The organism is Chlorobium sp., assembly GCF_021740465.1.
In the GTDB taxonomy this organism is placed as follows: Bacteria; Bacteroidota; Chlorobiia; order Chlorobiales; family Chlorobiaceae; genus Chlorobium.
In genome coordinates this window covers 1-41,866 of the sequence record NZ_JAIOZR010000018.1, presented here as the reverse complement: position 1 = coordinate 41,866, position 41,866 = coordinate 1, and the positions used below count along the sequence as shown (strand labels likewise).

At 54.0% G+C, this 41,866-nt stretch carries 38 protein-coding genes, 2 tRNA genes and 1 riboswitch; of the genes, 20 read left to right on the top strand and 20 right to left on the bottom strand.

Features of this window, described 5'->3' with window-relative positions; genetic code table 11:
• The 8 genes from K9G39_RS08750 to K9G39_RS08715 all read right to left on the bottom strand — a co-directional run.
• On the bottom strand, window positions 1–218 hold a 218-nt coding region (locus K9G39_RS08750; RefSeq protein ID WP_292004543.1), incomplete at its 3' end, for a hypothetical protein.
• A gap of 47 nt (window positions 219–265) precedes the next feature.
• Window positions 266–2,491 (bottom strand): NADP-dependent isocitrate dehydrogenase, encoded by a 2,226-nt coding sequence (locus K9G39_RS08745; RefSeq protein ID WP_292004542.1) that lies wholly within the window; start codon window positions 2,489–2,491, stop codon window positions 266–268.
• Between the two features lie 373 nt (window positions 2,492–2,864).
• Window positions 2,865–3,752 (bottom strand): enoyl-ACP reductase, encoded by an 888-nt coding sequence (locus tag K9G39_RS08740; RefSeq protein WP_292004541.1) that lies wholly within the window; start codon window positions 3,750–3,752, stop codon window positions 2,865–2,867.
• A gap of 143 nt (window positions 3,753–3,895) precedes the next feature.
• A complete protein-coding gene (locus K9G39_RS08735; RefSeq protein ID WP_292004540.1) occupies window positions 3,896–5,197 on the bottom strand; it encodes an ArsA family ATPase in 1,302 nt (433 codons plus the stop codon).
• Between the two features lie 72 nt (window positions 5,198–5,269).
• Window positions 5,270–5,854, bottom strand: coding sequence for a leucyl/phenylalanyl-tRNA--protein transferase (gene aat, locus K9G39_RS08730; protein WP_292004539.1), 585 nt, complete (start codon window positions 5,852–5,854; stop codon window positions 5,270–5,272).
• Window positions 5,855–5,879: 25 nt separating this feature from the next.
• Window positions 5,880–6,458 (bottom strand): nitroreductase family protein, encoded by a 579-nt coding sequence (locus K9G39_RS08725; protein ID WP_292004545.1) that lies wholly within the window; start codon window positions 6,456–6,458, stop codon window positions 5,880–5,882.
• Between the two features lie 11 nt (window positions 6,459–6,469).
• The gene (locus tag K9G39_RS08720) at window positions 6,470–7,519 is read right to left on the bottom strand and encodes a glycosyltransferase family protein (protein ID WP_292004538.1); all 1,050 of its coding nucleotides are present in this window, start codon (window positions 7,517–7,519) and stop codon (window positions 6,470–6,472) included.
• Between the two features lie 105 nt (window positions 7,520–7,624).
• Window positions 7,625–9,838: a UvrD-helicase domain-containing protein gene (locus tag K9G39_RS08715; protein WP_292004537.1), complete on the bottom strand. Its 2,214-nt coding sequence runs from the start codon at window positions 9,836–9,838 to the stop codon at window positions 7,625–7,627.
• A 339-nt stretch (window positions 9,839–10,177) separates the two neighbouring features.
• Here K9G39_RS08715 and K9G39_RS08710 point away from each other — a divergent pair, with 339 nt between their 5' ends.
• The 4 genes from K9G39_RS08710 to K9G39_RS08695 all read left to right on the top strand — a co-directional run bounded on the left by K9G39_RS08710 (window position 10,178) and on the right by K9G39_RS08695 (window position 13,797).
• A complete protein-coding gene (locus K9G39_RS08710; protein WP_292004536.1) occupies window positions 10,178–11,467 on the top strand; it encodes a glycosyltransferase N-terminal domain-containing protein in 1,290 nt (429 codons plus the stop codon).
• 138 nt (window positions 11,468–11,605) lie between these two features.
• Window positions 11,606–11,788 (top strand): hypothetical protein, encoded by a 183-nt coding sequence (locus tag K9G39_RS08705; protein ID WP_363319376.1) that lies wholly within the window; start codon window positions 11,606–11,608, stop codon window positions 11,786–11,788.
• A 144-nt stretch (window positions 11,789–11,932) separates the two neighbouring features.
• Complete coding sequence (locus K9G39_RS08700; protein WP_292004534.1) at window positions 11,933–13,192, top strand: DEAD/DEAH box helicase; 1,260 nt, start codon at window positions 11,933–11,935, stop codon at window positions 13,190–13,192.
• 167 nt (window positions 13,193–13,359) lie between these two features.
• Window positions 13,360–13,797, top strand: coding sequence for a hypothetical protein (locus K9G39_RS08695; protein WP_292004533.1), 438 nt, complete (start codon window positions 13,360–13,362; stop codon window positions 13,795–13,797).
• 6 nt (window positions 13,798–13,803) lie between these two features.
• Here the strand turns inward: K9G39_RS08695 and K9G39_RS08690 are convergent, their stop codons facing one another.
• The 3 genes from K9G39_RS08690 to K9G39_RS08685 form a co-directional block, all read right to left on the bottom strand.
• Window positions 13,804–14,262, bottom strand: coding sequence for a 4Fe-4S binding protein (locus K9G39_RS08690; RefSeq protein ID WP_292004532.1), 459 nt, complete (start codon window positions 14,260–14,262; stop codon window positions 13,804–13,806).
• Window positions 14,154–14,672, bottom strand: a complete 519-nt coding sequence (locus K9G39_RS11195) for a flavodoxin family protein (protein WP_363319375.1) — start codon at window positions 14,670–14,672, stop codon at window positions 14,154–14,156. Before K9G39_RS11195 ends, K9G39_RS08690 begins: the two co-directional genes overlap by 109 nt.
• Window positions 14,673–14,739: 67 nt before the next feature.
• Complete coding sequence (locus tag K9G39_RS08685; protein ID WP_292004531.1) at window positions 14,740–15,468, bottom strand: tetratricopeptide repeat protein; 729 nt, start codon at window positions 15,466–15,468, stop codon at window positions 14,740–14,742.
• A gap of 528 nt (window positions 15,469–15,996) precedes the next feature.
• On the opposite strand from K9G39_RS08685, the gene K9G39_RS08680 reads away from it, so the two are divergent.
• The gene (locus K9G39_RS08680; protein WP_363319374.1) at window positions 15,997–16,302 is read left to right on the top strand and encodes a hypothetical protein; all 306 of its coding nucleotides are present in this window, start codon (window positions 15,997–15,999) and stop codon (window positions 16,300–16,302) included.
• A gap of 19 nt (window positions 16,303–16,321) precedes the next feature.
• Here the strand turns inward: K9G39_RS08680 and K9G39_RS08675 are convergent, their stop codons facing one another.
• Window positions 16,322–17,299 (bottom strand): transposase, encoded by a 978-nt coding sequence (locus K9G39_RS08675; RefSeq protein ID WP_292004530.1) that lies wholly within the window; start codon window positions 17,297–17,299, stop codon window positions 16,322–16,324.
• Between the two features lie 334 nt (window positions 17,300–17,633).
• Here K9G39_RS08675 and K9G39_RS08670 point away from each other — a divergent pair, with 334 nt between their 5' ends.
• Genes K9G39_RS08670 through K9G39_RS08660 form a run of 3 tightly spaced genes read left to right on the top strand, consistent with a single transcriptional unit; the run spans window position 17,634 to window position 19,821 of the window.
• Window positions 17,634–18,098 carry a DUF4293 domain-containing protein gene (locus K9G39_RS08670; protein ID WP_292004529.1) on the top strand — a complete coding sequence of 155 codons (465 nt, stop codon included), beginning with the start codon at window positions 17,634–17,636 and terminating at the stop codon, window positions 18,096–18,098.
• Window positions 18,099–18,100: 2 nt separating this feature from the next.
• Window positions 18,101–19,114 (top strand): 4-hydroxythreonine-4-phosphate dehydrogenase PdxA, encoded by a 1,014-nt coding sequence (gene pdxA, locus K9G39_RS08665; protein ID WP_292004528.1) that lies wholly within the window; start codon window positions 18,101–18,103, stop codon window positions 19,112–19,114.
• Entirely contained in the window at window positions 19,111–19,821 is a 711-nt protein-coding gene (locus K9G39_RS08660) for an ATP-binding cassette domain-containing protein (RefSeq protein ID WP_292004527.1), read from the top strand. Before pdxA ends, K9G39_RS08660 begins: the two co-directional genes overlap by 4 nt.
• Before the next feature lie 93 nt (window positions 19,822–19,914).
• Here the strand turns inward: K9G39_RS08660 and K9G39_RS08655 are convergent, their stop codons facing one another.
• The 5 genes from K9G39_RS08655 to K9G39_RS08635 all read right to left on the bottom strand — a co-directional run bounded on the left by K9G39_RS08655 (window position 19,915) and on the right by K9G39_RS08635 (window position 27,454).
• Window positions 19,915–23,376, bottom strand: coding sequence for a vitamin B12-dependent ribonucleotide reductase (locus K9G39_RS08655; RefSeq protein WP_292004526.1), 3,462 nt, complete (start codon window positions 23,374–23,376; stop codon window positions 19,915–19,917).
• Window positions 23,377–23,625: 249 nt separating this feature from the next.
• Window positions 23,626–23,900, bottom strand: a riboswitch (cobalamin riboswitch).
• Between the two features lie 229 nt (window positions 23,901–24,129).
• Entirely contained in the window at window positions 24,130–25,206 is a 1,077-nt protein-coding gene (locus tag K9G39_RS08650) for a pentapeptide repeat-containing protein (RefSeq protein WP_292004525.1), read from the bottom strand.
• Between the two features lie 12 nt (window positions 25,207–25,218).
• Entirely contained in the window at window positions 25,219–25,944 is a 726-nt protein-coding gene (locus K9G39_RS08645; RefSeq protein WP_292004524.1) for a S1/P1 nuclease, read from the bottom strand.
• A gap of 77 nt (window positions 25,945–26,021) precedes the next feature.
• A complete protein-coding gene (gene nadA, locus K9G39_RS08640) occupies window positions 26,022–26,978 on the bottom strand; it encodes a quinolinate synthase NadA (RefSeq protein WP_292004523.1) in 957 nt (318 codons plus the stop codon).
• A gap of 86 nt (window positions 26,979–27,064) precedes the next feature.
• Window positions 27,065–27,454: a co-chaperone GroES family protein gene (locus tag K9G39_RS08635; protein WP_292004522.1), complete on the bottom strand. Its 390-nt coding sequence runs from the start codon at window positions 27,452–27,454 to the stop codon at window positions 27,065–27,067.
• A 144-nt stretch (window positions 27,455–27,598) separates the two neighbouring features.
• Here K9G39_RS08635 and mreC point away from each other — a divergent pair, with 144 nt between their 5' ends.
• The 9 genes from mreC (at window position 27,599) to nadB (ending at window position 37,128) form a co-directional block, all read left to right on the top strand.
• Window positions 27,599–28,459, top strand: coding sequence for a rod shape-determining protein MreC (mreC, locus tag K9G39_RS08630; protein ID WP_292004521.1), 861 nt, complete (start codon window positions 27,599–27,601; stop codon window positions 28,457–28,459).
• Between the two features lie 3 nt (window positions 28,460–28,462).
• Window positions 28,463–28,954 carry a rod shape-determining protein MreD gene (gene mreD, locus K9G39_RS08625; protein ID WP_292004520.1) on the top strand — a complete coding sequence of 164 codons (492 nt, stop codon included), beginning with the start codon at window positions 28,463–28,465 and terminating at the stop codon, window positions 28,952–28,954.
• 3 nt (window positions 28,955–28,957) lie between these two features.
• The gene (gene mrdA, locus K9G39_RS08620) at window positions 28,958–30,901 is read left to right on the top strand and encodes a penicillin-binding protein 2 (RefSeq protein WP_292004519.1); all 1,944 of its coding nucleotides are present in this window, start codon (window positions 28,958–28,960) and stop codon (window positions 30,899–30,901) included.
• Entirely contained in the window at window positions 30,898–32,376 is a 1,479-nt protein-coding gene (locus tag K9G39_RS08615; protein WP_292004518.1) for an FAD-binding oxidoreductase, read from the top strand. Before mrdA ends, K9G39_RS08615 begins: the two co-directional genes overlap by 4 nt.
• An 18-nt stretch (window positions 32,377–32,394) precedes the next feature.
• Window positions 32,395–32,868 (top strand): SsrA-binding protein SmpB, encoded by a 474-nt coding sequence (gene smpB / locus K9G39_RS08610; protein WP_292004517.1) that lies wholly within the window; start codon window positions 32,395–32,397, stop codon window positions 32,866–32,868.
• A gap of 17 nt (window positions 32,869–32,885) precedes the next feature.
• Window positions 32,886–34,103, top strand: coding sequence for a tyrosine--tRNA ligase (gene tyrS, locus K9G39_RS08605; protein ID WP_292004516.1), 1,218 nt, complete (start codon window positions 32,886–32,888; stop codon window positions 34,101–34,103).
• 83 nt (window positions 34,104–34,186) lie between these two features.
• On the top strand, window positions 34,187–34,732 hold the full coding sequence (locus K9G39_RS08600; RefSeq protein WP_292004515.1) for an arginine decarboxylase, pyruvoyl-dependent: 546 nt from the start codon (window positions 34,187–34,189) through the stop codon (window positions 34,730–34,732).
• 160 nt (window positions 34,733–34,892) lie between these two features.
• Entirely contained in the window at window positions 34,893–35,507 is a 615-nt protein-coding gene (locus tag K9G39_RS08595) for a VTT domain-containing protein (RefSeq protein WP_292004514.1), read from the top strand.
• 25 nt (window positions 35,508–35,532) lie between these two features.
• Window positions 35,533–37,128 carry an L-aspartate oxidase gene (gene nadB / locus K9G39_RS08590; RefSeq protein ID WP_292004513.1) on the top strand — a complete coding sequence of 532 codons (1,596 nt, stop codon included), beginning with the start codon at window positions 35,533–35,535 and terminating at the stop codon, window positions 37,126–37,128.
• A 112-nt stretch (window positions 37,129–37,240) separates the two neighbouring features.
• Here nadB and K9G39_RS08585 read toward each other — a convergent pair whose 3' ends face one another.
• From K9G39_RS08585 to K9G39_RS08575, 3 genes are read right to left on the bottom strand one after another with little or no spacing between them, the layout of a single operon-like run.
• Entirely contained in the window at window positions 37,241–38,074 is an 834-nt protein-coding gene (locus tag K9G39_RS08585) for an NAD+ synthase (RefSeq protein WP_292004544.1), read from the bottom strand.
• Window positions 38,074–38,637, bottom strand: a complete 564-nt coding sequence (locus K9G39_RS08580; RefSeq protein WP_292004512.1) for a hypothetical protein — start codon at window positions 38,635–38,637, stop codon at window positions 38,074–38,076. The genes K9G39_RS08585 and K9G39_RS08580 overlap by 1 nt, the downstream gene beginning before the upstream one ends.
• 6 nt (window positions 38,638–38,643) lie before the next feature.
• Window positions 38,644–40,086 (bottom strand): peptidoglycan DD-metalloendopeptidase family protein, encoded by a 1,443-nt coding sequence (locus K9G39_RS08575; RefSeq protein ID WP_292004511.1) that lies wholly within the window; start codon window positions 40,084–40,086, stop codon window positions 38,644–38,646.
• Between the two features lie 168 nt (window positions 40,087–40,254).
• On the opposite strand from K9G39_RS08575, the gene murA reads away from it, so the two are divergent.
• The 3 genes from murA (at window position 40,255) to K9G39_RS08560 (ending at window position 41,804) form a co-directional block, all read left to right on the top strand.
• Window positions 40,255–41,529 carry a UDP-N-acetylglucosamine 1-carboxyvinyltransferase gene (gene murA, locus K9G39_RS08570; protein ID WP_292004510.1) on the top strand — a complete coding sequence of 425 codons (1,275 nt, stop codon included), beginning with the start codon at window positions 40,255–40,257 and terminating at the stop codon, window positions 41,527–41,529.
• 86 nt (window positions 41,530–41,615) lie between these two features.
• Window positions 41,616–41,689, top strand: a tRNA-Ile gene (locus K9G39_RS08565).
• 41 nt (window positions 41,690–41,730) lie between these two features.
• Window positions 41,731–41,804, top strand: a tRNA-Glu gene (locus K9G39_RS08560).
• The last annotated feature ends 62 nt before the right edge of the window (window positions 41,805–41,866 follow it).

The window sequence follows — 41,866 nt, the reverse complement described above, 5'->3', positions numbered from 1 at the left end:
CCGGGGCGGAAGACCCGGAAGAAGGGGAGTGACCCGCCCGATCGGCCCGATCGGTCGGATACTACAAAAAAAACAGCGAAGCCCGGAGTGAACCGGGCTTCTCTGTTTTTTTCGGTATACATGTAATCGGCAATAAAATCGTCGTGAGATGATCGAGGGCAAGGCGGACGAAGCGCAGAAACCGGAGTGTACACGCAGTACATGAGGATTTCGAGCATCGCCCAACGAAGCCATCGATCATCGCAACAGATTTTACCCGATTACCTTACAGTGCGTCGATGATCGCGTTGAACGTCGCGCTCGGACGCATGGCATTGCGGGTCAGCTCGTCGTTCGGATGGTAGTAGCCACCCATATCGACGGGGCTGCCCTGGGCTGCGATGAGCTCTTCGTTGATCTTCGCCTCGCTCTCGGCAAGCTGCATTGCAACTCCGGCAAAACGGGCCTGAAGCTCCGCATCGACGCTCTGTGCGGCAACGGCTTCGGCCCAGTAGAGTGCCAGATAGAAGTGGCTTCCGCGGTTATCGATCTGACCGACCTTGCGGGCAGGCGATTTACGGTTGTCGAGGAATTTGCCGATAGCCTGGTCGAGCGTGTCGGCAAGCACCTGGGCCTTGCTGTTGCTGAACGCTTTTGCCAGATGTTCCAGTGAGGCGGCAAGTGCCGAGAACTCGCCGAGCGAGTCCCAGCGAAGGTAACCCTCTTTCTGGAACTGCTGCACGTGTTTCGGAGCGGAACCGCCTGCTCCGGTTTCGAACAGTCCTCCACCGTTCATGAGCGGTACGATCGAGAGCATTTTCGCGCTGGTGCCGAGCTCGATGATCGGGAAAAGATCGGTCAGATAGTCGCGGAGCACGTTGCCGGTCACGGAAATGGTGTCATTGCCTGCCCTGAACCGTTCGAGAGTGAACTTCATGGCTTCTACCGGATGAAGGACACATATATCGAGGCCGGCGGTGTCGTGATCTTTCAGGTACTCGTTCACCTTGGCAATGATCTCACGGTCGTGTGCGCGGTTGCTGTCGAGCCAGAATACTGCGGGAGCGCCGGTTGCCCTGGCACGGTTGACGGCAAGCTTCACCCAGTCGCTAACCGGGGCGTCCTTGACCTGGCACATTCTGAAAATGTCGCCCTCTTCGACATTCTGATCCATAAGAACGGTTCCCGATGCGTCAACAACGCGAATCGAGCCGTTGCCGGGAGCCATGAAGGTCTTGTCGTGCGATCCGTACTCCTCGGCTTTCTGTGCCATCAGGCCGACGTTCGGCACGCTGCCGATGGTTGCCGGATCGAATGCGCCGTTTTTCCGGCAGTCCTCCACCATAGCCTGGTACATGGTGGCGTAGCAGCGGTCGGGAATCATGGCTTTGGTATCGTGCAGCTGCCCGTCGGGGCCCCACATCTTGCCGGAGTCGCGAATGACGACAGGCATCGAGGCGTCCACGATAATGTCGTTGGGCACATGCAGGTTGGTGATGCCCTTGTCTGAATCGACCATGGCGAGCGCCGGACGGGTCGGGTAGACCGCCTGGATATCGGCCTCGATTTCAGCACGCTGCGCATCCGGAAGATTCCGGATTTTGGCGTAAAGATCGCCGAGTCCGTTGTTGACGTTAACGCCGAGATCCCTGATGACGGCCGCATGCTTTTCGAAAACATCCTTGAAGAACACCGTAACCGCATGACCGAACATGACCGGATCGGAAACCTTCATCATGGTCGCCTTCAGATGAAGCGACAGGAGAATGCCGGACTGGCGGGCATCGGCAATCTGGTCGGCGAAAAACTGACGCAGTGAACGAACGTTCATCACGGCGGTATCGATTACTTCACCTGCAAGCAGGGCGGTTTTTTCCTTGAGCACCCTGACGTTGCCGGCGCCGTCCGCAAACTCGATACGAACGCTGGTCGGGGCTCCGACGGTCACGGATTTCTCGCTGCCGTAGAAATCGCCTGCCTGCATGTGTGCAACATGCGATTTCGAGTCGCTGCTCCATGCGCCCATCCTGTGAGGGTTCTTTTTGGCGTACTGTTTCACCGAAAGCGGTGCGCGGCGGTCGGAGTTGCCTTCACGCAGCACCGGGTTTACGGCGCTGCCGAGCACTTTTGCATAGCGGGTCTGAATCTCCTTCTCGCTATCGTTTGCCGGCGCTTCCGGATAGTCGGGCACATCGTAACCCTGATCCTGCAGCTCCCTGATGGCAGCTTTGAGCTGGGGAATCGAGGCGCTGATATTGGGCAGCTTGATGATATTGGCTTCCGGCTTCAGAGCCAGTTCACCGAGCTCGGCAAGCTGGTCGGAAATTTTCTGGTCGTCGGTGAGATTGTCGGGAAAAGTCGCAATGATGCGGCCTGCAAGTGAAATATCCCTTGTTTCCACCTCGACGCCTGTTCCCCTGGTGAAAGCCTGGATAACCGGCAGAAGCGAATAGGTCGCCAGAGCGGGAGCCTCATCGATTTTCGTGTAAATGATTTTTGCGGTTGTTGCCATTGTCAGCTATTGTTTTATAGTTTTTTTGTGTTGTATGAAAAGACGGTTAAACGAAAAAAAAGAAAACCTGCCGACATCAACTACCGGCATAAAGAAGCCCATCCGCATGAACAGGTCAAACGGAATACGCTTTACTTTCTCTTGGTATAAAGGTACTGAACACACTACTTCAGCAACGGCTACCGTGACAGGCACGGAAGCGTGTCATAAACGCCCGGAAGCCCGGACCCATGACCGGAAGGCAGGAAACCCCGAGAGGCACCTGCAGCAACAGTCTGCAAGCCTTTGCGGACAAAGGCAGGGAAACATAAGCCCGTCTCTCCGGAGGGGGCTTAAACGTATCTCATGAAAAAAGGGAACAATGCAGCAGAACCTACCCCTGTGCTGACGGTTTGAAATCTTCAAGACCGACTTTAGAGGCGAGTTCGCTGTCGTTGAGAACCTCATGGGCAAGCTTGATCATGGGAATGGTCGCACCCATGCAACTGTAGCCGCCATCGTGGAAGAGATTCTGCATGGTAACTTTCCTTGAAAGGTCACTGAGCAGGGTCATGGCATATTCAGCGCACTCCTCTGCGGAAGCATTTCCAAGCGGCGACATAAGATCGCTGTATTCATACATTTTCTCGAAACCGGGAATACCGCTGCCGGCTTTGGTGTATGTGGGGCTCTGGGAAATCGTATTGATACGGATACCGCGCTTTGCAAGCCTCGGCCCGAAACTGCGTACGATGGACTCAAGCAGCGATTTCGCATCGCCCATATCCGAATAGGTCCAGTAGTTTCGCTGGGATGCAATGTAGGAGAGCGCAAGAATGCTTGCGCCGTCGTTGATCGCCTCATTTTTAAGCGCATAGGCTACGAGCCTGTGCAGCGAAAGCCCTGAAACATCGAGGGTTCTCATGAACCACTCGTAGTTGAGATCCTCATAGGGAAGCTGCTTGCGGATGTTCTGCGACATGCCGATGGAATGCACGATAAAGTCAACAGCACCGAACCTCTCTTTCAACTCCCTGAAGCAGGCATCGACATCCTCGTTTTTCGAAGCGTCGCACACGATAACCGGAGCGTTTCCGCAAAGTGAAGCAAGTTCATCGATATTGCCGAAACGCAGGGCGGTTGCAACATTCGAAATGGCGATTTCAGCTCCTTCACGATGTGCGTGAAGTGCAATCTGCCAGCCGATACTGCTTTCATCAAGCGGACCGAAGACAATTCCTTTTTTCCCTTTCAGTAAACCATAGTGCGTTTTATCGGACATGATGCAAGCTGATTCTTTAACAAAAATTTGGGGCAAATTTCCCGTTAGTTCGACAATTTAAACCAAGAAGATACAAGATTCCCGTGAAAAGCTAAACAGTTTCCCGGTAATTTTTACCAGAGAGCACCCTCTCCGGAATGTGCCTATATCTTCAGTCTTCTCATGGAACGAAGCTTGTCGAGTACGTTTTTATTTACACTGAGCTCTATTTCCTCCTTTTCGACAGGCACTTCCCGGAAAACCACCCTGAGAAGGCTGTCTTCGCGGATATACTTCTCGAGTTCGAGACTGTAGAGAGCCCTCGGCAGCGTAATGATCCGCTGTGCCCGGTCAACGGTGACCACGATGTCGGTACCCATCCGTTCGACCTTGACATCTTCGGCATCCTTGAGGAACGGTATCCTGATGCAGAGAATTTCGCGGTGGTCCTCCGTCACGGCATTCTTGAGGCTTTCGATCCAGAAATTCTTGCCCGAATAGAAAATCTTGTCCGGAATCTGCTCTCCGAACACCAGTTTGCTGATTTCATAGAGCGCATCCGGCCCTATCGGTTCGGTTCGCTGCAGGTTGCAGCGGAACACCGGAGTCGGATAGAACGAGTTGTCGATCTCCATCAGATACTTGCTGTGCAGATCGCTCCAGAATTCGAAATACTCGCCGACGGTCCTCGATGTCGGCAAAATCTTGTTGATGACGATACCGTCGATATTGATGCCGTAGAGATGGACGAAGGTATATGCCCGCTTGGTTTCAAGAATGGAGAGCTTTTCAGGATTGAGCACCAGACGGAAGGTGACCTCCGGACTGAGAATGAACTTGTTGATATCCTCCATCTGCTTGAGCAGCACATTCACCTCGTTGAAGAAATCCTCATCGGGGATGGAGTTGCCGCTCAGGGGACGGGCCAGGGAGGACATACTCTTGTAAAGCTTGAAGAACTGCTTGCCCATGTTGCCGCCGATGATGATTTCCGGATAGGCGAGAAGCCTCAGGGTATTGCCCGTAGGCGAGGTATCGAGCACCACCACGTCCCATCTCCCCGACTGGGCCTCGTCGACCAGACGGCTGAGCGCGAAAATCTCGTCAAGCCCGGGCTGCGTGGTCAGCTCGGAAGCCATGCCGCTGTCTATGCCCTTGTTCTGGTAGGAATTGGAAACGAATTTCTGGAACCCCGACATGTTCTTTTTCAGCTCGTAGACCGTATCGACCTCGAGACCGTAGAGGTTGTTTTCGATTTTCTGGGGATCGTTCCGGCTGATCCGGGTATTGAAAACGTCGGAAAGCGAGTGGGCGGGATCGGAAGACATGATCAGCACTTTCTTGTTCTGCCGGGCCAGCGAAACGGCAGTGGACGATGAAATCGTGGTTTTACCCGTTCCTCCCTTTCCTGAATAGATAATCACCCTCGGCTGAGACTGGTTTTCCGTTAAGTCTCTGGACAGCATAGACAGCACTCCCTTGATAAAGCTCACAGTTCTTTAAAAACACGATATTTATGAAGGTACCATTTTTCCCTTTCATAGAAAACGAATCTTTTTAAGGAGCGCCCCGGAGAGCATCTGCATATAGGCTTCGTGAGGAACATCGACTGCTCCGAGCTTCTGCAGGTGCGGGTTCATGATCTGCGCATCGAGCAGGAGATACCCTTTTTGCTGCAGATGCCTTACCAGCCGGTCGAAAGCGACCTGGGAGGCATAGGAACGGCGGTAAAACATCGACTCCCCGAAAAAGGCTCCCCCAATGGCAATTCCGTAAAGCCCTCCGGCAAGCTCGCCATCATGCCAGCTCTCGACGCTGTGCGCGATACCGAGCCGGTGCAGCTTCAGATAGGTGTCCGATATCTCTCTGGAAATCCAGGTTTCGCTATCATTTTTCCGGGGAGCGGCACAGGCCCGAATAACCCCCTCGAAATCGGTGTTGAACCGAACACGGTACTCGTTGCGGCGGAGAATGCGCAGCACATCCCGCGAGGGACGGTAGTCGTCGAGCGGTACGACCGCCCTGAAGTGCGGCTGGCACCAGTAGAGCTTTTCATCTGAAGGGTCAGACATGGGAAAATAACCCTCACGATAGGCCCTGAGCAATTCTCCTATATCGATCATGGCTGTTTTGACTGGGTGGAACCGGTTACCGGAACTGCAGGAGAACCTCCCCGACGGTTCGCTTCGGAACATGGTGAATGCCATGACTGTCCCTGTAGTAACGAACATCACCCTCTTCCTGCATCTGCTCGATCACGACGGGCTCGACAGGCCTGCCCAGAGCAAGTACGAATTCAATTACATAACGGGCCGGAATATTCAGTACCGTACGAAGTCGGTCGCGCTCGACCGAAGCCACCAGACACCCCCCGAGACCCAGGGCGGTCGCTCCGAGCAGGATGGTCTGTGCGGCGATGCCGCAGTCACATGCCGCACCGGAACTGATTTCGAGGTCACGAAGCATGACCAGGTAGGCTGCGGGCCGTTCATGTTCGGGAGGACCGTCCCAGTCGTCGAGGTAACCGGCCCACGAGAGGCACCCGAACACCGCATCGCACTCCTCGCGCTTCGAAACGGCGATATATTTCAGCGGCTGAAGGTTTCTTGAAGAGGGCACGTAACAGGCAAGTTCAACCAGAGAGACAAGCTCGGCGTCCTCCATCCGGAAGGATGCGTCAAAGCGCCGGTAGCTCCGGCTGCGGGTAACGATATCCCTGAAATTCATGATTCCCTCCCTTATAGGGTTGCTTGGGTTGCTTTGCCAGCCTTCCATGCTGCTTCCGTATAGCGGGAAAGCCCGTCCCAGTCGCCGCTTCCGATCCATTCGGCAATATAATCAACCGTACGGGAGTAGTTCAGCGGCTCGCGCCCGGGCAACTGCAGCCACTCCGAAAGCACCGCACCGTCAAGAGAATGCATCGCCATGCCGTACTGCAGCTCGACCATGGCAAGTGCATTCGACTCCTGCTCTATCTGCCCGTCGAGAGGCCTGAGCAAAAGCTTTTTGCCGAGATGCAAGGCCTCGCCGGGAAGCTCGAAACCCGCATTGCAGACAACGCCGTTACACTCCATCAGATCGCAGAGAAACCCCTCACGCGAGTAACTCCTGTAGTGCAGATAGCCTTCGTCGAAATCGCTCTTCACCTTTCCGTAAATGTAGAACTCGTAGCGATTGAACGGACGGACGAGTTCGGTGACATCGTCAACCTCCTCGAAAGGCAGGTAGACAAGAATCTTGGTCGGCTGTACCTCAACCGTTCGCCGGGCGTACAGGCTGGCCGGAATGACCGGCGGAAAGATCGGCTGGTTGAAATGGCTCCAGTGCAGTCCGGCATTGTAACGGGCCGGAGCGAAGTTCAGAAGGGTATAGCGCTCGAACAGGTTCCCTTTCACAAAAGGGATATTGAACCGGAAGGCGTACTGGTGGCCGAAACCGACAGATGGAATATTGCGGATTTTGGCAACCATCGAGGTAATCGGCTCGAAATCGGTGATGATCAGGTCCACTCCGGAGGTATCGAGCGTGAGCACATCGTTCATGAGCCTTGCGAAATCGAGCTGGAACATGGTCTCCATGTAGTTCATCCTGCCCCTGTAGGTCACCAGCGTAAGCCCCTTCATCACCCGGTAGGGCTCAAAAACATCGATCTCTTTCAGTTCCTCTTTTTTTCTTCCGCTGATGATCACCTCGACCTCATGGCCCACCTCCCTGAGTTTTGCAACCAGCTCCCTGCTACGGCTGATATGGCCGTTTCCCGTACCCTGTACCCCGAAAAGGATTTTCATGCTGCTCAACGGTTTATACTCTTCACTCTTTTTTTTCAGGGCCGACTCTCTTTTACCTGTCACCCCGACAAAGAAGAGAGAGGCCCTTCATTGAATTCTATCGGCCTAACCGACAATTTTCAGATTGGCATACTGCACCATCAGCGTCTTGTCGCCTGCCGAACGAAACCTGATTTTCACCTTTGCCGCCGATCCCGAACCGTGCAGCTCCAGAACCATGCCGGGGCCGAACAGGGCATGGTGCACCAGAGTGCCTGCCCGAAGCCCTTTCGCAGCCGGCTTGCTTTCCTGCCCGGTGGCCTGCGGAGAAAGCTCCCTGCGCTGAAAGCCTCTTGATGGAGCGATGCCCGAAGAAGAGGACCTCTCACCGGTACCGCGCATGGAAAGCAGCTCACCGCTTTCGGTACGGACGATGGAGGCATCTATTTCACCGACAAACATCGAACGCAGGCACTGCTGCGGCTGACCGTACTGGTAACGCGAGCGTGCCCACGAAAGAAATATCTTTTCCTTCGCCCGCGTCATGGCGACGTAAAAGAGCCGTCGCTCCTCCTCGAGTTCATCATGCTCGTAAGTGTTGAGCGGAAAAAGCCGTTCCTCCATGCCGGTAATGAACACAACCGGAAACTCGAGCCCCTTGGAGGCGTGCACGGTCATCAGCGACACATAATTATCGGACTCCCTGGTTTCGTCGTAATCGGAAGCAAGGGATATATTTTCGAGAAAATCGCCGAGCGAACTGGAATCGGGGTTGTGATCGGAAAAATCCCTGGCCATCGAGAGCAGTTCCTGGAGGTTATCATAGCGCGCAAGCGATTCGGCGGTATTCTCGGCCTGAAGCTGCGCGGGAATACCCGTAAGATTGAACAGTTCGCTGAGCACATCGTACACGCTGCCGTACTCCGCCAGCTGCTTGAGCTGCTCGACCACGCTGCTGAAGCTCTCCAGGGCATTCAGCAGGCGCTGCTGGAATCCTCCTCCGGAGGCACTGCGGATGGCATCGTAAAGCGAAACGTCCTGCAGGACGGCATACTCCTTCAGTTTGGCGATACTGACCTCACCGATCTTTCTGGGCGGAAAATTTATGATCCTCAGGAGCGATTCATTGTCGCGTTCATTGACAATGAATCGAAGGTATGCCACAGCATCCTTGATCTCCTTGCGCTTGTAGAACGAGACGCTGCCGAATATCCTGTAGGGAATCCTGTTCTGACGCATCACGTCCTCAAGCACCCTCGACTGTGCATTGGTCCGGTAAAAGACGGCAAACGCCGAAAACTCATGACCATCCTTCTTGCGCATCGAACGGACCTGCTCCACAACCTTTTCTGCCTCCTGCCGCTCGTTGTAAGCCTCGAGCAGGGTAACCGGCTCTCCGGCGCTGCGATGCGATACCAGCTCCTTCTTGATCTGTCGGCGGTTGTTGCGAATGACGCTGTTGGCCGCCTGGAGAATCGTTCCGGTACTCCGGTAGTTCTCGACCAGCTTGAACGTCATCGACTCCTGATAGTCGTCCTGAAAATTCAGGATATTGGAGATATCGGCGCCGCGCCAGGAGTAAATAGACTGAGCGTCATCACCGACAACGAAAATATTGCGATGCCTGGCTCCGAGCATTTTCGCGGCCAGGTACTGCGCCCGGTTGGTATCCTGGTATTCGTCGATCAGGATGTATCGGAAAGTCTCCTGCAGCTCGGCGAGAACGGACTCGTGCTCCCTGAACAGCTCGAGCGGCTTGATGAGCAGATCGTCGAAATCGAGCGCATTGTTCTCGCGCAGTTTCCGGGTATAGAGTTCGTAGACCTTTGCAGCCTTCTGCTGGTTGTAGTCACCAGGCCTGCTCTGGAACTCCGAAGGAAGGATAAAGCTGTTCTTGGCCTTGCTGATAATAGACTGCACGGCATTGACCGGCAGCGAATCGTGCGAGATGCCCAGATCGTTCATCGACTGACGGATCAGACTTTTACTGTCGTCGGAATCGAAAATCGAGAAATTCCTGTCGTAGCCGAGAAGATGAATATGGCTGCGCAGCAGGCGTGCAAAAACCGAATGGAACGTACCGATCCAGAGGCCCGGGGAGCCAGATCCCTGCAGGAGGGTGTCGATGCGATGGCGCATCTCTCCTGCGGCCTTGTTGGTGAAGGTCAGTGCGAGAATATTATACGGGGAGACCCCGTTATTGCGGATAAGATGGGCGATCCGGTAGGTGATCACCCTCGTCTTTCCGGAACCGGCACCGGCAAGCACCATAACCGGCCCTTCGGTTGCAGTGACTGCGCTGCGCTGTACATCGTTGAGATCGCGAAGAAAATCCGTCAAAACGTTACTGATCCGTTAACAGGTTAAACACTTCCGGGGCACTGAACGTGACGCCGAATGGGCTGAAGTTCCTGTTGAATTTCGTATAAGTTTGTTCGAATTACAAACAGGCTCCCTGAAAAAACGTCGCCCCGGGATGGCGGGCACGGCGGTACTACTCTTTTTTCTTACCTTTATGGGCGCTCGCCTCCCGGGTTCCTGCACAGAGGAGACGTCTGCAGGCCGGAATGACCGGCCCCCGGAAAGGCACGGTTATTTCCGTACTGAAAGAAAAAAGCGGCCCGACGGAGCAACGGATTTACAGGAGTTCCTTCTGGACAGTAATAACGGACAACGGATATGAACAGCTTGGCACTTACAACCTACACCATCATCAGCCCGCTGCTTTTCGGAGCTGCCGGATTGATCAGCCCCCTCTTCAGGCGGCTGCATACCTTTACGTCTCTGCGTAAAAACCTGTTCGAAGAACTTGAAGCGACCGTGCGATCCGCCGCAAAACCCTCTTTCCGGCTTTGGGTGCACGCAGCTTCGGTCGGCGAATTCGAACAGGCCCGTCCGGTCATAGCGGCCCTGCAGGAGAAACACCCGAAGATCACGGTATATGTCTCCTTTCTTTCGGACTCCGGCTACAATGCCCGAAAAAACTTTGCCGGAGCCACCGCGGTCTTCTACCTTCCTGTCGATACGCCTGCAAACGCAAAACGGCTCGTATCGCTGCTCGAACCCGACATACTCCTGCTCATGCGCTACGACTTCTGGCCCAACCACCTGCTTGCGGCAAAAAAATCCGGTGCTCGCCTCATACTCGCTGCGGCAGTGCTTCAGGAAAACTCCCAGTACTTCAACCCGCTGCTGAAGGGCTTTTACCGCAGCATTTTCAACCTTTTCAACCACATCTATACCGTTTCGGCAAAGGACTCCCGGGCATTCCGCGACCTGTTCGGCTGCCTGCAGGCCGAAACCGCCGGCGACCCCCGATTCGACCAGGTCTTTCTGCGCAGCCGGAATCCCGGAAAGGTCGCACACCTGAAACCGTTCTATGAAAACCGTACCGTCCTTATCGCCGGCAGCATCTGGCCGATAGACGAAGCCCTGCTCCTGGGCGCATGGCAGCGTCTCGAAAACAGCCCGGATCTTGTTCTGGTGCCGCATCAGGTTAACACTGAAAACATCGAACGGCTCTGCCGCACGCTCGAAGAACGGAATATCCCCTTCGCAAGGGTATCGTCATTGGATCCCGCATTCGATCCGGAACAGCAGGTGCTCGTCATCGACGAAACCGGCTATCTGGCCGAACTTTACTCGATCGGATCGATCGCCTATGTAGGCGGAGGGTTCGGGGTGAACGTGCACAACACCCTCGAACCGGCGGTCTACGGTATTCCGGTACTCTTCGGCCCTCGCCACCACAACTCTCCGGAAGCTGAAGATCTTGCCGAAAAAGGAGGCGCGACCGTCGTCGAGGATGAAACGTCGCTCCTGGCGGCCCTGAACCTCTTCATGAAGGATTGTGCCGTACGGGCAGGTTCGGGAGAGGCAGCCGGCGCATTCGTAAAGGAACGAACCGGCGCAACTGCCATTATCTCCCGATGCATCGAAAACTATCTCGCCGTGGCGGAATCCGCATGAACTTAATACCCCATTCCGGAGGTTTATAGTTAACGGGGTTGAAAACGCCCTCTTTTCCCCTGTTGTCGGCAGCTGAATTATGCTATCTTGTGGCCGTCCGGCAGCATGATCCACATCACCCGAATCCCTGAACGACCTATGGCAATGACCGTCGAAATCAAAAACAACAAACTTTATATCGAAATAGACCTTGAGAAACCGGTACGCTCTTCATCCGGCAAAACCCTTGTCGTTGCAAGTTCCCGCGGTAACGTTGAAACCACTGCGAAAGTTGACGGCAAGCCTGTGACCATCGGACTCAATGCCTATATCAAGCCCTGAACGCTCATCCCCTGTTCATCCGCCACAAGCTTTTTTTGCCGTGTTTTCCCGTCCTGCCGAACCGGGCCGTGCGAGTCTGCCGGAGCCAAATGAAGGCTCCCCTGCGTCGTCATAACCGATTTTTATTAAACAAATACAGATACCATGCCATTTCGATCACTCTCCATCATTGAACCCGTTGTAAAAGCATTGCACGAAGAGGGATATACCTCGCCGACGCCGATTCAGGCCGAAGCCATACCGATTATTCTCGAAGGTAACGACCTTCTCGGCTGCGCGCAGACCGGAACAGGAAAAACAGCAGCCTTCGCCATTCCTATCCTGCAGCTGCTTGGCGCCGCAGAAAAACGCAACGACAAAAAACGAAAGATTCGCAGCCTCATCGTCACACCTACCAGGGAGCTGGCCATTCAGATCGGAGACAGCTTCAGCGCATACGGCCGGCACACTGGACTCAATAACACGGTAATATTCGGAGGGGTGAACCAGAACCCCCAGATATCGGCCCTTCGTAACGGTGTCGATATCGTCATCGCGACGCCGGGCCGGCTGCTCGATCTGGTGAACCAGGGATTTCTGCACCTGCGCGATGTGGAGATCCTGGTGCTGGACGAAGCCGACCGCATGCTCGATATGGGCTTTATCCACGACATCAGAAAAATACTCGCCATGCTGCCCAAAAAACGGCAGTCACTCTTTTTCTCGGCAACCATGCCGCCGGAAATCGTCAAGCTTGCGGCAACCATTCTGAGCAATCCCTCGAAAGTATCCGTTACGCCGGTCTCCTCAACCGTAGAGATCATCAACCAGCAGATATGCTTCGTCGACAAGGGCAATAAAAACAGCCTCCTGGTGCACCTGCTGAAAAACCAGGATATCAGGACGGCTCTGGTGTTCACCCGAACCAAGCACGGGGCCGACAAGGTGGTGAAATACCTTCAGAAGCACAACATAACAGCTGCGGCAATCCATGGAAACAAGGCGCAGAACGCCCGTCAGCGTGCCCTTGCAAACTTCAAGGAACAGACCATGCGGGTTCTGGTGGCTACCGATATTGCCGCACGCGGCATCGACGTGGACGAACTGGAATATGTGATCAATTTCGACATGTCGAACATTGCCGAAACATACGTGCATCGTATAGGACGCACCGGAAGAGCCGGAGCGAAAGGCACTGCGATCTCCTTCTGCGATGCGGAGGAGAAAGAGTATCTCCGCGATGTGGAAAAACTGATCGCAAAAAAAATCCCGGTCAACGACACCCACCCCTTTCCACTTATGGACCACAATCCGGTGAAAACCCCCAAACAGCAGGGCCGCTCGAACAGTGGGCACCCCGGCCCGAAACCTCCGGCATCGGGAAAACCAAAATGGGGCTATTCGAGATCCGGAAAAAACAAGTAGGCCCGAGCGCGGCTTTTCCGGTCGGGCTCCGCACCAATCCAAGAAAAACCGGAATCGCGGATTGCCGGTACCCAAGGAATAGTATAAATTACATACCTTGTCCGCCCGCAATCCGGGCAGCCTGATTGCGGGCGTCTTTCCCACCCCCAAAACAGGGAGATCAAACCGTGAAACCATCGAGGGCCATTCCTGCGCTTCTGGGCGCCTGCATGTTTTTTTCTGCCGCCACCGCTTCGGCAGACCAGTCAGTACCCGATCTTACGGGAAAATGGGAAACCGTGACCTACGGCCACCATCACGAAAAAAGAGGCTTTGCCTCGACTTCCGAGGCGAACGGAAAATGGGAGATTAAAAAACAGGAAGGCCGCATTTTCTACGGAGAACGCACCTATACGAAAAAACTCCATGACGGGGCGAAAGTAAAGGAAGGCTTTTCAGGCGTTATCTCCAGAGACGGCAAGCATCTTTACATGGTTGACCATGACGAGGATATTCTGGTAGGCGATATTCTGGGCGGAAACGCCATTGAACTCATCATGATCAATGACGGCGACAGCGACCATCACTCCAGAATCGGCCTGTTGGAAATCAGGAAAACAAAATAAGGCGGTTCACGATCCCTCCCGCCGGGTCTCGCCCCGGCGGTGGCTTACCCTGACATATTCGACAGACGGATCGCCAAGAGAGTACGCGATATTGTAGCCGAGAATCGTCCGGAACACCCTCCAGTTAATAGGCGTCGAAATCGCTTCACCGGGACACTGCATCTGGCAGTAAAGACAAAGCAGGCAGTCATTCCTCCAGACCGGCCGACCGTCATCATCCGCTGAAATATTGCCGGTCGGGCACCCGCTCATGCACCTGCCGCACGCCTCGCAGCGTGACCTGTCGACATGGAAAAGCCGGATATAGACGGTTCGAACGAGTCCGCGACTCGCCAGACTTCTCTCGATACGGAAAATCAGCTCCAGGGGAGGATCGAAAGGGGGAGGCGTGTAGGCCTCCGCACCCGAAAGCACCGCCGCCGTTTTGCCTCCGAACCGCTCTGCGGCCGCCAGCTCCTCGGGCACCGGATTATCAGGCGAAACAGATAACCTTCCTGCAGATAACCCTGGTAGTAATCGGCCCCTCGACAGTGGAAATAACCAACCTCACGGCCGCCTTTGCCGGAGAGAGCCTTACGCAGAAGATTGCCTGCCTCTCCCGGATAGGAGCCGTAAAGCATGAAGGAAAAAAAAGGCAATCCATCCAGAGGCCTCAAAACGTGCAGGTAATCCGAGATATTGAAGGGAAGCCTGAAATAGTGTGCTGGCGAACCGATCCCCAGCAGGTCGTACCCTTCGGGCCTGGAGGGACTTTCATGTGCCATGTTGCACAGATCGACCAGGTACCCTGCCGAACGCAATCCGGCGGCAATGGCCCCGGCTGTTTTTTCCGTTGTCCCTCTGAGGGACAGATATATCAGAAGACATCTCTTCATGAATGCATCGTGTATTTGGTCGAGTTCATAGATTTTTCCTTAAAATACACGACAGAACCCGCCCCCTTCACGACTCCCCTTCCGCAGCCTGTTCTCCGAGCCGCTCTATAGCGCTCTTCTCGCCAAGCTTTGCGGCTTTTCTGAAATCATCAAGAGCGCCCTCCTTGTCCCCCGCCTGCTCTTTTGCAAGTCCCCGGTCCCAGTAGGTCTCCCCGGCTTTTCTGTCGAGCCTGATCGCCCAGCTGTAGTCCTCGATGGCTCCCGCATAGTCCTGCAGATCATGTTTCGCATAACCCCGGTGCTTGTAGGGCAGGGCGAATTTCGGTTCAAGCGCAATCGCCGCCGTAAAATCCTCTATGGCTTCCCGGTAGTTCCCGTTGATATACCTCAGCAGCCCCCTGTTATCGAAAGCGAATGCATAATCGGCATGCAAATCGTCGGCAGCGACCGCATGAAGATCAGGCTCATCTTCCCCGTCGAGCTCCTTTTCCCCCTCCGTAAAAACCTTCGAAAGCTGCGGCACAAGCTCGATCACATTTATGAAATCGGCTATAGCTCCCGGGCGGTCACCGGTTTTCATTTTTGCATTCCCCCTTTTATCGAAAGCCTTTGCTGCCTTCGGATCGAGTTCGACGACTTTCGTGAACTCCTCAATGGCGCCCCGGTAATCGCCCGAATCGAACTTCGAGCTGCCGGACGCGAAATAACCGGCAGCATCCTCTCCGGCATACACCGGAGCAGCGGCAAAAAGCGATGCCGTCAACACGACAGAAAAAAACCTTGAAAAAGTGTTCATCGGATCATGTGATGGATGAGGTTGTCGAAAATACGATACTCGCTATGTTAGCAATAAAACGCTTTCACAAAAAAAAGCAAGCAGATCAGGCTCTTCTGCCCCCTGCAGCGAAACCTCCCGCTTATAGCGAAATAACTTGCAAAATAGAGGGGGCTTTCTTTAGTTAAAAAGAATCGATGCTGTAAAATTCCTGCAGTATCGTGCACCTGAAGCAGGATTCCGGATTGTTGTTTCTCAGCTACTCAACCCTGCATGAGACTCAAAATCCCAAAACAAGCCACAAAAGCCGGTACAAGAGCATTCCTCCCTTTTCAGGCATTATCATTGCTTCAGCAACACCCCCTCGCTGTCGCACGAAGAAAACCCGATAACTCCGAATCGGCAATTCTGTTTCCCATGGTTTATGAACAGTCCTTTGCTGCAGACAGACCACTAAATTGAAGTACCTGAAATGTTTTTTTTCGTATCGGACACCTTTTGTCCCATGCCTCCACCTATGTTGTATCATTAACCTGAAGCATTTGCGTCATGAGACAATCAAGACCACCGCTGGTTCGCATGCAGCATATCGACCGGGAACTCCGCAATAACGGTTACCCGAACTGCACCAGAGTTGCCTGTCACTTTGAAGTGAGCAGCAAGAGCATCCAGCGCGACATCGAGTATATGCGCGATGTGCTCAATGCGCCTATTGATTACGACAAAAAGAAAAAAGGCTATTTCTATAAACAGCACTGGGCTTTTCTTACATCCACATTTCTTGACCGGCATGAAGCCGAAGCGCTGAAAGCCACAAAGAAAGTGCTCTCCCAGTATCAGTGCGCGAAAAATTAGGGGACGACATTTACTTCTATCACTTTCCACCCCGGACACGCCGCAGAATACCGGCCACTCCCGATGTAGATATCCCAAGCAATCTCGCCGTTGCAGCCTGAGTTAACCCAAGTTCATCTACCATCAGGGCCGCAAGTTCTTCTCTCAGTTTCGATACTGCTGCTTGACGGCTCCCTTTCTGCAAGAGATCTTTTGACACACCCTGCTGCTCGCATTTTTTTTCCATCTCATCCTCAGCTTTCCGCTCCATCTCATAAACACACAACAGCTCTTTCCTAGATTCTTCAGCTTCGTCCAGCATGGTTTTGACAAAATCTCCGTCGCCGAGTATCCGGGCATCCCCAAGCTGTAGCTCCCCTCGCTTTCTCAATGCTTTTACCTCCGACCATCCCCCTGCTGAACGAACCAGTCCGCCGCCAACCAGTTCCGGCTGCCTGCCGAGCACACTCTGTTCCGCTATAAATTCCCGGTAGGATTGTCGGGCCGACCCCTCTTTTTCTCCGAAATAACTCAGAACATAATCCCTGTCCTGCCAGTCATTACTCGCTCTGTTCATGAGCACGGCATGACCGGTCCATGGATAGTCGTCCAGTTCATCAAGAGAGCGTACCAGCCCTGCACGAAATGGATTGAGATGGATATAGCTGACAAGTTTCTGAAAATACCCGTCTTCCTGACAGACAATAGATTTATACCGGTTCTGAAACAGATAGCCGTGTCTCTTGTGCCGGAGATTATAGCTGATCGCATATCCGGTAAGAAGCTTCCGCATAAATCCGCTTATTCCAGCATGACCGCTTCTGAGAAGCAGATGCGAATGGTTGGTCATCAATGCCCATGCATAAACCGTTGTGCCGGTAGATCTGGATAACAAACCGGTGCGTGAGACGAACTGCTCCCGATCATGGTCATCCGTCACAATCGGCCCTCCTTCGATTCCCCTTACCATCACGTGATGGAGAGTTCCGGGAGCGTCAAGTCTCGCGACTCTTGGCATGTGCGGTGTTGTTTGGATTATCCTGACTGTTGCCCTTTGCTCACAAAATTACAAATAAACCTGTCAACTTTCCGGGTTACAAACAATTTTTACGTCGATCTTACAGATAAAGAGCTACGCTACAAACCGTAAAAACCTGAAGTAAATATCGTCCCCTAATCTGGAATTCGTCGATCTTACAGATAAAGAGCTACGCTACAAACTGTAAAAACCTGAAGTAAATATCGTCCCCTAATCTGGAATTGAAGCAATAAGGGGATTCGTGCTGGAACTCTTTTCCGGTGATTATGTATATTGATGTACTTGTTATCATGCACCTTAAACCACCAAACCCATGTTAGCCAGAATCCAGTCGCTTTACCTCCTCATCGCCGCTCTGCTTGCCGCCTTGAGCGTGTTTGTTCCGTTCTGGAGCTTCAGCTCGAACGAACTGGTGCTTTTTTACGATTTCGGAGCCAGGCCGGAGGCGGGCATCCTGCAGGTGACGGCAAGCTATGCCGCAGGCATCTTTTCTCCGCTTACCGCCATCGTGTCGGTCGCGGCGATCTTTCTCTACAAAAAGAGGTCCCTGCAGAGCAATCTCATCGTGCTTGCGGTTCTGCTCTTCATGGCCGACCTGCTCTCGGGACTCACCGCGGCGCACTTTCTGAACCAGTATTTTCAGGGTACGGGCCTGGAAATCACACACAAACCGGAAAGCGGCATGTTCATGATGCTGCCCGAACCAGTACTCTTCTGGATGGCTCTGAAGGGGGTCAAGAAGGATGAGAAAATCGTCAATGCCTACAAACGCCTCTGAACATGCGCGTTGTCTTCTCCATCGGCGATCTGCACGGCATCGGCCCAGAAGTCATTCTGAAAAGCTTTCAGATGCTCCGCGAAACCGGTCACACCTTTCTGGTGGCCGGTTCCTACAAGGCGATGGAATATTACCGGAAAACGCTTGATCTGCCGATAGAGCTCGAACTGGTGAACGATACGGCTGCAGTGAACCGTCTTTGCGCCTCGCATTGCGGCGTACTTCCTGTATTGAGCGTGGCTGAACCGGAGACGATCGATCCCGGAACCGTTTCGGCTAACTCCGGCAGGATCGCCATGCTCTCGGTGGCCGCCGCTGCCGAACTCTGCCGCCGGGGGGTGTGCGACGCGCTTGTCACGGCACCGATCCACAAGGAAGCGGTTGCTCTTGCGGGTTATAAAGAGACCGGCCACACGGGATTTCTCGGAAAACTTTTCGGTGTAAGCTCCCCCACCATGATGTTTTTCGATCCGGTGACCGAACTCCGTGTAGCTCTTGCCACGATTCACGTACCGCTGGCAAAGGTTCCGGGGCTCATCCGGGAGATGGACATTGCCGGCTTTCTTGAAAACCTTGCACACTCCCTGAAAACGGATTTCAGCATCGTCCGGCCCCGCATGGCCGTACTCGGGCTCAACCCGCACGCTTCGGACGGTGGAGTTATGGGAAGTGAAGAGAAAGAGATCATCGGCCCTGCAATCGCGAGCCTGGCCGGACACCTGCAGGTCGAAGGGCCCTTTCCTGCTGACGGATTTTTCGGAGCGGGTCGTTACCGCAACTTCGACATGGTGGTAGCCATGTACCACGATCAGGGCCTGCTGCCTTTCAAGGTGCTGGCATTCGATACCGGCGTCAACGTCACCCTCGGCCTGCCGATTGTACGTACATCGCCCGACCATGGCACAAGTTTCGATATTGCCGGATCAGGTAAAGCCTCCGGACGGAGCTGTTATGAAGCAGCAATGCTTGCCCTCAGAATAGTCAGGAACCGAAAACAAACGGAACGATCATTATGATTTCATTCATCCAGGTTGACCTTGAACTGAACAAAAAAACCATATTCCGTGAACTGAACCTGACCGTTCAGCCCGGTGAGCTTGTCTATATCGTCGGAAAAAGCGGCAGCGGAAAAACTACGCTGCTCAAGTCGCTCTACATGGACATCCGCCCGAAAAAAGGGGAAATCCAGATTGCCGGCTACAGTTCCCGAACCATCAGGAAGCATAAGATCCCGCACCTGCGGCGGAAACTCGGCATTGTCTTCCAGGATTTCCGCCTGCTCGAGGATCGCAGTGTGTACGACAATCTGGCCTTTGTACTGAAAGTTACGGGTACGAAAGAGAAGCTGGTTAAGGAGAAGGTGATGCACGCTCTCCAGAGCGTAGGTCTCGAACATTCCGCCCGGCAGATGCCGCACTGCCTTTCGGGGGGAGAACAACAGCGGGTGGCCATTGCAAGGGCGATTGTACGGGAACCTCTTGTGGTGCTTGCCGATGAACCCACCGGCAACCTCGACCCCGATACCTCGATCGAGATTCTCGAATACCTGAAGCGAATCAATCAGAAAGGCATTACCGTGCTGGTCGGAACGCACGACTATGAACTGGTGCGCCACTCTCCGTCAAGAACCCTGCAGATCAGCGACATGAACCTGGTGGAATCATGCCTGGTGGAGTCGGAAACCGGGTACCGTCCCGTACCGGCGGCTGCCTGCCAGTCCTGACGCGAGAGAGGGTGTCCCCAGCCATCGGGGACACCCTCTCTCGCCTTTTTCCTTCAGCTTCTCCCAGACCCGTCCGGAAAACCCTTCCCCGGCTTACGAGCAGCCGGTCGTGGTGCCGCAATCCTCGCACACCTTGCAGGTTCCGTTCTGTTTCACCCGCATCGAACCGCAGTTTTCACACTGCTCTCCGGTAAAACCCTGAACCTTAGCCTGCAGCATCTGGGTGCTCAGGCTGGAGGCGTACTCCGACATCAGGTGATGCTGCTCCGGAACCGCTTCGGCAACCGGCGGCTGTTGATGGGCCGAACCGTTGCTTTTTGCCTTCTCCTCACCTTCTCCTCCCGACGGCGGAACCTCATCGACGGCCTTGACATGCACAAAGTCCTTGCGTCCAAGATAGTCGTAGCCGATCGAGCGGAACACGTAATCGAGAATCGAGGTGGAGTTCTTGATGGCATTGTGCCCCTGCACCGCACCGGCGGGTTCGAACCGGGTAAAGGTAAAGCTGTCCACAAGCTCCTCGAGCGGCATGCCGTACTGCAGGGCCTTGGAGGCGAGCACGGCGAAACAGTTCAGAAGGCCCTTGAACGAGGCACCCTCCTTGTACATGTCGATAAACACCTCCCCGAGCGAGCCGTCTTCGTACTCGCCGGTACGAAGGAACACCTTGTGGCCGCCGACATAGGCTTCACGAATATATCCCTTGCGCCGCTTGGGCAGCATCCGGCGCTCCGAGCGGTGGTAAACCCGTTCGACAATCCGCTCCTGAACCTCCCTTGGCCCTTTTGTTTCGTCGAGCGCCTCCTCGTTGCCGAGCATGATGATTTCGTCGAGATCCTTGTAGCTCGAAATGTTGAGCGGCTGCGAAAGCTTCGAACCGTCGCGGTAGATGGTGATAGCCTTGACCATATGCTGCCAGGCTGAACGGTAGACATCACCGATTTCAGACGTTGTGGCGGTTCCCGGCATATTGACGGTTTTCGAAATAGCACCCGAAATGAAAGGCTGCACGGCGGACATCATATGGACATGGGCCATGTGGGCGATATAGCGCTCGCCTTTTCTGCCGCAGCGGCTTGCGCAGTCGAAAACCGGCAGATGTTCGAGCTTCAGATGGGGCGCTCCTTCAATGGTCATGGTGCCGCAGATGTAGTCGTTGGCGGCTTCGCCGTCCTGTTCGGTGGCCCCGAGCGCCTGCAGCATGTCGAAATCGGGGCTGTTGAGCTGTTCGTCGCTGAAGCCCAGCGACAGGCAGAACTCCTCGCCGAGTATCCACTTGTTGAAGGCGAAACGGATGTCGAAAACGGTTTCGAGCTGCGACTCGACCTGTTCGATCTTCTCGTCGGTAAATCCCCTGCTCTTCAGCCACTGCCGGTTTACGGTGGGGCATCCGGCAAGCGTGCCGTGACCCTTGCAGTATTTTTCGATATCGTCGATCTGGGTGTCGGTGTAGCCGAGCCGCTCAAGGGCCTTGTGAACCGACTGATTGACGATTTTGAAGTAGCCGCCGCCGGCCAGCTTCTTGAACTTGACGATGGCGAACTCGGGCTCGACACCGGTGGTATCGCAGTCCATCACCAGTCCTATCGTGCCGGTAGGGGCGATAACACTGACCTGTGCGTTGCGGAAACCATATTTCTTCCCTTTCTGCAAGGCTTCGTCCCAGATTTTTCCGGCTGCTTCGAAAAGGTCTGTCGGGCAGTATTCGCTGTCGATGCCGCGAGGCTTGACGCTGAGCCCCTCGTACTCCTCTTCGGAAAGGTTGCGAGCTGCACGGCGGTGGTTGCGGATCACGCGCAGCATCTCTTTCGCATTGGCTGCATAGCCGGTAAACGCGCCAAGATCCTTTGCCATTTCCGCCGAGGTCACATAAGCCTGACCGGTCATGAGCGCAGAAATCGCACCTGCCAGGGCCAGGGCTTTGGGCGAATCGTAAGGGATGCCAAGCACCATCAGCACGGTTCCAAGATTGGCAAAGCCGAGACCGAGCGTTCGGTACTCATAGCTAAGGCGGGCAATCTCCTTTGAGGGAAAATGTGCCATCAGCACCGATATCTCGAGTACAACGGTCCAGAGTGCCGAAGCGTGCAGCAGCTCACTGACCCTGATCTTTCCGCTCGATTCATCGACAAAGTGAATCAGGTTGAGGCTGGCCAGGTTACAGGCGGTATCGTCGAGGAACATGTACTCGGAGCAGGGATTGCTTGCATTGATCCTTCCGCTTGCCGGACAGGTATGCCACTCGTTGATGGTGGTGTCGAACTGGAGACCCGGATCTGCGCACTTCCATGAGCTCATGAGAATTTTTTCCCAGAGGTCGCGGGCTTTCACTGCCCTTGCGGTTTTTCCGGTCGTCCTCTCGCGCAGCACCCACATGTCGTCGTTCTCTACGGCTTTCATGAAGGCGTTGGTCACTCTGACAGTGTTGTTCGAGTTCTGGCCCCCTACGGTCTGGTAGGCTTCGGATTCGTAATGCGTATCGTATTCATCGAAGTCAAGGGTGGTGTAGCCCTGATCGACCAGGGCAAGCACCCTCAGGATATAGTTCATGGGCACGGCTCTGGCAAGAGCGTTCCTGATAAGGAGCTGCAGTTTCATATTTTCGGAACGGTCGGAGCCGTTGGCAATGGCTTCATCGACAATGGCCTTCAGAAAGCGGGAACAGATCCTCGAACCGGCCACCAGTGAAGCGACCTTGTCCTCCTCACGCGCCTTCCATTCGATGAAGCGCTCCACGTCGGGATGGTCGATATCGACTATCACCATCTTCGCAGCGCGCCGGGTGGTTCCGCCGGACTTGATGGCTCCAGCCGCAGAATCGAATATCTTCAGAAAACTCATCAGCCCAGAGGAACTGCCGCCACCGCTGAGTTTTTCACCGGACGAACGCAGATTCGAGTAATTGGTGCCCGATCCGCTGCCGAACTTGAAAACCCTCGCTTCGCGCACGGCAAGGTCGAAAATCCCCCCTTCGTTGACCAGGTCGTCATTGACCGACTGGATGAAACATGCATGAGCCTGGGGACGGGAATAGGCGTCTTCGGACTCCATGGTCCGGCCGGTTGCAGGATCGACATAGTAGTGCCCCTGGGCGGGCCCGTCTATGCCATAGGCGAAATTCAGCCCGGTGTTGAACCACTGCGGAGAGTTCGGGGCCCCCATCTGACGGAGCAGCATGAAAGCAACCTCATCGTAGAATGCCTGCGCATCATCGGCGGAATCGAAATAACGGTTCTTTTCGCCCCACTCTTTCCAGCACCCGGCAAGGCGATGCACAACCTCCTTGATGGATCGTTCACTGCCGGTTACAGGCTGACCCGTTTCGTCAAGCACCGCGTTTCCATCGGCATCACGTCGGGGAACTCCTGTCTTGCGGAAATATTTCTGGGCGAGAATATCGGCAGCCACCTGCGACCAGTGCTTCGGCACCTCGATATCGTTCAATTCAAACACCTTCGAGCCATCCGGATTGCGCAGCACGGATGAACGGAGTGTGTACTCGAAACGGTCGTAGACGTTCTCTCCGGGAGAGGTAAACAAACGGGATATTCTCACAATAGTTCTCCGATATCAGGGTTTCCGATTGAAAATGTTAACTTATTGTTTAAAAACAACTTAAATATAAATAATCAGCACAGGAGCCCTTATGACTCCACTGTTTTCACCCTAAATGCAAATATAACATTTAGTAAAAAAATACGGCTTCCGATGCATCGGCAATGATCACGATTTTCTGTCAGGGGGCAGAGGTTTTGTTTTTCATTCGGTCATGTAATTCTTGCAGCCAGACTTTTTCCCGAAGTCTCAAGGCGGCGTTTTTCCGGCAGGTCTCCTGACTTTGAGAGGCTGTCTGCAGCAGCAGACAAAAACTAATGTCCGGCCTTCCCTCGTTTTCCCGGGCGGAAAATCATGAAACGAAGTGACCGGGACATGCCGGGCCGAAGCAAACGGGCGGAGCCGCCGGCAGCTTCTTTTCGGCAAACCATCTCTTACAGTTGCGGGAACAGTGTACGATTCTCACGTACTTCCCTATTATCCGGATGCGTCGAGCAACCGGCACCAGAAAGAAAAAAAAGAACTGTTGAGAGTGTAAGGTTTTTCATGCAAAAGGCAAAGGAAAAACAGAAACCCGGAAACACAGGCCGTAATTTCAACAAAAAAAAACCATCACTTTTCATCCGGTTATTTCTGCCGAAAACGCATGGAAAACCCTTCCGATTCCGGCTGACGGCTCTTCATATCGCCCGGAACGTCAGGGCTTCTCTGCTGCAGAAAAAAAGCCTCATCGTTTCATCGAGTCCCGCTTTCTCACCGCTCTTTTTCCCTTCGCAGAATGGTGGCGAGTGCAGCGATTTCCTCCGCCTGGGTTTCAACAGCATGGGCAAGCCGTTCCATGTCGGAGCGCCGGTCTCTTTCGGTTTCGGCATCGAAAAGAATTGGCTTCTGAAATCCCCCGGAAAGCCTGAAAATCCGAAGGCAAAGCCTGAAAAGCATCACATAGAAAACCGGCAGCAGCCATTCGCCGAGCACAACGGGAAGCTCCTGATAATGGCTGACGACCCCTGCCCAGTCGCCGTAAAAAAGCGCATCCCACTTAACGAAAAAGTAGAGATAGACAAGCGGATGAAAGCTGAGAAAAAACCGCAGGATTTTCGACTGGCGGCGAACCTCGGGATTCTGCTCGTATTTTGAAAGCACCCAGGGAAAGTGCCCGACGGTCATGACAGAACGGCGGTCATTGAGATAGCGCGCCCCCTGCAGTGCCGAGTCGATAAAGGTTGCCACAAGGCTCAACAGACCGGTCGAGAGCAGGGCGGCAAGAAAGGCATAGCTGAGGTCGTCGAACTTGAAGGAGCCGGCCAGATAGGGCAGGGAGATCGATTTCGGCCTGATGACGATGAACAGGAGACCGATGCCGGCCAGAACCATGGAAAAGGTGTGGAGTTTTCTGGCCTGCCGAAGACTCTCGATCACCGCCTCCGCATTGGAGCCCTGCATGGAGTTTCCCGGAGGATCGAGACGCATGAGCGCCGCGGAGTCGGTCGGGGCGGAATAAAAGCCGTTAACGCCGATATCGCAGCCCCGCAGGGTTTCGTACCGGGTATTGATGTCGATCGTGCTTTTGCTGAGCCGGGCCCCGCCGAGATCGGCACCTTCGAGATCGGCACCCCTGAGATCGGCACCCCTGAGATCGGCTCCGCCGAGATCCGAATGGCAGAGAATCGCTCCGGAAAGATTCGCTCCGCTCAGGTCGGCCTCCCGGAGGTCGAATCCCCGAAGGTCGGCGCCCTGGAGTTCCGGATGCGCGATGCCATTTTCGTGGCGCCACAGGTTCCATGACGCGACTCCCCGAGAGAGCACCGAAAGATGTTCCTGACTTGCCATAGGCCTGAATGATCAGCAGGGGTTCTTTCCGACATACCGCAGGATAGCCCTGAAAAGCGACGCGCTGTGAATAACCTGCGTGTAGGTCTCGGCCTGGGTCATGTTCCGGTTCTCTTTTCTGATCTTCCGTCCGAGCCTGCGGGCAGTTTCGGCAACCCGTGCAATTTCGCGAGCAAGGTCCTCCTCGCTTTCGATACGGATATCGTAGATGCTCCGCTGGATGTAACCGATATTGTTCAGGGCGTTGCATTCGATAATGCCGTCGTTGGTACCATGCCGCTCCTTGTTGAAATCGTCGTAGACGGTATTGTGCAGCGGCATGGAGAGGTCGCCGGCATAGTGGGCACAGAAAACGAGCGGATAGTCGGCATACTTGCCGCTGGCGCTGAGCTTTTTATAGTCTCTGACGGAACCGATAATCGCCCCGTAAAGATGCCCTTCGTCATCCTCCGGTCGGTTGAAGCGCTCCACCTGTTCCATTACCATCTGCGCCGTTACTTTCCGGTCGGCGTTGTTGTTGTAGTAGTGGTTCTTCTCCTCGACAGGCCTGAACATATCCCTCGACTTCACGACATCCGGAGCAGCGGCGCTGTACCAGCGCTCGAAACCTGCCGCCTGGGCGATGGCGAGATGTGTTCTGTCGTGCCAGCCGTAGGTATCGGCGGCATTGAAAAACAGAACAAGAACGGTGGTCATGATCGACATCCCTCGGGATGTGCGGTTAAGCAGGCTTTCCATAAATGATGAGGGTTTGATGATGAAAGTGTTATGCAAAAAAAAGAGCACTGATCAGGTTCGGCTTCCCGTACGGTTTTTCATGCCGAAAGATCGAGCATACGTCGTATCGGCTTCAGGGCGGCGATTCTGAGCTTTTCGGGAAGCACAATCTCCGGCTTCCGGTTCTGCATGCACTGCACCAGCTTTTCAAGCGTGTTCTGCTTCATCTGCTTGCAGACACTGCGCGGGTTCTGCAGATCTTTCGGCGCCGGAATGAACTCTTTCAGCGGAGAACGTTTCTGCATTTCGAAAAGAATGCCCGGCTCTGTGGCCACAATGAAAGCCGATGCATCGCTCGACGCCGTAAAGTCGAGCAGCGCCTGGGTGGAGCCCACAAAGGCGGCATGGCGAAGCACCTCCTCCCTGCACTCCGGATGAGCTATCAGGAGGGCATGGGGGTGCAGCCGGCACGCATCGAGAATGTACTCCTCGGAAAACGCTTCATGCACATAGCAGTACCCCTGCCAGAGCACCATCTCCCTTTGCAGTTTTTTCATGAGGTAACCGCCGAGATTGCGGTCCGGCCCGAAAATTATTTTTTGCTCCGTTGGTATTGAGCGTATGATCCTCTCGGCGTTCGACGAGGTGCAGATAATATCGGATAGCGCTTTTATCTCTGCCGACGAATTGATATAGCTGACGGCAACAGCGCCGGGATGCTGCAGGCGGAACTGCCTGAATTCTTCCGGTGAACAGCTGTCGGCCAGTGGGCATCCGGCATATTCGTCGGGAACGAGCACCAGCTTGTCGGGATTGAGAATCTTGGCTGTCTCGGCCATGAAGTAAACACCCGCGAAAACGATCACATCGGCACCGGTTTTCTCTGCACTGCGGGCAAGGGCAAGGCTGTCGCCGACAACATCGGCAGCCTGCTGAATTTCAGGAACCGTATAGTAGTGGGCAAGCAGAACTGCGTTCAGCTCTTTTTTCAACTGCCCTACATGGAGAAGCAACTCCTCTTTGGATGGAAGCGGCTGTAGAGGTTCAGAAGTCATGATCGCGTATAATACTATGGGGTTCAGGGTCTTGCCTGCCGAGCCCCGTTACTGGAAAACATGATGCAGCCGGAAACAGCCACCGGTTATTTCAGATAATATTCAAGATCGTCGTCCTCCCTGATCAGGAGAAGGATCGCGGAGTTGGGCACAATGATGTAGCGCTCCTCCTCATACTCGATCTCGTACGAGCTGTTCTGGATAAAAATGGCCAGATCGCCGACTTTCGCCTGCAGGGGGATGTACTGGGCGCCCGAAAGCTTTTCCTTCCATGGTTCGTCGGATTCCGGAGGTGGCCCAACCGGATAGCCAGGTCCGGTCTTGATGACATAGCCACTCTGGATCCGTGCTTTTTCCTGAATGCCGGGAGGAAGGTATATGCCTGATTTTGTGCGTTCGTCGAGAGATTTCGGTTTGATTAAAACTCTGTCGCCGACAACAATAAATTTATCTGTTATATTTAAGTTTTGCACCATATGTTGACAACTTGTCATATTGACAGGGACAATGCCTGCCCTGAAACAGGAAAATGTAACAAAAATAACCACTCAGGCAAACCACGCGGGCTTGCAGGCGGCAAGAGCTAATGCCATAAGGTCTCTTAAAAGGAATTCTTGATCGTGCAGAAGTTTTTCAAATTTCTCATCAAACATAACGCCTATCTGCTCCTGCTGCTCTACTGCAGCATTGCACTCCTGCTGATCAGGTTCGAACAGGACGATATGCTCTCGAAAATACGGAGCGCGGGCACCGAGCTCCGGGCTTCGATCGATGAAAAAATATCGAGCTACGGCTACCTGTTCAATCTCCGCAGGGAAAATGAACGACTGCTGAAAATCAATGCGGAGATGCTTTCCAGAATCCTGCGCAGCGAAACGGCGCTCAGGAACCAAAAAGCACGACGTGCATTGCTGGCCGATTCCACATTCGACACCTCCGGCTACATTATTGCCAGAGTGATCGACAGGAAGTTCAGTTCAAGGGAAAACATGCTTTTGATCGATGCCGGAACAACCCATGGTATCCGGAAAGACATGACCGTGCTTACCCCCCACGGCCTTGTCGGACGGGTCGTGTTCGTATCCGAACATTACGCAAGCGTGCTGCCGCTCATACACAGTGACTTCAAGGTGAGCGTCATGTCCGACAGAAGCAATGCCCTGGGGATACTCAGCTGGAACGGCGGGGCGGAGCATCTTGCACAGATCGATCACATTCCGATAAGCAGTCCGCTCAAAAAGGGCGAACTGATGCTGACGACGGACTTCAGCACCTTCTCTCCCAGTGGCATTCCCGTAGGCCGGATTGTCCGCATAAAACCTGACAAACTGTTTTACGACATCACTATCCGGCTGGCGGTAGATTTCTCGACCCTGACCTATGTACTGGTCGCACCGGCAAAGAAAAACCCGGAAAAAATAGAGATGCTCGAGAGCGTCCTGCCCCAGGATAAACCGGCAATCATCAACCCTGTGAACTGAGCTGTGACAAAAAACCAAATCCTCCCCATCATCATCCTGCTCGCAGTCTGCCTGCTGCAGGTATTCGGCTTCTCAAAGCTGACGCTGCTTGGCGTTTCGCCCGATGCAGTTATCGTTTTTCTTGTCTTCATGTCGGTTTTTACCGGTCAGCGGCAAGGCATGACCTACGGATTTGCCGCCGGATTCGTCTGCGGAGTACTTTCAGGCAACATGGGAATCGTGCTGCTCACCAGAACGATTGAAGGATTTACAGCAGGATACTGTCATGTACCGGAAAACAGCCATGCGACCATGACCCAGAAATCCAGAATGCTTTATCTTGCCGTCGTTCTTGCTTCTTTTGCGGGAAATCTGGCATTCAGCCTTGTAGTAAATCCGCTCGGCGAACCGCTCCTCTACCGTATATTCGTCTCCGGAGCCCTGGCCTGCATGATGAATCTGCTCCTGACCGTTACCGTCTTCCGGCTGTTTCTGAGAAAAACCCTTTCCGAGTAACCAATGGATACCATTCAACGGGGAGCATCGCTGGTTACCTATGTTGTCGTCGCGGTATTTTCATTGCTGCTCGCCCGCCTCTTCTATCTGCAGGTACTGAATTTTCAGGAACTCGGCTCCATATCTTCCACCAACAGTATCCGCAGAATCTGGATACAGGCACCGCGAGGAAGGATGATCGACCGGAACGGAATTATCGTCGTGGACAATCAGCCGCTCTATTCGGTCAGGGTTATCCCTTCGGAATTCCGGAAGTCCAAAACCGGCTTTTTTGCGCGCCTGATGAACATGCCGGTCGGGGAGCTTACCGAAAAAATCCGGAAAGGAGAACGCTTCAACCGCTTTTCGGCCACAACCGTAACAAAAAACCTTAACCCGGTGATTATAGCACGGCTGAGCGAAAACCTCTGGCAGCTTCCGGGAGTGATCATCGAGGCCGACAACAAACGGAAATATACCGGATCTCTTTACGGCTCGCACCTGTTCGGTTACCAGCGGCTGATTCCGAAGGAAGATCTTGAAAAACTCTCCGAAGAGGGCTATACGCAGGAGGACAAAATCGGCTTCAGCGGCCTCGAAAAGGTCTACGAGGAGCGATTGAAAGGACAGAAAGGCGCGCGTTTCGAAATGGTCGATCCGCTCGGAAAGCTTGTCGGCAAATATGATGACGGCAACAGCGATATCCCGGCCATCCGAGGCGACGATCTCTACCTGCACATCGATGCCGGCTTGCAGCAGCTTGCCGAGGAACTGATCCGGAAAACCGGAAAATCCGGCGCCGTCGTCGCCATTGACCCCTCAAACGGGGGCATACTGGCGCTGGTAAGCGCCCCTGATTACGATCTTGAGATTTTCAACGGATCGACCAAGCCCGACGGATGGCGAAACATCATCAACAATCCGCAGAAGCCACTCTTCAACCGCACACTGCAGGCGGTCTACCCGCCGGGCTCCATCTACAAGATGGTGCTTGCCATGGCGGCGCTTGAAGAGGAAAAAGTCGACCCGGATGCAAAATTTCTCGACAGGGGCAGCTTTACCTTCGGAAAAAGAAGATTCCAGAATCATGCAGGACACGCTCTGGGCGCGATCGATATGAAAAAAGCCATCATTCAATCGAGCAATGTGTACTTCTTCAATCTGATGTTCAAAACCGGCTTTGAAAACTGGACGCATTACGGTCGGATGTTCGGGTTCGGTGAAGAGACAGGCATCGACATGCCCGGTGAACGTTCGGGAATACTGCCATCGGCCGATTATTTCAACCGGCGCTACGGCCGCGACAAATGGACCAAAGGATACCTTATCAGCCTTGCCATCGGCCAGGGTGAACTCGGCGCTACGCCGGTGCAGCTGGCCGCCTATACCGCAGCAATCGCCAACAGCGGAACCTGGTATCAGCCGCATCTGGTCAAAGGATACCGCGATACGGCTACAGGAAGGTATATCGCTCTTCCGCACAGAAAACGAACCCTCCCGGTATCGGAGAAAAATATCGCCTATATCCGTGAAGCCATGCGCGGTGTTGTGCTTCAGGGAACAGGAACAATGGCCAATATTGCGGATATTCCGGTAGCCGGAAAAACCGGAACTGCACAGAACCCGCACGGTCTCGACCATGCATGGTTCATCGCCTTCGCTCCGGTTGACAACCCTAAAATCGCCGTCACGGTGCTTGTCGAAAATGCGGGATTCGGCGGTTCCATTTCAGCACCGATCGCTCGTGAGCTGATCCGGTACTATGTGAAGGGCGATAAAAAACTGAAGCCCTCTTCAGCACACTCAGGTTCGCAGAAAACCTCGGCTCCTGAGCTTAAAGCGGACAGTCTGCGGCCTGCGACCGAAAACCCCGTCCCTGCTGATGCTGCCACTGAAACACCCTGGGAGGCGCCTGCGGAAGAAAACCGTGAAGCAGCTGGTGGAGAAGAAAACGGCAGCGAACCATGATCTACAAAAGCGACCCTGCATCCATAGAGGTATTTCTCACCGATACAAGCAACCTGAAAACAGGAAGAACTCCCGGGGTCTATTTTCCCGAAACCGCTGAAGAAACAGCGGAACTGCTCCGTTCGGCGACAGAGGGCGGAAAACGCTTTACCATTGCGGGAAACGGCACCGGAACCACAGGCGGCCGCATACCGGAAGGAGACTACGTAATCTCCATGCAGAAACTCGATGCGATCGGCGAACCGATGCATTTGTCGGAAAACCAGGCGACCCTCACCGTACAGGCCGGCGCCCTGCTTGAAAACGTTCAGCGCATGGTCGAGCAGGCCGGCTGGTTCTACCCTCCCGATCCTACCGAGGGTCTCTGTTTTATCGGCAGCACTATCGCCAACAACTCCTCAGGCGCACGAACCTTCAGGTATGGCCCGACACGGGAGCATATTCTTCGAATTCTTGTTGCGCTGCCGGAGGGCGACCTGCTCGATATACCGCGGGGAAAATATCTTGCCGATGAAAACGACCTGTTCCGTATCGAGCTGCCTCTTGCCGGAACGCTCTCGTTCCTGAGGCCGCAGTACCGCATGCCGGAAACGAGCAAGCACAACGCCGGCTACTTTTCTAAAGCCGGCATGGATCTGATCGATCTCTTCATCGGAAGCGAAGGCACTCTCGGCATCATTCTTGAGGCGGACCTGAAACTCATACCCTTTCCACGGCATCTCTTTTCATGCCTGGTATACTTCAACACCCTGGACGACCTGTTCAGCTTCACCGCAAGGGCAAAATCCGCTGAAGGAGGCGTAACTCCCAGGGTGCTCGAGTTTTTCGACGGCAACTCTCTCGACTTTCTCCGGAAGGAGTATCCCGACATTCCCCGGGAAGCAGCCGGTGCGGTTTTCTTTGAACAGGAAACCACACCTGAAAGCGAGGAGAGTGATCTGGAGCTTTGGCTTGAACTCATGGAATCATCGGGAGCCCTCGTCGATCTGACCTGGATTGCCCTGGACCGCGAGGAACAGCGGAGGCTGACCGCGTTCCGCCATGCCCTTCCGCTTCTGGTCAACGAATGGCTGAACCGCCAAGAGGAAAGCAAAATCAGCACCGATATGGCGGTGCCGGACCGTTCATTCCGTGAGCTGTTCGATTTTTACGACTCTTCGTGCCGGAAAAACAGCTTTACCTTTATTATCTTCGGCCATATCGGCAACTCGCACGTGCACCTGAACATCCTGCCCCGCAACCGGGAGGAGTTTCTGCGGGCCAAGTCGCTCTACCGGGAGTTTGTCGAAAAAGCCATCGCACTCGGCGGAACGCTGTCGGCCGAACACGGCATCGGCAAGCTGAAATCACCATATCTTGCCGCCATGTATGGCGAAAGCGGCATCAGGGAGATGGTCCGCATAAAAAAATGCTTCGACCCGAATCTGGTGCTCAATATCGGGAACCTGATACCGGAATCATATCTTGCAACCTGAAAAACACTGAGAAAAGAGTTGGCGAAAAAAACAGACAAACCGCAGTATGTACAGTCGATACAGAACCGGAAGGCCCGTTACGAGTTTCATATTCTCGAAACGGTGGTTGCCGGTATCGAACTGCTGGGCAGCGAGGTGAAATCGGTGCGGCTCGGCAAGGCGAGTCTCAACGAGAGCTTCGCGATCATCCACCATGGCGAGGTCTGGCTCGAAAACATGCAGATTACCCCCTACGAGCACAACACCCTCGACAAGCTCGAACCGAAACGAAGCCGCCGCCTGCTCCTGCACCGCGAAGAGATTCGCAAACTCCAGTCGAAAATCAGCGAAAAGGGGTTGACCCTCATTCCCCTCAAGGCATTTTTCACCGACCGGGGAATCCTGAAAATCGAAATCGCGCTGGCCAAAGGCAAAAAACTCTATGACAAGCGCGAAACCATCAAGGCCAGAGACAGCGAGCGCCAGCTGCAGCAGATAAAAAAATCCTATTAAGCAAAACAAGAAAATTCATGCGCTTTCCAACCGTACAGGAACAGCTTGATATTATCGTCGGCAATGTCGTTGAAATCATCAGTACCGAAGAGCTCGAAAAAAAGCTGCTGCACAGCCTGCAGACGGGCAAACCGCTGAAAATCAAGCTCGGCGCCGATCCGTCGCGGCCCGACTTGCACCTCGGGCACTCCGTGGTGCTCCGCAAGCTCCGCGAGTTCCAGGATCTCGGCCACGAGGCGATCCTCATTATCGGCGACTTCACCGCCATGATCGGCGACCCTTCGGGCAAAAGCAAAACCCGTCCGCAACTCTCGGCCGAAGAGGCCAGGGAAAACGGCAAAAGCTACTTCGAACAAGCCTCGAAAATCCTCGACGCCCGAAAAACCACCATCTGCTACAACTCCGACTGGCTTGGAAAGATGACTTTTTCTGATGTCATAAGACTTTCCAGCCATTACACGGTTGCGCGGATGCTCGAGCGCGACGATTTCGAACGCCGCTACCGGTCAAGAGAACCGATCTCCATTCACGAGTTTCTTTACCCGCTCGCCCAGGGAATGGACTCGGTGCATCTGAAAAACGATGTCGAACTCGGAGGTACCGACCAGAAATTCAACCTGCTGGTGGGCCGGGACCTGCAGCGGGAATACGGCATCGCGCCGCAGGTCTGCATAACCATGGAGCTCCTTGTCGGCACCGACGGAAAGGAAAAAATGTCGAAATCGCTCGGCAACGCCATCTGCTTCAATGATACGCCCAACGACATGTACGGCAGGGCGCTCTCCATCCCGGACAGTCTGATCGAAACCTACTGCCGGCTGCTGGTACCGCAGAAATCGCAACCCCTTGCCGAAGTACTCGAAGACCTTACCAGCAATCCGAGGGAAGCAAAACGCGCCCTGGCCAGGGAAATCGTCGCCCAGTACTACTCTCTGACGGCCGCAGGTGAAGCCGAAGAGCATTTCGACCGGGTCTTCGTGCAGAAAAAAGCCCCGGACAACATCGAACTCTTCCTCTTCGACGAACCGTCTTTTCCCGTGATCGACCTCCTGATAAGGCTCGGTGCGGCACCCTCGAAAAGCGAGGCTCGCAGGATGATACAACAGAACGCCGTAGCGTTGGATGAAGAAAAAATCACCGATACCAATGCACTTGTTCCACTCGACGACGAGCCGAAAACCATCAGGGCGGGCAAAAGAAAGTTTTATAAAGTAGCCACGAAAAAAACGTTTTGAATGCCATAGCTTTTTCCTATAATTGATCAACTCGTCACAGCGAGTGTAACTATTCACACACTAACTCATCCGGAGGAACGGCCTTGTCATTCGTCCCGAAAAAAGTATTCTTCACCAAAGGTGTCGGAAGACACAAAGAGTATCTCTCATCTTTCGAACTTGCGCTCAGGGATGCCAAAATCGAAAAATGCAACCTCGTTACCGTTTCAAGTATTTTTCCGCCCAAATGTCAGCGCATCAGCGTCGAGGAGGGACTGAAGCTGCTCTCCCCCGGTCAGATAACCTTTGCCGTCATGGCACGCAACTCGACCAATGAGTACAATCGCCTTATCGCCTCCTCGGTCGGCGTAGCCATACCTGCCGACGACACACAGTACGGCTATCTTTCGGAACACCACCCCTTCGGCGAATCCGACGAACAGTCGGGCGAGTATGCAGAGGACCTTGCAGCAACGATGCTGGCCACAACCCTCGGTATAGAATTCGATCCGAACAAGGACTGGGACGAACGTGAAGGCATCTACAAGATGAGCGGCAAAATCATCAACTCCTATAATATCACACAGTCGGCTGAAGGGGAAAACGGTCTCTGGACGACCGTCATCTCCTGTGCAGTACTTTTGCCCTGAGCAGTAACAGCACCATCCGGAAGCCCTCTATCGGCGAAGCTCTCATGAAGCAGGGCGGTTCTCAAAATCTGCGACGGGGAATATGGTTTAGACGCCTGTTCCCCGTCGCCTGTTTCATGAGCCTGAGCTTTCTGCCAACTCCGTATCCATCTGTTCGCCTATGCTGCTCCTCGCTTCCCTGCAAAATATCCGCACCCTCGACGAGCTCATTCTCTGGGGTGGTTATCTTCTGCTTTTTGCCGTCATTTTTGCCGAAACCGGGCTGTTCGCGGGATTCTTTCTGCCCGGAGACTCCCTCCTGATTACCGCCGGGCTTATCGCAGCAACCGGGGGCCTCGATATTACCCTGGTGATTGCAACCCTTGCCGCCGGTGCGGTTCTGGGCGACTCGACCGGTTACCTGATCGGAAAACAGCTCCAGAAAACCCTGTTTACCCGGCAGGAGACGCTGTTTTTCCACCGGGAGCATCTCATGAAAACCGAAGCCTTTTACCGTAAACACGGGGCTAAAACCGTTTTCCTTGCACGATTCGTGCCCATCGTCCGAAGTTTTGCGGCAACGCTCGCCGGAGTGGCCGCAATGCCCTACCGGGTGTTTCTTTTTTACAGCGTATCCGGAGCCGTGCTCTGGGTGCTTTGTTTCACGCTTGCAGGTTATTATATAGCAAGTATGTTCCCTGAAGCCGTCAGCTACCTGCACATCGTCATCATGATCGGCATCGTGCTGATCGTGCTTAGTGCTCTCCGGCACCTCAGACCTGGAAAACATTCATGAACAACTACCCGGGGGATAATATTTTATGACTGAAGCGATCCATACCGATATTCTGGTTATAGGAAGTGGCATAGGCGGTCTCTATTTCGCTGTCCACATGGCCGACCATGCAACAGTCACCATCATCACCAAAAAGGAGAGCTCCACCTCGAACACCAACTGGGCGCAGGGTGGCATTGCAGCCACCATCGACAGCAGCGACAAGGCCGAACTGCACATCGAGGATACGCTCAACGCAGGTGCCGGGCTCTGCAACCGGGATATGGTCGCCATCATGGTCGAAGAGGGGCCCCGGCACATCAAACGCCTTACGGAACTTGGTGTTCAGTTTACGACATCCGACCACGACCATCTCCACCTCGGCAAGGAGGGCGGGCACTCCCGCAGCAGAATCGTGCACGCCCAGGACTCCACCGGACGTGAAGTTGAAAACGCCCTGCTGGATCGCGTGAACAGCCATCCGAACATCACGCTGCTCGAGCACCACTTCGCAATCGAACTGCTCACCGAACACCATCTGGGCATCAAGACCAACGACATCACCTGTTACGGTGCCTATGTGCTCGACTCGATGCAGCGCAAACCGAAAAAAATCCTCGCAAAGATCACCATGCTTGCTTCGGGAGGGCTCGGCCATGTCTACAAGCACACCACCAACCCCGATATAGCAACCGGTGACGGCGTCGCCATGGCCTACCGAGCGGGAGCGGAAACAGCCAATATGGAGTTCATCCAGTTTCATCCCACCTCGCTCTTCCATCCAAAAGCGAAATCGTTTCTGATATCGGAAGCCGTCAGGGGGTTTGGAGGTATTCTGAAGCTGAAAAACGGGCAGGAGTTCATGCACAAGTACGATAAACGCCAGAACCTCGCCCCGAGAGATATTGTAGCAAGAGCCATCGACTCCGAAATCAAAAAATCGGGAGATGAGTGCGTCTTTCTTGATGTCACCCACATCGATGCGGCAAAAACCAGGGAACACTTTCCCAATATCTACGAAACCTGTCTGAAGTACGGTATCGACATGACCAGAGAGATGATCCCTGTTGTTCCGGCCGCACACTATTCATGCGGCGGCATCCGTACCGACGACATGGGCAGGACAACCCTCAACCGCCTCTACGCGTGCGGGGAAACCGGCTGCACCGGCGTACACGGAGCGAACCGGCTTGCAAGCAACTCGCTGCTCGAGGCACTGGTCTTTGCATGGCGTTCGTTCACCGATATCCGCCGGCAGCTTCCGCTCCTGCAGAACGACACGGTTTTTCCCGACTGGGACGACAGCGGAACCGTCAACCCCGAAGAGTGGATTCTGGTATCGCACAACAAGCGCGAGGCACAGGAAGTAATGAACGATTATGTGGGCATTGTGCGCAGCGACCTGCGCCTGCAGAGGGCAAAACGGAGAATCGATTTCCTGAAGGATGAAACCGAAGCCTATTACAAAAAAACAAAAATCACCACGCAGATTCTCGAACTGCGCAATATCATCAAGGTCGCAAGCCTAATCATCGAAGGCGCCATCAAGCGACGCGAATCAAGGGGGCTGCACTATACGACCGACTACCCACAGCGGGACGACAAGCATTTCCTCATCGACACGGTGCTGCGGTCGTTCTGAAGAGAGTATTCAGTAGACAGTATTCGGTAGCCAGGAAACAGAACTCAATCGAAATTCCCCGTATTTCTGTTTTTTTCAGACTACTGTCTACCGGCTACTGACTCCTTCCCTCCTACTTTACCTCCTGCCAGTCCCTCGCGTAGCGGAAATCGATACCGGGGGTTCGACTGGAGATCTTTGCGATGACCGGCATCATTCTCTTGTACTGGTTTCGCACCACCATGCTTCTGACCCGGTCATAAAAAGCCTCATCCACCCCTTCGGCAAGAATTGAGGGGCGGTCCATACGTTTTTCAAGCATCATATAGAGCAGAGCGTCAACATCTTCATAGGAAAATCCCAGATCGGCTTCGTCACTCTGTCCTTCCCACAGATCGGCGGAAGGCTCCTTTTCGACAAGCGGCTCGGGAATGCCGAGATGACGGGCAAGACCTCGCAATTGGGTTTTATAGAGATCACCAAGAGGATTGACTGCCGAAGCCATGTCGCCGAACAGGGTGCCGTAGCCAAGCAGCAGTTCTGTTTTATTGCTGGTGCCGACGACAAGACTCCCGTCTCTTGCAGAAATGTCGTACAGATAGACCATTCTGGTACGCGACATGATATTGCCCCTTCTCATGCGCTGCTCCTCGGGAACGGAGCGGACAAACGCATCGACGGCGGAAGAAATATCGACAATTTCCGAACGAATGCCGAGCCTCGAAACCATCAAACCGGCATGTTCCACGCTTTCGGAACTGCTTGAACGATAGGGCATCAAGAGGGCAAGCACCTGCTGCGGCCCGAATGTTCGAGCGGCAAGCTCGGCCGCCACGGCCGAATCGATACCTCCGGAAAGTCCGATCACAACAGAACGGAAACCGAATTTCTGAATTTCATTCAGGAGAAAAGCCTTGAGCAGATCCTCGACAATCCCGTAATCGAGATGTAAATCCCTTGCGTGCATCATACCGGAAACCCCTTGAATAAACGAAACATACCTTTTTCAAGCAGAAAAACCGCCGCTGAAACCGCAACAAGCAGAATCGAGGAGTTGCGCAAGGCACTTCCGGCAGGCGGCGCTTTTCGCTCAAGCAGCAGAAAAAAGCCGCAGCGCCAGAGCAGCATAGCATAAACGATTGCCGCGGCGGAAAAAAGCCAGTTCCAGCCGTCGATGAAACAGAGCGGCTCGACAAGCCAGAGCGGGGTAAGCGAAAAGCCGGTCAGAGCTGTAACGCTCTCTTCGATATCGTTGCGGTTCTCCCTGTCAAGCAGTCGCATGGTTCCGCCGGCCAGAAGATAAATCGCGGCCATATCGGCCAGAAAACTCGCTATGGCCGTAATCATGGCCTGGCGGGGAGTGCCGATAACGGGAAATTTCACCAGCTGCACCATCGCAATGACCGGCACGGAGTACTCTTTGAGCACATTGGCGCCTATGCCCGGCGCACCGGCCCGAAAATCCGTCCAGAATTTCCGGCAGGAAAACAGTACCGCCCAAATTGTCAGGAATAGTTTTTTTACATCCATTCGATACTATCTTCTGAGCCATCTTTCAGGGTTCTGCTTCACTTTCCCCTTCCAGATTTCAAAATGGACAACCGATCCGCCTTCAGGCATTTTTCCTGAAATACCGATCAGCTGCTGGGATTTGATGATGTCGTTTTTCGCCACATTCAGGCCGCCGAGATTTGCATAGACCGTCAGGTATGAATTGGGATGGCGGATAATGACAATATTGCCGAACGTCGGAAGATAGGCTATCTGAACCACTTTTCCGCCTGATACGGCCCGTACGGGCGTACCTGCCGGCACGGATATGTCGATACCGTTGTTTGTGGTTACGATTTTCAGATCCCGGTCCTGCGAGGTTCCGAATTTCTGGGAAACCACCCCGCCCCTGACCGGCCAGGGCAGTGAACCATATGCCTTGTCGAAATCGGCGGAGACACTCTCAAGGTCTTTCGAAGAGTAATCGGGAACAATGGTAACCTCTTTTCTGGACGCATAGGTTTTCTGTTTTGCCTTCACCCGGGCAGGCGTTTTTTTGCCGCTGCCGGAAGGCCCTTCGGCTTCAGGCTTTTTCTGCGACATCTGACGCTGCTCTTCAAGCCTCCTGGCTTCGAGACGGCGGGCTTCAAGCTGCTGCTGGCGACGCGCAGTCTCGGCAGCTACCGCCTTCTGCTCCGCCATGACCAGGCTCTGTATTTTTGACTGCAGTTGCTGCCGTTTCTGTTTTACGGTGTTGAGCTGCGCCGTATACTGCTGCTTGTCTTTTTTCAGCTGCACAAGCGCAACCTCTTTTTCCTTGCGGTTTCGGGCATAATTTTTCAGCTGTCGCTCCTGCTCAAGAACGAGTGCGGCTTTTTCCCGGTAGCGCTGCTGCAGCGCCGCACGGTTATTTTCAAGCCGGGCCGCGCTTTTCTGCAGCTTGTCTACATCTCCGCCGACCGCTCTGGAGAAAAAGCCCATATACTTCGACCTGACCAGGGCATCGTTGACCGACTCCGAGGCGAACAGCTGTTCGGCTTCCCTGTTACGGCCATATTTGTATACGGAAACTGCAGTACGGCGAAAACCATCCGAAAGCCGGGCGTGCGTCCGCCTGTTTACACTCAGTTCATTGCCAAGACTGTCGATATCCCCGTCGAGCGTGGCAAGGTAGGTCTGGTTCTCGCTGATCAGCTTTTCGGTAACCAGTATCTGCCGGCGTATGTTTTCGAGCGTTTTCAGCGACTGTTTCTCCTTGTTTGACGCTGCATTGAGTTTCGACTGGTACAGGCGAAGCTCCTGCTGCAGGCGTTTCAGGGTCTTTTCAACCGATTGGCGCTCCCTTTTGATCCTCTGTATCTCGGTATTGACAACCGGCGCAGAAAAGGCTGCTGTGAAAGAGGGAAGCGACAGAAAAAACAGAAGCAGAAAACAGACAAGACTTTGCGGACAGCGTACTCTTGGTAACGGGGATTCAGGAGTCATCATGAACATAACATGCTTTCCGGCATTTGTGTAAAAGAGCACACCTTTTCGGCGTGCAGTTTAAAGGTAAATCATAATTTTTTTCTTCTGAACAAAGGCACCGGTGTTTTTTTCTGTTTTTTTTGAATCGAAATAAGTAAATATGAGTTTTTTCATTACTCAACAGTACCCATGGACAAGCTTGTCATAAAGGGCGGAAAACGTTTAACTGGCACAGTAACCGCTTCAGGATCGAAAAATTCGTCACTTCCGGTCATTGCCGCAACCCTGCTGAGCAGCGAGGGGTGCTGTACGCTGCACAGAATTCCCGATCTGCAGGACATCCGGACCTTCACCCAGCTGATCAACCATCTCGGTGCGGAAACATCGTTCTCAGGCAATACCCTGACCGTTGCAACAGGAAAAATCGAAAGCGTCCTGGCACCCTATGAGCTTGTCAAAAAAATGCGGGCCTCCATCTACGTGCTCGGACCGCTGCTCGCCCGATTCGGTGAGGCGAGAGTCTCCCTGCCAGGGGGATGCGCTTTCGGGCCGAGGCCGATCGACCTGCATCTGATGGCCATGGAAAAACTCGGGGCCGAAATCTCCATAGAAACCGGCTTCATCACGGCAAAAGCCCCGGGAGGAAAACTCAAGGGAGCCCATATCGACTTCCCGATCTCTTCGGTCGGGGCAACCGGGAACGCCATGATGGCGGCCGTGCTTGCCGAAGGCACCACCACCCTGACCAACGCCGCTGCGGAACCAGAAATCGTGACGCTCTGCCGCTTTCTCTCGGCAATGGGAGCCAATATCACCGGAACAGGAAGCACCGAACTGGTTATCGAAGGCGTCGAGTCTCTCGCGGCGGTGGAGTTCACCAACGTATTCGACAGAATCGAAGCCGGCACCCTGCTTGCAGCTGCCGCCATCACCGGAGGCGAAATCACCATCGAAGGAGTTGAAGCCGATCAGCTCAAATCCGTTCTGAAAAAATTCGTCCATGCCGGCTGCAACGTCTCGCACACGGAGGACTCAATCACGCTCATAAGCCCTGATAAACTTGCGGCAACCGACGTCACAGCAAAACCCTATCCTTCGTTCCCTACAGACATGCAGGCCCAATGGACTGCGCTCATGACCCAGGCCGAGGGCACAAGCCGTATTACCGACAAGGTCTATCACGAACGGTTCAATCACATCCCCGAACTCAACCGTCTCGGAGCGCACATCGAGATCAGGAAAAACCAGGCTGTCGTCCACGGCACCCGGAAGCTGTCCGGAACGAAGGTCATGTCGACCGATCTGAGGGCCTCAGCCTGTCTGGTGCTTGCCGGACTGGTTGCAGAAGGCGTTACCGAAGTGCTGCGCGTCTACCACCTCGATCGGGGATATGAAAAAATCGAAACGAAGCTCGCCGCTCTCGGAGCCGATATTACAAGGGAACAATACAAGGAGTTTTCCTGATCGCAAAAAACCTTTGAAAGAAATATTATTGTTTTGCGAATTCGAAGCCAAAAGTTATATTAACAGCCTCTAAAGCGAAGGTTTGAGGGCCCTTAGCTCAGTTGGTCAGAGCAAGCGACTCATAATCGCTGGGTCGTAGGTTCAAGTCCTACAGGGCCCACTGAGAAAGGCAGATCGTTCTTTAGCATCACACAGTAACATGGCGTGTTCGTCTAGTGGCCCAGGACATCGCCCTCTCAAGGCGAAGATCACGGGTTCGAATCCCGTACACGCTACACTGTTGCACCCGTAGCTCAACTGGATAGAGTATCTGACTACGAATCAGACGGTTAGAGGT

Bases quoted from the DNA above. Each gene is read 5' to 3' on its own strand.
- K9G39_RS08595 (WP_292004514.1), top strand. From the start codon at position 34,893: ATGCTGCTCCTCGCTTCCCTGCAAAATATCCGCACCCTCGACGAGCTC.
- aat (WP_292004539.1), bottom strand. From the start codon at position 5,854: ATGATCGATATAGGAGAATTGCTCAGGGCCTATCGTGAGGGTTATTTT.
- K9G39_RS08575 (WP_292004511.1), bottom strand. From the start codon at position 40,086: ATGATGACTCCTGAATCCCCGTTACCAAGAGTACGCTGTCCGCAAAGT.
- K9G39_RS08705 (WP_363319376.1), top strand. From the start codon at position 11,606: ATGGCAATGACCGTCGAAATCAAAAACAACAAACTTTATATCGAAATA.
- K9G39_RS08710 (WP_292004536.1), top strand. From the start codon at position 10,178: ATGAACAGCTTGGCACTTACAACCTACACCATCATCAGCCCGCTGCTT.
- K9G39_RS08740 (WP_292004541.1), bottom strand. From the start codon at position 3,752: ATGTCCGATAAAACGCACTATGGTTTACTGAAAGGGAAAAAAGGAATT.
- nadB (WP_292004513.1), top strand. From the start codon at position 35,533: ATGACTGAAGCGATCCATACCGATATTCTGGTTATAGGAAGTGGCATA.
- pdxA (WP_292004528.1), top strand. From the start codon at position 18,101: ATGCGCGTTGTCTTCTCCATCGGCGATCTGCACGGCATCGGCCCAGAA.
- K9G39_RS08725 (WP_292004545.1), bottom strand. From the start codon at position 6,458: ATGAATTTCAGGGATATCGTTACCCGCAGCCGGAGCTACCGGCGCTTT.
- K9G39_RS08585 (WP_292004544.1), bottom strand. From the start codon at position 38,074: ATGCACGCAAGGGATTTACATCTCGATTACGGGATTGTCGAGGATCTG.
- K9G39_RS08720 (WP_292004538.1), bottom strand. From the start codon at position 7,519: ATGAAAATCCTTTTCGGGGTACAGGGTACGGGAAACGGCCATATCAGC.
- K9G39_RS11195 (WP_363319375.1), bottom strand. From the start codon at position 14,672: ATGAAGAGATGTCTTCTGATATATCTGTCCCTCAGAGGGACAACGGAA.
- K9G39_RS08735 (WP_292004540.1), bottom strand. From the start codon at position 5,197: ATGCTGTCCAGAGACTTAACGGAAAACCAGTCTCAGCCGAGGGTGATT.
- K9G39_RS08685 (WP_292004531.1), bottom strand. From the start codon at position 15,468: ATGAACACTTTTTCAAGGTTTTTTTCTGTCGTGTTGACGGCATCGCTT.
- mrdA (WP_292004519.1), top strand. From the start codon at position 28,958: ATGGATACCATTCAACGGGGAGCATCGCTGGTTACCTATGTTGTCGTC.
- K9G39_RS08700 (WP_292004534.1), top strand. From the start codon at position 11,933: ATGCCATTTCGATCACTCTCCATCATTGAACCCGTTGTAAAAGCATTG.
- K9G39_RS08635 (WP_292004522.1), bottom strand. From the start codon at position 27,454: ATGGTGCAAAACTTAAATATAACAGATAAATTTATTGTTGTCGGCGAC.
- K9G39_RS08745 (WP_292004542.1), bottom strand. From the start codon at position 2,491: ATGGCAACAACCGCAAAAATCATTTACACGAAAATCGATGAGGCTCCC.
- K9G39_RS08650 (WP_292004525.1), bottom strand. From the start codon at position 25,206: ATGGCAAGTCAGGAACATCTTTCGGTGCTCTCTCGGGGAGTCGCGTCA.
- K9G39_RS08645 (WP_292004524.1), bottom strand. From the start codon at position 25,944: ATGGAAAGCCTGCTTAACCGCACATCCCGAGGGATGTCGATCATGACC.
- murA (WP_292004510.1), top strand. From the start codon at position 40,255: ATGGACAAGCTTGTCATAAAGGGCGGAAAACGTTTAACTGGCACAGTA.
- K9G39_RS08615 (WP_292004518.1), top strand. From the start codon at position 30,898: ATGATCTACAAAAGCGACCCTGCATCCATAGAGGTATTTCTCACCGAT.
- K9G39_RS08675 (WP_292004530.1), bottom strand. From the start codon at position 17,299: ATGCCAAGAGTCGCGAGACTTGACGCTCCCGGAACTCTCCATCACGTG.
- K9G39_RS08680 (WP_363319374.1), top strand. From the start codon at position 15,997: ATGAGACAATCAAGACCACCGCTGGTTCGCATGCAGCATATCGACCGG.
- K9G39_RS08580 (WP_292004512.1), bottom strand. From the start codon at position 38,637: ATGGATGTAAAAAAACTATTCCTGACAATTTGGGCGGTACTGTTTTCC.
- tyrS (WP_292004516.1), top strand. From the start codon at position 32,886: ATGCGCTTTCCAACCGTACAGGAACAGCTTGATATTATCGTCGGCAAT.
- K9G39_RS08660 (WP_292004527.1), top strand. From the start codon at position 19,111: ATGATTTCATTCATCCAGGTTGACCTTGAACTGAACAAAAAAACCATA.
- K9G39_RS08670 (WP_292004529.1), top strand. From the start codon at position 17,634: ATGTTAGCCAGAATCCAGTCGCTTTACCTCCTCATCGCCGCTCTGCTT.
- nadA (WP_292004523.1), bottom strand. From the start codon at position 26,978: ATGACTTCTGAACCTCTACAGCCGCTTCCATCCAAAGAGGAGTTGCTT.